This window comes from Achromobacter piechaudii NBRC 102461 (genome assembly GCF_001571245.1).
Taxonomy (GTDB): Bacteria; Pseudomonadota; Gammaproteobacteria; order Burkholderiales; family Burkholderiaceae_B; genus Achromobacter; species Achromobacter piechaudii.
The window spans coordinates 282,177-339,225 of the sequence record NZ_BCTK01000012.1 but is presented as its reverse complement, the minus strand read 5'-3'; the positions used below and the strand labels follow the sequence as shown (position 1 = coordinate 339,225).

General features: G+C 62.6%; 52 protein-coding genes (2 of these 52 only partly in view). 30 read left to right on the top strand and 22 right to left on the bottom strand.

Annotation, left to right across the window (positions count from 1 at the left end):
- The 6 genes from API01S_RS22980 to API01S_RS22955 all read right to left on the bottom strand — a co-directional run.
- Positions 1-341, bottom strand: the start of a protein-coding gene (locus API01S_RS22980; protein WP_006216592.1) for a GNAT family N-acetyltransferase. It extends 484 nt beyond the left edge of the window; only the first 341 of its 825 coding nucleotides appear in the window; the start codon lies at positions 339-341; its stop codon lies off the left edge, out of view.
- 9 nt (positions 342-350) lie between these two features.
- Positions 351-1,151, bottom strand: coding sequence for a ParA family protein (locus API01S_RS22975; protein ID WP_050728365.1), 801 nt, complete (start codon positions 1,149-1,151; stop codon positions 351-353).
- Positions 1,148-1,861 carry a 16S rRNA (guanine(527)-N(7))-methyltransferase RsmG gene (gene rsmG / locus API01S_RS22970; RefSeq protein WP_050728364.1) on the bottom strand — a complete coding sequence of 238 codons (714 nt, stop codon included), beginning with the start codon at positions 1,859-1,861 and terminating at the stop codon, positions 1,148-1,150. The genes API01S_RS22975 and rsmG overlap by 4 nt, the downstream gene beginning before the upstream one ends.
- Complete coding sequence (mnmG, locus tag API01S_RS22965) at positions 1,858-3,777, bottom strand: tRNA uridine-5-carboxymethylaminomethyl(34) synthesis enzyme MnmG (RefSeq protein WP_006216595.1); 1,920 nt, start codon at positions 3,775-3,777, stop codon at positions 1,858-1,860. The genes rsmG and mnmG overlap by 4 nt, the downstream gene beginning before the upstream one ends.
- Positions 3,778-6,284: 2,507 nt before the next feature.
- Positions 6,285-6,491: a cold-shock protein gene (locus tag API01S_RS22960; protein ID WP_006216596.1), complete on the bottom strand. Its 207-nt coding sequence runs from the start codon at positions 6,489-6,491 to the stop codon at positions 6,285-6,287.
- Between the two features lie 243 nt (positions 6,492-6,734).
- Positions 6,735-7,760 (bottom strand): AbrB family transcriptional regulator, encoded by a 1,026-nt coding sequence (locus API01S_RS22955; RefSeq protein WP_039882547.1) that lies wholly within the window; start codon positions 7,758-7,760, stop codon positions 6,735-6,737.
- A 115-nt stretch (positions 7,761-7,875) separates the two neighbouring features.
- Here API01S_RS22955 and API01S_RS22950 point away from each other — a divergent pair, with 115 nt between their 5' ends.
- Positions 7,876-9,042 (top strand): pyridoxal phosphate-dependent aminotransferase, encoded by a 1,167-nt coding sequence (locus API01S_RS22950; RefSeq protein ID WP_061306209.1) that lies wholly within the window; start codon positions 7,876-7,878, stop codon positions 9,040-9,042.
- 110 nt (positions 9,043-9,152) lie between these two features.
- On the opposite strand, the gene API01S_RS22945 is transcribed toward API01S_RS22950, so the two are convergent.
- The 5 genes from API01S_RS22945 to API01S_RS22925 form a co-directional block, all read right to left on the bottom strand.
- Positions 9,153-10,679: a tripartite tricarboxylate transporter permease gene (locus API01S_RS22945; protein ID WP_050728362.1), complete on the bottom strand. Its 1,527-nt coding sequence runs from the start codon at positions 10,677-10,679 to the stop codon at positions 9,153-9,155.
- Positions 10,676-11,113, bottom strand: a complete 438-nt coding sequence (locus API01S_RS22940; protein ID WP_006216600.1) for a tripartite tricarboxylate transporter TctB family protein — start codon at positions 11,111-11,113, stop codon at positions 10,676-10,678. Before API01S_RS22940 ends, API01S_RS22945 begins: the two co-directional genes overlap by 4 nt.
- Before the next feature lie 121 nt (positions 11,114-11,234).
- Complete coding sequence (locus tag API01S_RS22935) at positions 11,235-12,182, bottom strand: Bug family tripartite tricarboxylate transporter substrate binding protein (RefSeq protein WP_231689360.1); 948 nt, start codon at positions 12,180-12,182, stop codon at positions 11,235-11,237.
- Positions 12,183-12,329: 147 nt separating this feature from the next.
- On the bottom strand, positions 12,330-13,826 hold the full coding sequence (locus tag API01S_RS22930) for a sensor histidine kinase (RefSeq protein ID WP_061306208.1): 1,497 nt from the start codon (positions 13,824-13,826) through the stop codon (positions 12,330-12,332).
- Positions 13,816-14,493, bottom strand: coding sequence for a response regulator (locus tag API01S_RS22925; RefSeq protein ID WP_050728359.1), 678 nt, complete (start codon positions 14,491-14,493; stop codon positions 13,816-13,818). The genes API01S_RS22930 and API01S_RS22925 overlap by 11 nt, the downstream gene beginning before the upstream one ends.
- Positions 14,494-14,982: 489 nt before the next feature.
- On the opposite strand from API01S_RS22925, the gene API01S_RS22920 reads away from it, so the two are divergent.
- Positions 14,983-16,359, top strand: coding sequence for a ClcB-like voltage-gated chloride channel protein (locus tag API01S_RS22920; RefSeq protein ID WP_061306207.1), 1,377 nt, complete (start codon positions 14,983-14,985; stop codon positions 16,357-16,359).
- Positions 16,360-16,594: 235 nt separating this feature from the next.
- Here the strand turns inward: API01S_RS22920 and mnmE are convergent, their stop codons facing one another.
- A complete protein-coding gene (mnmE, locus tag API01S_RS22915; RefSeq protein WP_006216609.1) occupies positions 16,595-17,947 on the bottom strand; it encodes a tRNA uridine-5-carboxymethylaminomethyl(34) synthesis GTPase MnmE in 1,353 nt (450 codons plus the stop codon).
- A gap of 115 nt (positions 17,948-18,062) precedes the next feature.
- On the opposite strand from mnmE, the gene API01S_RS22910 reads away from it, so the two are divergent.
- The 10 genes from API01S_RS22910 to API01S_RS22865 all read left to right on the top strand — a co-directional run bounded on the left by API01S_RS22910 (position 18,063) and on the right by API01S_RS22865 (position 28,835).
- Positions 18,063-19,649, top strand: coding sequence for an ABC transporter substrate-binding protein (locus API01S_RS22910; RefSeq protein WP_006216611.1), 1,587 nt, complete (start codon positions 18,063-18,065; stop codon positions 19,647-19,649).
- 22 nt (positions 19,650-19,671) lie between these two features.
- Entirely contained in the window at positions 19,672-20,646 is a 975-nt protein-coding gene (locus API01S_RS22905; RefSeq protein WP_006216612.1) for an ABC transporter permease, read from the top strand.
- Positions 20,643-21,563 carry an ABC transporter permease gene (locus API01S_RS22900; protein ID WP_006216613.1) on the top strand — a complete coding sequence of 307 codons (921 nt, stop codon included), beginning with the start codon at positions 20,643-20,645 and terminating at the stop codon, positions 21,561-21,563. The genes API01S_RS22905 and API01S_RS22900 overlap by 4 nt, the downstream gene beginning before the upstream one ends.
- A gap of 9 nt (positions 21,564-21,572) precedes the next feature.
- Positions 21,573-22,583, top strand: a complete 1,011-nt coding sequence (locus tag API01S_RS22895) for an ABC transporter ATP-binding protein (RefSeq protein ID WP_061306206.1) — start codon at positions 21,573-21,575, stop codon at positions 22,581-22,583.
- A complete protein-coding gene (locus API01S_RS22890; protein ID WP_061306205.1) occupies positions 22,580-23,599 on the top strand; it encodes an ABC transporter ATP-binding protein in 1,020 nt (339 codons plus the stop codon). The genes API01S_RS22895 and API01S_RS22890 overlap by 4 nt, the downstream gene beginning before the upstream one ends.
- 129 nt (positions 23,600-23,728) lie before the next feature.
- Complete coding sequence (locus API01S_RS22885) at positions 23,729-24,928, top strand: M20 aminoacylase family protein (RefSeq protein WP_050728353.1); 1,200 nt, start codon at positions 23,729-23,731, stop codon at positions 24,926-24,928.
- A 188-nt stretch (positions 24,929-25,116) separates the two neighbouring features.
- On the top strand, positions 25,117-26,025 hold the full coding sequence (locus API01S_RS22880; RefSeq protein WP_061306204.1) for a TauD/TfdA dioxygenase family protein: 909 nt from the start codon (positions 25,117-25,119) through the stop codon (positions 26,023-26,025).
- 46 nt (positions 26,026-26,071) lie between these two features.
- Positions 26,072-27,115 (top strand): ABC transporter substrate-binding protein, encoded by a 1,044-nt coding sequence (locus API01S_RS22875; protein ID WP_061306203.1) that lies wholly within the window; start codon positions 26,072-26,074, stop codon positions 27,113-27,115.
- 1 nt (position 27,116) lies between these two features.
- Complete coding sequence (locus API01S_RS22870) at positions 27,117-27,947, top strand: ABC transporter ATP-binding protein (protein ID WP_061306202.1); 831 nt, start codon at positions 27,117-27,119, stop codon at positions 27,945-27,947.
- A 9-nt stretch (positions 27,948-27,956) separates the two neighbouring features.
- Positions 27,957-28,835: an ABC transporter permease gene (locus API01S_RS22865; protein ID WP_050728351.1), complete on the top strand. Its 879-nt coding sequence runs from the start codon at positions 27,957-27,959 to the stop codon at positions 28,833-28,835.
- A 55-nt stretch (positions 28,836-28,890) separates the two neighbouring features.
- On the opposite strand, the gene API01S_RS22860 is transcribed toward API01S_RS22865, so the two are convergent.
- From API01S_RS22860 to rpmH, 5 genes are all read right to left on the bottom strand, one after another.
- Complete coding sequence (locus API01S_RS22860; protein WP_061306201.1) at positions 28,891-30,336, bottom strand: catalase; 1,446 nt, start codon at positions 30,334-30,336, stop codon at positions 28,891-28,893.
- A gap of 281 nt (positions 30,337-30,617) precedes the next feature.
- Positions 30,618-32,297, bottom strand: coding sequence for a membrane protein insertase YidC (gene yidC, locus API01S_RS22855; protein WP_006216623.1), 1,680 nt, complete (start codon positions 32,295-32,297; stop codon positions 30,618-30,620).
- A 48-nt stretch (positions 32,298-32,345) separates the two neighbouring features.
- Positions 32,346-32,618 (bottom strand): membrane protein insertion efficiency factor YidD, encoded by a 273-nt coding sequence (yidD, locus tag API01S_RS28955; RefSeq protein ID WP_081451588.1) that lies wholly within the window; start codon positions 32,616-32,618, stop codon positions 32,346-32,348.
- Positions 32,618-32,989: a ribonuclease P protein component gene (locus API01S_RS22850; protein ID WP_006216624.1), complete on the bottom strand. Its 372-nt coding sequence runs from the start codon at positions 32,987-32,989 to the stop codon at positions 32,618-32,620. Before API01S_RS22850 ends, yidD begins: the two co-directional genes overlap by 1 nt.
- A gap of 111 nt (positions 32,990-33,100) precedes the next feature.
- Entirely contained in the window at positions 33,101-33,235 is a 135-nt protein-coding gene (gene rpmH, locus API01S_RS22845; RefSeq protein WP_003816025.1) for a 50S ribosomal protein L34, read from the bottom strand.
- A 406-nt stretch (positions 33,236-33,641) separates the two neighbouring features.
- On the opposite strand from rpmH, the gene dnaA reads away from it, so the two are divergent.
- The 3 genes from dnaA to gyrB all read left to right on the top strand — a co-directional run bounded on the left by dnaA (position 33,642) and on the right by gyrB (position 38,756).
- On the top strand, positions 33,642-35,099 hold the full coding sequence (gene dnaA, locus API01S_RS22840; protein ID WP_006216628.1) for a chromosomal replication initiator protein DnaA: 1,458 nt from the start codon (positions 33,642-33,644) through the stop codon (positions 35,097-35,099).
- A gap of 2 nt (positions 35,100-35,101) precedes the next feature.
- Positions 35,102-36,211 carry a DNA polymerase III subunit beta gene (gene dnaN / locus API01S_RS22835; protein WP_039883733.1) on the top strand — a complete coding sequence of 370 codons (1,110 nt, stop codon included), beginning with the start codon at positions 35,102-35,104 and terminating at the stop codon, positions 36,209-36,211.
- 97 nt (positions 36,212-36,308) lie between these two features.
- Complete coding sequence (gene gyrB, locus API01S_RS22830; protein ID WP_050728348.1) at positions 36,309-38,756, top strand: DNA topoisomerase (ATP-hydrolyzing) subunit B; 2,448 nt, start codon at positions 36,309-36,311, stop codon at positions 38,754-38,756.
- A 187-nt stretch (positions 38,757-38,943) separates the two neighbouring features.
- Here gyrB and API01S_RS22825 read toward each other — a convergent pair whose 3' ends face one another.
- Entirely contained in the window at positions 38,944-39,285 is a 342-nt protein-coding gene (locus API01S_RS22825) for an NIF family HAD-type phosphatase (RefSeq protein WP_217481356.1), read from the bottom strand.
- Positions 39,286-39,518: 233 nt separating this feature from the next.
- On the opposite strand from API01S_RS22825, the gene API01S_RS22820 reads away from it, so the two are divergent.
- Positions 39,519-40,397, top strand: coding sequence for a DUF6216 family protein (locus API01S_RS22820; RefSeq protein WP_061306199.1), 879 nt, complete (start codon positions 39,519-39,521; stop codon positions 40,395-40,397).
- A 271-nt stretch (positions 40,398-40,668) separates the two neighbouring features.
- Here API01S_RS22820 and API01S_RS22815 read toward each other — a convergent pair whose 3' ends face one another.
- Positions 40,669-41,328 carry a class I SAM-dependent methyltransferase gene (locus API01S_RS22815; protein ID WP_254598433.1) on the bottom strand — a complete coding sequence of 220 codons (660 nt, stop codon included), beginning with the start codon at positions 41,326-41,328 and terminating at the stop codon, positions 40,669-40,671.
- Positions 41,329-41,516: 188 nt separating this feature from the next.
- Complete coding sequence (locus tag API01S_RS22810) at positions 41,517-42,449, bottom strand: LysR substrate-binding domain-containing protein (RefSeq protein ID WP_061306197.1); 933 nt, start codon at positions 42,447-42,449, stop codon at positions 41,517-41,519.
- 171 nt (positions 42,450-42,620) lie between these two features.
- Here API01S_RS22810 and API01S_RS22805 point away from each other — a divergent pair, with 171 nt between their 5' ends.
- From API01S_RS22805 to API01S_RS22780, 6 genes are all read left to right on the top strand, one after another.
- The gene (locus API01S_RS22805; RefSeq protein WP_039883735.1) at positions 42,621-43,532 is read left to right on the top strand and encodes an amino acid ABC transporter substrate-binding protein; all 912 of its coding nucleotides are present in this window, start codon (positions 42,621-42,623) and stop codon (positions 43,530-43,532) included.
- Positions 43,533-43,620: 88 nt separating this feature from the next.
- Complete coding sequence (locus API01S_RS22800) at positions 43,621-44,403, top strand: amino acid ABC transporter permease (RefSeq protein ID WP_061306196.1); 783 nt, start codon at positions 43,621-43,623, stop codon at positions 44,401-44,403.
- 9 nt (positions 44,404-44,412) lie between these two features.
- Complete coding sequence (locus API01S_RS22795; protein ID WP_006216637.1) at positions 44,413-45,102, top strand: amino acid ABC transporter permease; 690 nt, start codon at positions 44,413-44,415, stop codon at positions 45,100-45,102.
- Positions 45,103-45,135: 33 nt separating this feature from the next.
- Positions 45,136-45,870 (top strand): amino acid ABC transporter ATP-binding protein, encoded by a 735-nt coding sequence (locus API01S_RS22790; protein ID WP_039882557.1) that lies wholly within the window; start codon positions 45,136-45,138, stop codon positions 45,868-45,870.
- A gap of 5 nt (positions 45,871-45,875) precedes the next feature.
- Positions 45,876-46,934 carry a threonine aldolase family protein gene (locus API01S_RS22785; RefSeq protein WP_061306195.1) on the top strand — a complete coding sequence of 353 codons (1,059 nt, stop codon included), beginning with the start codon at positions 45,876-45,878 and terminating at the stop codon, positions 46,932-46,934.
- A 42-nt stretch (positions 46,935-46,976) separates the two neighbouring features.
- The gene (locus tag API01S_RS22780; RefSeq protein WP_006216640.1) at positions 46,977-47,882 is read left to right on the top strand and encodes an O-acetylserine/cysteine exporter; all 906 of its coding nucleotides are present in this window, start codon (positions 46,977-46,979) and stop codon (positions 47,880-47,882) included.
- Between the two features lie 67 nt (positions 47,883-47,949).
- On the opposite strand, the gene API01S_RS22775 is transcribed toward API01S_RS22780, so the two are convergent.
- Positions 47,950-48,246: an acylphosphatase gene (locus API01S_RS22775; protein ID WP_006216641.1), complete on the bottom strand. Its 297-nt coding sequence runs from the start codon at positions 48,244-48,246 to the stop codon at positions 47,950-47,952.
- 158 nt (positions 48,247-48,404) lie between these two features.
- On the opposite strand from API01S_RS22775, the gene API01S_RS22770 reads away from it, so the two are divergent.
- Both API01S_RS22770 and API01S_RS22765 read left to right on the top strand, forming a co-directional pair.
- A complete protein-coding gene (locus API01S_RS22770) occupies positions 48,405-49,301 on the top strand; it encodes a phytanoyl-CoA dioxygenase family protein (RefSeq protein ID WP_006216642.1) in 897 nt (298 codons plus the stop codon).
- Between the two features lie 207 nt (positions 49,302-49,508).
- Complete coding sequence (locus tag API01S_RS22765; RefSeq protein WP_006216644.1) at positions 49,509-50,672, top strand: alpha-hydroxy acid oxidase; 1,164 nt, start codon at positions 49,509-49,511, stop codon at positions 50,670-50,672.
- A 21-nt stretch (positions 50,673-50,693) separates the two neighbouring features.
- Here the strand turns inward: API01S_RS22765 and API01S_RS22760 are convergent, their stop codons facing one another.
- A complete protein-coding gene (locus tag API01S_RS22760) occupies positions 50,694-51,536 on the bottom strand; it encodes an IclR family transcriptional regulator (protein ID WP_006216645.1) in 843 nt (280 codons plus the stop codon).
- A 213-nt stretch (positions 51,537-51,749) separates the two neighbouring features.
- On the opposite strand from API01S_RS22760, the gene API01S_RS22755 reads away from it, so the two are divergent.
- The 6 genes in view from API01S_RS22755 to API01S_RS22730 are tightly spaced (at most 37 nt apart) and all read left to right on the top strand, a layout consistent with a single transcriptional unit that may run on beyond the window.
- Positions 51,750-52,820 (top strand): ABC transporter ATP-binding protein, encoded by a 1,071-nt coding sequence (locus API01S_RS22755; RefSeq protein WP_050728343.1) that lies wholly within the window; start codon positions 51,750-51,752, stop codon positions 52,818-52,820.
- Between the two features lies 1 nt (position 52,821).
- Positions 52,822-53,703 carry an ABC transporter permease gene (locus API01S_RS22750; RefSeq protein WP_050728342.1) on the top strand — a complete coding sequence of 294 codons (882 nt, stop codon included), beginning with the start codon at positions 52,822-52,824 and terminating at the stop codon, positions 53,701-53,703.
- 16 nt (positions 53,704-53,719) lie between these two features.
- Complete coding sequence (locus API01S_RS22745) at positions 53,720-54,514, top strand: ABC transporter permease (RefSeq protein ID WP_006216649.1); 795 nt, start codon at positions 53,720-53,722, stop codon at positions 54,512-54,514.
- A gap of 37 nt (positions 54,515-54,551) precedes the next feature.
- Positions 54,552-54,893, top strand: a complete 342-nt coding sequence (locus API01S_RS22740) for a (2Fe-2S)-binding protein (RefSeq protein WP_050728341.1) — start codon at positions 54,552-54,554, stop codon at positions 54,891-54,893.
- Complete coding sequence (locus tag API01S_RS22735) at positions 54,890-56,275, top strand: FAD/NAD(P)-dependent oxidoreductase (protein ID WP_050728340.1); 1,386 nt, start codon at positions 54,890-54,892, stop codon at positions 56,273-56,275. Before API01S_RS22740 ends, API01S_RS22735 begins: the two co-directional genes overlap by 4 nt.
- Positions 56,272-57,049, top strand: partial view of an NAD(P)/FAD-dependent oxidoreductase gene (locus API01S_RS22730; protein WP_050728339.1) — the 5' portion only. Its footprint extends 392 nt past the window's final position; 778 of the gene's 1,170 nt are visible here — the first part of the coding sequence; the start codon lies at positions 56,272-56,274; its stop codon lies off the right edge, out of view. Before API01S_RS22735 ends, API01S_RS22730 begins: the two co-directional genes overlap by 4 nt.

The following is a 57,049-nucleotide window of genomic DNA, read 5'->3' as shown; positions in this document are numbered from 1 at the left end:
TAGCCTCGGGCCTCCAGCTCGGCGTCGAGCGAAAAATCGGGGCCGATGGAGGTAATGCGCAGCACCATGGGCAAGCCATGGCGCGCATACAACGAAGAACAATACGCCAGCCGCTCGTCCAGCGGACGTGTGGATAACCCCAGCACATTCACGCTGCGCACGCGCTTGGCTGGTGACGGCGCAAAGCGCACGAGCCAGCCATCATAGAGCAGCTGCGAACGCACTGCCGTCGCGTTCAGCGCCGCCTCTTCCAGACGAACGCGCAAGCGGTCACGCTCGTCGACGGGCGACGAGCGGATCGATGGCGATGCGGTGGAAGAAAAGAGCGCGGCTGCGGACATGGCCAGGATTTATTCCAAATCCTTCCTGACGCGTTCGATCATTTCCGCGCCAAACGAGATGTAGGCCTGCGCGCCGCGTGACGCCCGGTCATACACCACGCCCGGCATCCCGTAACTGGGTGCTTCGGCAAGGCGCACATTACGCGGCACAACCGTCTTGAACACCTTGTCGCCAAAGTGCGCTTCCAGTTGCGCGGACACCTGCTGTTGCAGGGTCATGCGCGGATCGAACATCACGCGCAACAATCCGATGACACGCAGGTCATCATTGATGTTGCGATGGACACGCTTGATGGTGTTGACCAGATCGGACAAGCCTTCAAGCGCAAAGTATTCACACTGCATCGGAATGATGACGCCGTGTGCCGCGGCAAGGCCATTGAGCGTCAGCAGCGACAAAGTCGGCGGGCAGTCGATCAGGACAAAGTCGTATTGGCTCGCGACGGAATCGATCGCCTTTTTCAATTGGCGTTCGCGTTCTTCCATTTGGACCAGATCGATTTCCGCGCCGGACAACTCGCGATTCGCCGGCAGCACGTCGTAGCCGCCGGATTCCGACTTCACGCGGGCCCGCTCGATGGTGGACTCGCCAATCAGCACTTGGTACAGGTTCGATTCCAGCGCATTCTTGTCGATACCGCTACCCATCGTGGCGTTGCCCTGCGGATCCAGGTCCACCAGCAGCACGCGCTGATTGTGCGTGGCAAGGCCCGCCGCCAGATTGATGGCGGTCGTCGTCTTGCCCACACCGCCCTTTTGGTTGGCGATGCAGAAGACGCGGGCGGTTGTGCTGGGGGGTAAGTTCTTCATAGGGTTCCTTGACTGCGTCCTTCGCCGCGCCCTTCATGGCGGCGCATCCAGATCAGGCAGCGTTCTGCTTGCAGCTCCGGCACGCGGAGCGGCTGAATATGATCGACCTGCCAGTCCCCGCGCGCGTGCAGCGCTTGAATTTCTTCGTCGGGGACCTTGCCCTTCATCGCGACGAGGGTACCATCGTTGCGCACGTGGCGACCCGCGAGCTGCGCAAAATCATCCAGCGAAGCGAAGGCGCGCGACGTGACGATGTCGCACTCGGCCGGCTCCAGCGTTTCGATGCGGGCATGGCGCGCCTGCAAGTTGGGCAGGCTCAACGCACCGCTCATCTGGCGCACGAATGCGGTCTTCTTTTCTACGGCGTCGATGCAGGTCACCGACCATGCAGGCTGCATGATCGCGAGAACGACGCCAGGCAGGCCGCCACCGGATCCGACGTCGTAGACCTTGGCAGACGCGCCCGAGGCGCCCAGCGCCTCGCAGAACGGCGCCACGGCCGACAGGCTGTCGAACAGATGCTGGATCAACATCTGCTGAGGATCGCGAATGGCGGTGAGGTTGTACGTGCGGTTCCAGCGCTGCATCTGCGCCAGGTAATTCAACAGCTTGGCCTTTGCCGCGTCATCGACGGCCAAGCCCAACTGCTCGCACGCGCGAGAGAGGCGGCCGGCCATGTCAGCGCCGGCCTGATCGGTATGGGCGGTCATGCGGCTTGCTTGCGCGAGCCGTAATGCAGGCGCTTCAGGTGTATGAGCAGCAACGAGATTGCAGCGGGGGTAACGCCCGAGATGCGCGCGGCTTGGCCGACGGTCTCGGGACGATGCGTCTTGAGCTTCTGGCGCACTTCGAACGACAGGCTCGTCACGGCGTCGTAGTCGACATCCGCGGGAATGGGCTGAAGTTCGTGCGAGATCTGCTTCTGGACTTCGTCTTGCTGGCGGGCGATATAGCCTGCGTACTTCACCTGGATTTCGACCTGTTCGGCCAGGACGTCGTCGCCCACCACGCCCGGACCCGCCAACAGCGAGCCGTCGGCGTTGCGCGCGGCCATCAAGGCTTCATAGGAAACATTGGGCCGTTTCAGCAGATCAGCTAGTGAGTACTCACGTTCAATCGCCTTGCCCAGCAGCGGTTCGGCCACTTCAAGCGGCAGGATGCGCGGGTTCACCCACGAAGACTTCAAGCGCTCGACTTCCGCCGCAACGGCGTCGCGCTTGCGATTGAAGGCGTCCCAGCGGGCATCGTCCACGATACCCAGCTGGCGGCCAATCTCGGTCAAACGCAGGTCGGCATTGTCTTCGCGCAGGCTCAGGCGATATTCGGCGCGCGAGGTGAACATGCGATAGGGCTCGGTCACGCCACGCGTGACCAGGTCGTCAACCAACACGCCAAGATAGGCTTCGTCGCGGCGCGGGGTCCACTGGTCGCGGCCCAGGGAAAGCAGCGCGGCGTTGATGCCTGCCAGGAGGCCCTGCGCTGCCGCCTCTTCGTAGCCGGTGGTGCCGTTGATCTGACCTGCAAAGAAAAGTCCGCCGATTGCCTTGGTTTCGAGCGTGCTCTTCAATCCACGTGGATCGAAGTAGTCGTATTCAATGGCGTAGCCGGGCCGCATGATGTGCGCGTTTTCCAAACCACGCAGCGAATGGATCAGCTCCAGCTGGACGTCGAACGGCAAGCTGGTCGACACACCGTTGGGATACACCTCATGCGTGTCGAGGCCTTCGGGTTCAAGAAAGACCTGATGCGATTCTTTATCGGCAAAGCGGTGAATCTTGTCTTCGATAGATGGGCAGTAGCGCGGGCCCACTCCTTCGATCACACCGCTGTACATCGGCGAGCGGTCCAAGCCTCCGCGGATGATGTCGTGCGTGCGGGAGTTCGTATGAGTGATCCAGCACGGGAGCTGCCGAGGATGCATCGACACATTGCCCATGTACGAAAACACGGGAATGGGATCCAGGTCGCCGGGCTGCTCTTCCAGAATGCTGGTGTTGATGGAGCGCCCGTCAATGCGCGGCGGCGTGCCGGTCTTCAAGCGACCTTGGGGCAGCTTCAGTTCCTTCAGGCGCTGGCCCAAGGAGATAGCTGGCGGATCGCCCGCACGGCCGCCCGAATAGTTTTGCAGCCCCACGTGAATCAAACCGTTCAGGAAGGTACCGGCCGTCAGGACAACGGTCTTGGCGCGGAACTTCAAACCCACCTGAGTCACCGCGCCAACTACGCGGTCCCCTTCCACCATCAAGTCTTCCACCGCTTGCTGGAACAGCCACAAGTTAGGCTGGTTCTCCAAGCGGCCACGAATGGCCTGGCGGTACAGAACCCGGTCCGCCTGGGCGCGAGTCGCACGCACAGCCGGCCCCTTGGAACCGTTAAGAATGCGGAACTGAATCCCCGCTTCGTCCGTGGCCAGAGCCATCGCGCCACCGAGGGCGTCGACTTCTTTAACCAGGTGGCCCTTGCCGATCCCGCCAATGGAGGGATTGCAAGACATTTGGCCTAGGGTTTCGATGTTGTGCGTCAACAGCAGCGTGCGTGCACCTGCACGCGCGGCAGCCAATGCCGCTTCAGTGCCGGCGTGGCCGCCACCGACGACGATGACATCGAATTCGTGGGGATAGTCCATGATGGGGAGGAAAGATAAGAAGGCGTTCGGTGCTCATTATAGAGGCAGGGATACCATGTTTCACGTGAAACATTCCTTGCCGCGTTTCTGGACTACGGCTGTCGGCGAAAGGCGTCGACTATTGGCAACGTGGAGCGCGAAACTCCACGAATATGTTGGCACCTGCCGCTGTTGGGGAGTTCGGCAGCGTGGGGTGTTCCGGGCGGAACATCCGCGGGCGAAGGACATAGCGCCGACGGGCAGGATGTTTCACGTGGAACATTTCACTCGTGGAACAGCGTTCGATCGCGAACGCCTGCCCGTTCATCGAACGAATATATGAGGGCGATGTTTCACGTGGAACATTGAAGGGCCCCTGGTTCGGTCTGATGCACATCCGACCGATGGCCTCCTCCATCTCGCCGCCCCATCTCATGCAGATCCGACTTCGTGAAACGAAGGCCATCGCTGCGCCTAATTTTCAAGGTCGGTCCCAGCGAACGAATCCAATGTTTCACGTGAAACAGTGCGCCTGCGAGCTCGGCAACTACCCCGACCGCGTTCGGTGTTTCACGTGAAACATTTGAGGGCCCATAGTTCGGTCTCATTGCAAAGCACATCCGACCGGTGGCCCTCGCAGTCACATCTCATACAAATCCAACTTCTTGAAGTACAGGCCATCGCTGCGTCTAATTTTCAGGCTCGCTCCCGGAGAACGAAGCCAATGTTTCACGTGGAACATGTGGCGTCTACAAGTCAGGTAATCGATATGTTCCACGTGAAACACCAAGCGGTTACGCGCTTGCGCCGCTTACCTAATCGTGTGCTGTTTCACGTGGAACACCGAAAGGCCCCACTGTCGAAACGTCAAAAGCACGAAACCCTTCGATCCGAACCAGGACGGTTGGCAAATTTAGAATCTTTAAATGATTCACGGCATCCAATCGGCTCAGAATTTCCAGCCATTCCAGGGCGACGGGCGACACCGAACGATTAAATAAAAAACCAATTTTTCGAACCCTACCCTACCCCTTACCCAAAAAAGACCAAATTTTTTCACTTTTTTGTCGGAAAGGAGCCTTGCAGCGGTTCAATCCTTGAGAGATGAAAGCCAGCCCAAATACATCCAAGCAAACTTTCGGACTAGCGATACCCCGCAACCGGGATTCGGTAGTCATCCGCTAAGCCACAAAGCGCTCGCATCAAAGCCAGCGCGTATGTGACTCAAAGCAGCGGCACACGGTTTTTCAGTTCAACAAGCACGCACGAGTTATCAACAATGACCCCGACCCAGACGTGCCTGATTTCGATCCCCTTCACGTGGAACAACTTTGGGGATAACTTTTGAAGCGAGGATACGCAAGGACACTGCGCAACAGGAAACGGGCGTACCGCGATTACGGCACCTGCGCCATAACTCAGGCGCAAAAAACGTCGATCCTCATAGGAGAATCGTTTTCTACCTCGATGCAGCCACTCCGGCTCGAACGTCAATTCACGTCGAGCCAATACCCCACAAACCGTCGATTTTTTACGTGGACAACTTTGTGGATAAGGTTTGTCGGATTCGACAATGCCCACCCACGGACCAACTTTATTTTTCTTAAAGGACGTGTAGGTTCGGGAACTAGGACCGATGCGCTTAGTCAAATTGCGACAAAATCCCGACCAGCCGTTTATCCACAAACTTGCTCACACCGCGCCGATTTGTCCCGCGTACTTTCCGCAGCGGACCACAGTCGGACCTTTGATGACACAAGTATCTTGCCCGGCTACCAACGCCCGCGCCATCATCCGTTTGGACGAGGCAATCGCCTGCTTCATGTGAAACCTGTGGAGAACTTGCTCGCAGCAAAAATGCGAGGTTATCTGCAGTCGGTGATTTCGGTAGAAAGCGGGTGCCTCAATCGCGGGTCTGGGAATAAGTACCAGCGACAAAAAGGCATTGACGCCACCACCGCACGATTACTATCCCCATTTCTATCCACAGGCCGGGCACCCCATTTTTTTGCTTTCGGCGATCAAACCTGTGCATAACCGGGATGGGGATATCTTTGTGAACAACCATCCCCTTCTTCTGACGAAACCGGCATAAAGGCCTCAGAAAGGCGCTTGGCAAAACCCACGTCTACCGGAGCGTCAGCCTCGATAAATCGCCTGGAAGCCTCGATTTCCCCGGGGAAATGCGAAAAATCAGGGGTAAGCACGCGGGGCCAGCTACCGCGGTCAGCTTTAATCTCGCCACACGGATTCACCAAAGGCGAAAACTGAAAATCTGTGCAAAACCCTATAGAAGCGGATGCCCGTGCTTCATTAATGCGCACCAAAAAGCAAGCGCACCAAAATAATTATCCACAGAGTTATCCAAGGGCTGAGAACATGTTAGTGAACACTAACACTCGCGCGATGAGCCCGCATGACGAGCTCGCAAAATATGCACGCCCAAATGAAACAACGCCCCGGATCCGAAGATCTTGGGGCGTTGTAGCCAGGTAGAACCTGGCAGACGGGAAACGGGATTTCCCGATTTAGAGCGGGCGAATTTCGGCCGCTTGAGGTCCTTTCGGACCATCCTTAACTTCGAATTCGACTTCCTGGCCTTCGTTCAGGCTGCGATAGCCGCGGCCCTGGATGGCGGAAAAGTGTGCGAAAACGTCGGTTCCACCAACATCCGGGGTGATGAAACCGTAACCCTTGTCAGCGTTGAACCACTTAACTTTGCCCTTCTGAGCCATTTTCTCTAGCGTCCTGTAATTAAGTCGACATGCAATGAATCAAGGACGCCGTGAGAACTGAACGACCGGTAGAAATACCTGCGTTGCTGCTGTGTTCCCGCTCGTCGCCAAGCAACAGAACGAGTCAGCGCGCTGCTTGAATCAACTGCGGAATCAGCATACTCATCCGGGCTTGGCGGCTCATATTGTTGTTTACCCCAATGTCGCATTTTTCAGACTCGGCACAAGTACCGCCCTGCGAAATTAGCCCTGTCGGCGCGCCAGCAACGCGTAAATCGGCCCCGTTACGATCACCACGAAAACCATGCGCGTAACGTGAAATGCAGTGACCACCGGCACGCCCAGCTGGAGCACTTTGGCGGTGATCGCCATCTCGGCAATACCGCCCGGCGTCGTGCCCAATATCAGCGTGGGAACGGGGGCCGCCGACCAGTAAGACAGCAACGCGCCCAGGCCAAAGGCCATGGCCAGCGCGCCTAGCGTGAAGACCGCCACCACAGCAATGAAACGCGGCGCGGCACGAAAGAAATCCGGCCGATAACGGTCGCCCAGCGACCAGCCGATCAGCAGCTGCCCAACCTTGGGGACATAGTCCGGCAGCGCCGACAGCTCGATGCTGCAAGCGGTCAGCATCATCGCCACCAGCATGGGCCCGAGCACCCATGGATTGGGCAATCGCAGCTTCATGAACGCCAGCCCGCCCAGGCACGTGAGCAGCACCAGGGCGGCCAGGCCCGCCTCATGGACGGTCCGAGGGCCAGGCACCGTCGGGTCCAGGCCGGCCACGCCCCACCACTGAAAGATGAAGGGCACGGTGATAACCACCAGCAGGACACGCACGCTATGCGCCGTCGCCACGCGATCGATGCGCGCGCCGTGGCGTTCCGCCAGGCTGGCCATTTCACTGGCGCCGCCGATTGCCGACGAAAACCAGGCGGTCTTGAAATCGGCGTCCGTATAGCGGCGCAGCATGGCGGTTCCCATGAAAGCCAGGCCCAACGCAAACAACATGCCCACAACAATAGGGCCCGCATTGCTTCCGATATGACCGATCACCTGCGGCGTGAAATACAGGCCCAGCGACGTGCCGATCACCCATTGCCCGCCATTGCGCGCCGGCCTGGGGCAAGCTGTATGCACGCCTGCAATGCGTGTCGCGGCCGTCGCGAGCAGCGCGCCCAGCATCCAGGGCAAAGGCATATGCGCCCATACCGCCAATACTGCGCCCACCAGCGCGATTGATAATCCGCCTGCCACCCTGAACAACATGTTTTGCCGCACGATTCCATCCACGTACTTCGCCAATCGCGAAAAGCGAATTATGAGTTAGTGGGATACTTACGAAAACTCTCTTTCGCCCATTGCGTACTCCTTCGCGTCCACCATGATCCGATCCAAACTTCCCGACGTTGGCACCACCATCTTCACCGTCATGAGCCGTCTGGCCATCGAGCACAAGGCCATCAATCTGGGCCAGGGCTTTCCCGACTTCGATCCCGACCCCGCCTTGTGCGCGCTGGTCACCCAGGCCATGGCGAACGGGCATAACCAATACCCATACATGCCCGGCGTTGCGCCGCTGCGTGAAGCCATTGCGGCGAAGACCCAGGCGCTATACGGCCACGCCTACGATCCGGAAACCGAAATCACCGTGACCAGCGGCGCCACCGAGGCCCTGATGGCCACGGTGCTGGCGGCCGTGGGCAGCGGCGACGAGGTCGTGGTCATCGAACCCTGCTACGACTCCTACCTGCCGGCGATCCGCCTGGCGGGCGGTACAGCCGTGCCCGTGCCCTTGCGCGCGCCGACTGAAGCCGACCCCTACTACCGCATCGACTGGCAGCGTGTGCGCGACGCCATCACGTCCAAGACGCGCCTGCTGATGCTGAACTTCCCGCACAATCCCACCGGCGCCGTGCTCGATGAGGGCGACCTGGACGCCCTGGAGGCGATCGTGCGCGATACCGGTGTACTGCTGGTGTCGGACGAGGTCTACGAACACATCGTGTTTGATGGCGAGCCGCACGCCAGCGTGGCGCGCCGTCCGCTGCTGGCCGAACACGCGTTCGTCATTTCGTCGTTCGGCAAGACCTATCACACGACCGGCTGGAAAATCGGCTATTGCTGCGCGCCGCGCCAACTGAGCGCCGAGCTGCGCAAGGTGCATCAGTTCATGGTGTTCACCGTGCCTTCGCCCATGCAGTTTGCGCTGGCCGAATTCATGCGCGATCCCAAGCCCTACCTGGATCTGCCTGCGTTCTACCAGGCCAAGCGCGATCGCCTGTCGGACGGCTTGGCCAAGACGCGATTCCGTGCCTTGCCCAGTCCCGGTACATTCTTCCTGCTGGCCGACTACAGCCAGATTTCCAAGCAGAACGAAGCCGACTTCGCCCGCGATCTGACGATCAAGCACGGCGTGACCGTGATCCCGGTTTCGGCCTTTTACCGGCAGCCCGACGCGGCCGAATCCAACCATCGGATCGTGCGTTTCTGCTTTGCCAAGAAAGACGCCACATTGGATGCGGCGCTGGAAAGATTGGCTCAGGTCTGAAGGTCAAAAACACAATACGAGTAATTACTCGCGTTGTTCGCAAATAAAAGCCGGGGAGCAATTCAGCGCCCCGGTTTTCGTCATCGCAAAGGCATTCTTTCGCGATGCAATCAAGCCGCGTCCACTGCCACCTTTCGCGCCCGACGAACGCGACGCAGGATTTGCGGGACCACCACCACGGCCACCGCAGCGACCCACATCGACACCGAGACGGGGCTGGCAAACAACACGCGCACATCGCCGTCGGTCATCGACAAGGCGCGCCGCAGATTCTGCTCCATCATGTTGCCCAGCACCACGCCCAGCACCAGTGGCGCCATGGGCACGCCGAACTTGCGCAGGAAATAGCCCAGCGCACCGATCCCCGCCACCAATAGCAGGTCGAACGTGCCGGCGTTGATGGCATAGACGCCGATATAGCTGATGCACAGAATGCCAGGCACCATCAGCCAACCCGGCACCGACAGCACCTTCGAGAACAGGCGCACCAGCGGCACGTTCATGATGAACAGCAGCACGTTGGCCACGAACAGCGAGGCGATCAAGCCCCACACCAGTTCAGGCTTGGTGTCGAACAGCACCGGGCCCGGCGTGATGTTGTAGAGCGTCAGCGCCCCCATCATTACCGCCGTCGTGCCCGAACCTGGCACCCCCAACGTCAGCATCGGCACGAAGGAGCCGATCGCGGACGCGGTGGCGGCGGCTTCCGGCGCGACCAGGCCGCGCATATCGCCGCGCCCGAACTTGGCCTCGGGGTCCTTGGCTTCGATGATGCGCTTTTCCTGCGAGTACGCGACCGCGGCAGCCACGCTCGCCCCTGCGCCCGGCAGCACGCCCACGCCGAACCCAACCAACGCGCTGCGCACAACGCTCCACCACGTGAATGCAAGCTCTTTCAGGTTGAAGATCTTGCGGCCGCTGGGCGCGACTTCGACGCTATGGCCGGCCATCACCTTTTCCAACATCTCCAGCATTTCGCTGACCGCGAACAAGGCAATCACGACCACCACGAAATCTATGCCGTCAGCCAGGTGCACGGAATCAAAGGTGTAGCGATACACGCCCGAATTCGCATCCACGCCCACGACGGAAATCGACAGCCCGATCATCGCCGCCAGCACGCCCTTGATGGGCTGCTTGCCCAGCAGGCTGGTCAGGCAGCAGAAGGCGAAGATCATCAGCACGAAGTACTCGGCGGGACCGAAGGCCAGCGCCCATTTCGCCAATAGCGGGGCCAGCAGGATGATGCCCACCACCGAGACAATCGCACCAAAAAAGGCCGACCACGCCGACAGCGACAGCGCGACGTTGGCCAGGCCCTGGCGCGCCAGCGGATAGCCATCCAGCGTTGTCATGATCGCGCTGGCCTCGCCCGGCACATTCAGCAAGATCGCCGTAATGCGGCCGCCATACTCCGCGCCCACGTAGACGGCAGCCAGCAGGATCAGCGCCGTCTCGGGCGGCAGGTTCATGGCGAAGGCGATCGGAATCAGCATGGCTACGCCGTTCACCGGTCCCAAGCCCGGCAGCACGCCCACCAGCGTGCCGATGAACGATCCGATCATCGCCACCAAGATGTTGGTCAGCGAAAACGCGACGCCAAAGCCGATCGAAAGATGATCAAGAATGCCGCTCATAGCAAAGTCTCCAGCAGGCCGGCAGGCAACACGACGTCCAGCACTTTGTCGAAAAGCAGGAAGAACAACAGGCTCATGACGACGCCGCCGATGGCGCACTTGATCCAGCTGCCTGCGAAGAGGCGTCCCACGAAAATCGTCATCAAGGTCGTGGCGACGACAAACCCCAGCCACTGGAACAGAAAGGCGTAGGCGACGGTAAACGCCATCATCAGCGCGATGCGTCCGTTGGCCCCCGGCGGGTTTGCCGGCACCGTGTGCCCACCTTTGTAGATGAGCCACAGCCCACATAGTCCAATGATGCCCGCCACCAGCAGGGGGAACGCGCGCGGGCCGACGGGCTCGTAGGCGAATGGCGCTTCGATGCCCCACCCTGCCGCTGTCATGAAGGCGGCCAGCGCAAGCGCGCCGATGCCCAGGATTCGATCGTTCATGATCCACTTTTCCGTTATGTGGGAAAGCGCGGGCGTGGCCGCTACCGCGCACCGCTGGCAAGAGCCAGCGGCGCGGAGAGCGCCGCCGGGGCGCGATCCGTAGAAAGGCCTTGCGGCCGGCTTACTTCTTGATCAGGCCGAACGAGTCGGCCAGTTCGCCGTAGACCTTGACCTGGCTCTTGACGTAGGCGTCCAGCTCCGGCCCCGTCTTGTTGAACGGGAACAGGCCCTGTTGCTGACGCAGCTTGTCGAACTCGGGCGATGCGGCCGTTTTGTTGAAGGCGTCGACCCAGAACTTGTAGTCGCTGTCGGACACCTTGGGGCCGACGTAAAAGCCGCGAATGATGGGCCAGACGATGTCATAACCCTGCTCTTTCGCCGTGGGCACCGTGCCCAGCTTGCCGGGCAGGCGCTGGTCGTTGAACACCGCCAGCACGCGTATGGGCGCGCCGCCTTCCAGCATCGTGAAGGCTTCGGCCGCATCGCCCATGTATGCCTGGATATGCCCGCCGCGCAGCGCGGTGACGGCTTCGCCACCGCCTTCGAACGCGACGAAGCGCATCTTTTTGAAGTCCACGCCCGCGGCCTTGGCGGTCAGTGCGGCCTTCATCCAGTCCTGGCTGCCCACGGTGCCGCCGGCGCCCAGCACGATCTTGGTCGGATCCTGCTTGAAGGCGTCCATCAGGCTCTTCAGGTCGGTATAGGGCGAATCGTTGCGCACCACGGCCACGCCGTAGTCAGTGCCGATCCCGGCCAGCCAGCGCACGTCGTCGACGTTGTACTTGCCGAATTTGCCCTGCGCCAGGTTCAGCAGCGAACCGCCCGAGAACGCGACGATGGTGCCGGGCTCGTTGGGGTGCTGCGCCACGATGTTGTTGTACGCCACCGCGCCGATGCCTCCTGGCATGTAGACGATGCGCATGGTGTTCTTGAGCGCGCCGCTTTGCTTCAGGCCCTCGGTCGCCAGGCGGCAGGTCAGGTCGAAGCCGCCGCCGGGCTGGGCCGGCGCGATGCATTCGGGGCGGCGCGGCTCGTCGGCAGCGTGGGCGGCGCCCAGGGACAAGGTCATCGCGCCAAGCGCCGCCAAGGCGGCCAGGCGCAGCTTCAGGCTGGTCTGCATTCTTGCGTCTCCGAGTTTTATAGGTCTTGGTATGGCTGCTGCCTGCACGGGCATCAGCGGACCCTACCGTACAAAACCGAAGCTTTCCAATACCTTTCAATCCGGGCTGTTTTCATGACGCGTCGCAGCATCAGATGCTCGCTGCGGGGAAGCCGTCCGGGAAAACACCAGGGCTGACCGCAGCCCTGTCCTGTCGGGGCGATTCTCCAAAACCAACCTCGCGCCCAGGATCTCAGCGATGGTGCCGACGATGGCCAGGCCCAATCCCGCCCCGGACGTGTTCTTGCCCGCCGCACCGCGCCGAAAACGCACGCAGGCCCGGGCGATGTCTTCCGCCGACATGCCAGGCCCGTCGTCTTCAACCACCAGGCGCGCCTGATCGTCCTGAGTTTCCACCGTCACCGTCACGACTCCGGCGTGCCGGGCATAGCGGATGGCGTTGTCGACCAGATTGGTGATGGCTTCGCGCAGCAGCCACTCCGCCCCGTAGATGCAAACCGGGCGCTCGGCCGCATCCAGGCCGATGTCCAACTGCCGGGCGCGAGCGGCCGGCAGCAAGGTGCGGATGACGGCGTCCGCCAGCTCGACCAGATCCACGGGCTCCGCCGTGTAGCCCCCTTCGGCCAGGGAAGCGTCCTTAGCGCGCGCCAACGCGAGCATTTGGTTGGTGGTGCGTACGGCCCTGTCCAACCCCTCTTGCATCGCCAGGAGGGCTGTACGGACCTCCTGGGGGTCTGTTTCCCGCAGGGCATAGGCGGTCTGGGTCCGCAAAACCGACAAGGGCGTGCGCAATTGGTGCGAGGCGTCGTCCAGGAACTGACTCTGCACCCTCGCCTGGGCCGCAAAACGGGCCATGTGGAGGTTTACAGCCGAAACCAGGGGCAGGACCTCACCTGGCATCTCCGACGCGCTGACGGGGCTTAAATCGTCTCCAGAACGCCCTTCCACTTCTTGTCGCAGTCGGACCAGGGGCCTCAGCGCCATGAAAACGCCCAGGATGATGACCAACACGCTGATCAGGATCACCGCCAGGTCGCGTTCCACGGAGCGCACCAGGACCTGATGCAGGAACGCCTGCCGGCTTTCCAGCCCCTCCGCGACCTGCACGATGATACGGCCCCCTTTGTTTGCGTATAGGGGCGGATCCATGGTTCTCGCCAGCGCGGCGACGCGCACGGGCGCACCCTGGTAGGTCGCGTAGAAAAACTGCGGTTCGCCAGATTTCAGGGCTTGCGCAGGCATGGGCAGGTCTGGATGCCCGATTTCCGCCAGCCCGTCTTCAGTGGCCACCCGGTAGAACACATTGCCATTGGCCGTCAGCTCGAAAAATTCAAGCATCAGGTAAGGCTGCTCCATGGCTAATCCACCGCTGGCTGTGGATATGTTGTGGTCGATCGCGCGCAGCGCGCCAGCGAGCGAGCGATCGTAGGCAATGTCGACCTGGGTGCGCAGCTGGTGGTTCGACAGCCAGAGCGCGCCCATCATCACCAGGACCAGGGTGGGAATCAACCACCAGAGCAACTGCGTTTTCAGCGTGCGATTGCGTTTTTTCGCCGCGAAAAAACCCGTTTTTTTTGGATTTCTAGTTGTCAACAACAGCCTCCAGGCAGTAGCCCATGCCCCGCATGGTCACTATCTGCACACCGGTGTCCGCCAATTTTTTGCGCAGACGGTGAACAAGTACCTCGATGGCTTCCAGGTTGATGTCCACATCGTCGGTGACGATGCGGTCAAGAATCTGCTGTTTGTTGATCGGCTCGCCACTTTTTTGAATCAGGACGCGAAGCACCGCGTGTTCACGTGGGGATAACTGCAAAGTCTGTCCCGAGGCCGTGAATTTCTGAGCCGCAGTTTCAAAAACCAGGTTTCCCAGAGACAAGCGCGGGTGTTCTCTGCCGCGACTGCGCCGGATCAGTGCGATCAATCGCGCTTCCAACTCTTCCACAACAAAGGGTTTTGGCAAGAAATCGTCAGCACCCAGGTGCAGCGTGCCGATTTTTTCTGCCAAAGAATCGCGCGCGGTCAAGACCAACACCGGCGTTCGATCGTCTCGCGCGCGAATTTTTGCCAGCAAGGCATGGCCGTCCATGCCAGGCAATCCCAAATCCAGAACGACGGCGTCGAATTCTTCAACCGCCAACCTTCTTTCGGCGACCAATCCGTCGTCAGCCCATTCCACGACGAAGCCCGCATGTCGGGCCAGGCTTCTTGAAAGCCAGCGAGCAAGTTCGGCTTCGTCTTCTATCAGGAGGATGCGCATGGACGGAGTCCGGGGGGGAGTGGCTGGGCGAAATGGGAAAGCATGTTTGGCTTTTCCTTTATTTCTCTTTATATAAAGACTAATGATTAATAAGGCCTGTGGATAACTACCTTAACCTTGAAATCCTGATTCTTTTCATCAGCTTGCAGCCGTTTTTGCCTGTGCAAGAACTCTGTGTGGGAAAAAAGTTGAAGTTGGACAACATTTCGAGCACCCCCAAAAAGGCCCGCTTGTTCAACATGCCTCCACACAATGTGCACAACCTGGCTACTTAGGAGTTATCCACAGGCCCTTTCCTGCAAACCGGACCGGAAAGCGGCACTTTTACCCCGAAAAACAGCCCTCTGCCTACCCGGTTTTTCGCCCTTGCAGAGGCCCAAAAACGGCCCCAGGCGCTCGCAGGAAATCCACCCCGCGAGGGGGTATGTCGCGCCATTGTTGACGTCGAACTGAACAAAAAGTGAGCAGCTTCCGCCGTAGAATCCGGCCATGGCTACAGAGATCAAAATCAGAAAAAGGCGTTGGTTGAACGGGCTCAGAGACCGTTTTCTTGCCGACAATTTGCCCACAACCCTGTGCGCTGCCGCGCTGATGGGACTGTTCGGCGCGCTGGCCACAGTGGTTTTTCGAGAACTTCTGGCTTGGACCCAGACGATGCTCAGTGGCGCAGATGAGCCGCAGGGCATGGTCTCGCTGGCCCGCGGCCTGGAACCCTGGCAACGGTTCCTGCTTCCCGCCGTCGGGGGCGCGATAGCAGGCGTCATCCTGCAAATGGCCGCGCGCTGGCTGCCCCGCCGGGGCGCGGCGGACTATATGGAAGCCATTTCGATTGGCCGTGGCGTCATAGGATTGCGCCAGACGCTCGCGCGCAGCCTGTCATCCATTTTTTCCATCGGCTCGGGCGCTTCCATTGGCCGTGAAGGGCCGATGGTGCAGCTGGCCGCGATGTTCTCTTCGTTGACCGGGCGATTCCTGTTGCTGCCGCCGCGTCACTTGCGCTTGCTGGTAGCCTGCGGCGCAACGGCCGGGATCACCTCGGCGTACAACGCGCCGATTGCCGGCGCCCTGTTCATTTCGGAAATCGTGTTCGGCGTGATTTCGTCCGCGACGCTGGTACCCTTGGTCGTGTCATCCGTGGTGGCCAACATCGTCACGCGCCAGATCCTGCACTACGACGCGGTGTTCCATATGCCGCATTTTGAATTCGTATCCGGCTGGGAAGTCATCAACTATCTGGGGCTGGGCGTGGCGGCGGGCCTGGTCGCGCCGCAGTTCCTGCGTTTTCTGGACACGGCGCGCAGCGCATTTTCCCGCTTGCCCACACCACTCTGGATCCGCATGGCGCTGGGCGGTTTGATCGTCGGTGCGCTGTCGGTCGTCAACCCGGAGGTCTGGGGAAATGGCTACAGCGTGGTCAACAGCTTGTTGCACACGCAATGGGCATGGCAAGCGGTAGCCGCGATCCTCGTCATGAAAATAATTGCGACCGGCGCAAGCGCGGGCTCCGGCGCGGTGGGCGGCGTATTCACGCCCACGCTGTTCGTGGGGGCGGCGCTGGGTGCGTTGTATGGGACCGGTCTGCAAAACCTGGTTCCGGTGGGAGACCTGTCGCCGGTATCGAGCTACGCCGTGGTGGGAATGGGTGCATTGCTGGCCGCCACCACGCATGCGCCGCTCATGTCGATCCTGATGATTTTCGAAATGACATTAAGCTATGAAGTCATGCTTCCATTGATGCTCGCCTGCATCACGGCTTTCGTGATTGCATCGCGCATACGGCCGGAATCGGTTTACGCGAAGTCATTGGCCAACAACCGCCGAGCGCAAAAAACCGTGGAGAATTCAGCGAAGGATAAAGGTGAGTAATAGCTCACAATTTTCGATTTGGCGAATCATGCTTCGATGCGCTCGCCGTTGACGCGAATCACCGGTTTTCGCCTTTCACCAAATCCACAAAGCCGATCGATCTCTTTCGGGAAATTTGCGTAGGGCCTGCCACGGCTCTCGGCCGCTGAAGCAGACCCTGATACGCCAGAAACCCCTTGTTCATGCAGGTTTCAACGCGCTGGATGGGTGCCGCTGGCACCCATCGAAACCTCGGCTATTTCCCAATACAGAAACTGGAAAAGATCTCCCCCAGCAAATCGTCGCTGGTGAATTTTCCGGTGATGCTGCTCAGGCTTTCATGCGCCAGGCGCAGTTCTTCCGCGAACAGGTCCAGCACCCGGTCGTCCTGGCCGGCATGTTCGCCCGCCAGCGCCAGATGTTCGGCCGCCTGCTGCAACGCGTGCAGATGGCGTTCGCGTGCCAGCCAGGGGGATTCCGCCCCCGGGTTCCAGCCGGCGATGTGCAGCAGCGCGGCGCGCAGAGCGTCCAGGCCTGCGCCGCGCTTGGCCGATATGCCCAATTCGCCCTCGCCCGGCGCGAAAGCTGTGGATAACAGGTCCACCTTGTTGAAAACTTTCAGGACGGGTGTACGCGGCGGCAGTCGCGCGGTGATCTGCGCGTCGAGTTCGTCGCCGGGTTGAGTGGCGTCTTGCAGATGCAAAATAACGTCAGCCCGTTCGATTTCTTGCCAGGTGCGGGCAATCCCGATGCTCTCGACGGTGTCTTCGGTTTCGCGCAATCCGGCCGTGTCCACAATGTGCAATGGCACGCCGTCGATATGGATTTCCTGCACCACTTTGTCGCGCGTCGTGCCCGCGATGGGGGTGACGATGGCGATGTCGTCGCCCGCCAGGGCATTGAGCAGGCTGGATTTGCCCACGTTCGGCTGGCCGGCCAGCACCACGTGCAGGCCCTCGCGCAAGATGACGCCCTGGCGGGCCTGCGCGATCAATTTGGACAGGTCAGCCGTCAACGCGTCCAGGGTCGGACGCGCCTGATATTTTTCAAGGAAGTCGATCTCTTCCTCCGGAAAATCCAGCGTCGCTTCGACCAGCATGCGCAGGTGGATGATGCGGTCCGACAGCTCGTTCACACGTGCCGAAAACTCACCAGACAGGGACGCCATCGCGCCGCGCGCAGCCGCTACCGATGACGCGTCGATCAGGTCCGCGACCGCTTCGGCCTGCGCCAGATCCATGCGGTCATTCAAGAAAGCGCGGCGCGTGAATTCGCCCGGTTCGGCCAGGCGCACGCCCAGGTCGCGGCCGGCGGCCACACAGCTTTCCAGCACACGCCGCAGCACGGCCGGGCCGCCGTGGCCTTGCAGTTCAAGCACGTCTTCACCGGTATAGGAATGCGGCGCCCGGAAGTAGATGGCGATGCCTTCATCAAGCAGTTCGCCATCGCTTGTCTTGAACGGAAGATAGTGCGCGTGACGCGGTGTCAGATCGCGCTGGAAAAGGCGCCGCACCAATTCGGACAGGTCCGCACCAGAAACGCGCACGACGCCGATGCCGCCTCTTCCGGGGGCGGTGGCAATGGCGGCGATGGGGGCGTAAGCGGACATATCTGAGAGGCGGGAGAGCGAGAACAATAGGGGAATATAACTGTTGCGCGGCCCCTTGTTTGCTGGTTAATGTGGCCCCGAGGTTCAAAACCCGAAACAACTCAGGGAGATCACGATGGCATCTCGGTTTTCGCGTGTCTTGGCCTGCGGCTCTGCCGCGGTGATGTTGGCCTTTGGCACATTCAGTTCCGCTATGGCTCGCGATCTGGTGATCGCCCTGAAGACCGAGCCCTCGTCGATGGATCCGCAGTACCACGCGTTGACGCCGAACACGCAAATCTCCCAAACCATTTTCGATACGCTGGTCGCCACCGATGCACAGTTGAAGCCCCAGCCCGCGCTGGCGGAATCCTGGACGGTGGATGGCAAGGTCTGGACCTTCAAGCTACGTCCCAACGTCAAATTCTCGGACGGCACGCCGTTCACCGCCGAAGACGTCGTCTTTACTTATGACCGCGTGCCGAAGGTGCCCAACAGCCCGTCGCCTTTTACGCTGTATCTGGGGTCGGTAGCGAAGACGGAAGTGGTCGATCCCATGACCGTGCGCATCACCACCAAGGAAGTCGCGCCGAACCTGCTGGTGAATCTGGCGCAGTTGCCCATCATGTCGAAGAAGGCCGCGTCCGGCCCGGCCGCCGAAGGCAAGACCACCACCGAATTGAATAGCGGCGATGGCTTGGTCGGCACGGGTCCGTACAAATTTGTGTCCTGGAAGCGCGGCGCGGAATTCGTGCTGGCGCGCAACGACAACTACTGGGGCAAGAAGCCCGAGTGGGACCGCGTGGTATATCGCCCGATTAGCAACGCCGCCGCGCGCGTCGCCGCGCTGCTGGCCGGTGACGTCGACATGATCGAAGATCCCCCCACCGACGATCTGCCCAAGCTCAAGGGCGACAAAAAGCTATACGTCGAAGAGACGCCGTCGGTACGGGTGGTGTATGTCGCCCTGGACCAGTACGCCGAGCCGTCGCCGGGCATTCAGGGCACTGACAAGAACCCCATGAAAGACAAGCGCGTGCGTGAAGCGCTGTCGCTCGCGATCAACCGCGATGCCCTGGTGGAACGCGTGATGGGCGGCGTGGCGCTGCCGGCAGGCAATCTGCTGCCCTATCCGATGTTCGGTTCCAGCAAAGAGCATTCCAAGGCGCCCAAGGCCGACGTCGAAAAGGCCAAGGCCCTGCTCAAAGAAGCCGGCTACCCGAATGGTTTTTCGATCACGCTGGGTTCGCCATCCGGCCGCTACGTGAATGATTCGAAGGTGGCGCAAGCCATCGCATCGATGTGGACGCGCATCGGCGTGAAGACCAGCGTGGATGCGATGGCGCCCCCCGTGTTCTTCAAGAACCGTGACAGCTATTCGTTCTCGGCCTATCTGGCGGGCTGGTCCGTGACCAGCGGCGAAATGTCCAATGCGCTGACCTCCCTGCTGGTGACGCGCAATCCCGAAGCCGGCCTGGGCACCACCAACCGCAGCCGTTATTCCAACCCGAAGATGGACGAGCTGGTCAAAGAGGCCTCATCCACCATGGACGACGCCAAGCGCGCCGCATTGCTGTCCAAGGCCAGCAACATCGCCATGGATGACTACGCCATGCTGCCGGTTCACTTCGAACTGTCCGTGTGGGCGATGAAGGGCGACATCCGCTACCAGGGCCGCCCCGACCAGGTCACGCTTGCGCAGTTTGCAACCTTGAAGAAGTAACGCGCGACGCAGGCGGTCTCCAGTGCTGGCAACAATCGTAAGAAGGCTGCTGCAAACCATCGTCGTCATGCTCGTCATGTCGGCGTTGGTTTTTGCTGGCATCTACATGGTGGGCGATCCAGTGTCGATGCTGGCCAGCCCGGAAGCCACCGAGGCGCAGCGCGCCGCCATCAGCGCATCGCTGGGATTGGACCTGCCGCTGTGGCGGCAATACCTGATCTTCATGAGCCAGGCGGTGCGCGGTGATTTCGGCAACAGCTTCCTGACCGGCGAGCCCGCCATGCACCTGATTCTTGAGCGCATGCCGGCCACCGTCGAACTGGCCACCGTGGCCATGTTGCTGTCGGTGCTGATCGGCGTGCCGCTCGGGATTCTTGCGGGCTTGAAGCCGCAGGCGCCGGGCTCGCGCGCCATCATGACGGGATCGGTGCTGGGCTTTTCGCTGCCGAACTTCTGGGTGGGGCTGATGCTCATCATGGTGTTTGCCGTGATGCTCGGCTGGGTGCCCGCCGGCGGACGCGGCAAGACGGTCAGCATCGGATCGCTGCAACTGAGCGTGCTGACGTTGAGCGGCTGGATGAGCCTGGCGCTGCCCGCCGCCACGATTGCCATCGCCAAGTGCGCGATGATCATTCGCGTCACCCGAGCCGCCACGCGCGAAGCGCTGCCGATGGACTACATCAAGTTCGCACGCGCCAAGGGCCTGTCGGAAAAGCGCGTGCTGGGCGTGCATCTGTTGAAGAACATCCTGATTCCCGTCGTGACCGTGGCGGGGCTGGAATTCGGTCAGGTGATGGCGTTTGCGGTGGTCACCGAAACCGTATTTTCGTGGCCGGGCATGGGCAAGTTGCTGATCGACTCCATCATCAACCTGGACCGCCCCGTGGTGGTCGCGTATCTGCTGCTGATCGTGTTCTTCCTGGTCATGTTGAATCTGGTGGTGGACATCATCTACACGGTGCTGGACCCCCGCGTACGTTTGGATAGCCGTCGATGAACAGCCCTGCCACCGCCGCCGCGCCGGTCGCCGCGAAAAAAGAACAGACACCTTGGCGACGCTTCGTGTCGGACTTCTTCGCCAGCAAGCTCGCCACGCTGGGTCTGGTAATGCTGGTGGTGATCGTGGGCGCGGCGCTGCTGGCGCCGTGGATCGCGCCGCAGAATCCTTATGATCTGGCGACGCTGGACATCATGGACTCCAAGCTCAAACCCGGCAGCGAAAGCGGCGACGGGTCCATACATTATTGGCTGGGCACCGATGGGCAGGCGCGCGATCTGTTGTCCGCGATTCTTTACGGCATGCGCACGAGCTTGATGGTGGCGACCGTCTCGGTGCTGGCGGCTTTCGGCATAGGCGCCACGGTGGGTTTGATCGCCGCCTATTTTGGCGGTCGCATCGATGCGCTGCTGATGCGGATTGTGGATATCCAGCTTTCGTTCCCGGCCATCCTGGTCGCGCTGATGCTCCTGGCGATTCTTGGCAAAGGTGTGGATAAGGTGATCATCGCGCTCATCGTCGTGCAATGGGCGTATTTCGCGCGCGCGGCTCGCGGCGCGGCGCTGGTGGAGCGCGGCAAGGAGTACGTCGAAGCCGCCCGCTGCATGTCCTTGTCGTGGGGGCGCGTGCTGTTCCGGCATGTGCTGCCCAACTGCATGCCGCCGCTGATCGTCATCGCTACCATCGACCTGGCGCACGCGATTGCGCTGGAAGCCACGCTGTCGTTCCTGGGCGTGGGCGTGCCGGTCACCGAACCGTCGCTGGGCATGCTGATCTACAACGGGTTCGAATACCTGTTGTCGGGCCAGTACTGGATTTCGTTCTTCCCCGGCATCGCGCTGGCGCTGGCCATCATCGCCATCAATCTGGTGGGCGACCACCTGCGCGATGTGCTCAACCCGCGTCACGCGAATTAGGGGGACGCGATGCAGAGCAGCGCCGTGCAATCGCCCGTGGACGTGGCCCCCGCCGTGCTTGAAGTACAGGGCCTCAAGACCCATTTCTTTACCCGCAATGGCGTGGTCAAGGCGGTGGACGGCGTGGACCTGACGCTGGCCGAAGGGGAAATACTGGGTCTGGTGGGCGAGTCGGGATCAGGCAAGAGCATCACGGGTTTTTCGCTGATGGGCTTGCTGGATGAACCCGGCCGCATCGTGGAAGGCAGCCTGCGGCTCAATGGCGAAGACCTGCGCGGCGCCACGCCCGCGCGGTGGCGTCAATTGCGGGGCCAGGAAATCGCGATGATCTTCCAGGACCCGATGATGACGCTCAACCCCGTGCTGCGCGTCGATACGCAGATGATCGAGGCCGTGCGCGCCCATCACAAGGTGTCGCGCGAGCAGGCGCGCCAACGCGCCCTGCAAACGCTGACGATGGTGGGCATACCTTCGCCGCAGGAGCGCTTGCGTGCGTATCCGCATCAATTGTCGGGCGGCATGCGGCAACGTGTGGCGATCGCCATTGCACTGCTCAATTCCCCGCGTCTCATCATTGCCGACGAGCCCACCACCGCGCTGGACGTCACCATCCAGGGCCAGATCCTGTTCGAAGTGCAGAAGCTGTGCCGCGAGACCGGCACGGGCCTGATCTGGATCACGCACGATCTGGCGGTGGTGGCCGGGCTGGCTGATCGGGTGTCGGTGATGTATGCGGGCCGGGTGGTTGAAACCGGCAGCACGCGCGACGTCATCACGCATCCCATGCATCCCTACACGCATGGCCTGATCGCATCAATACCGACTCCCGAGTCGCGCGGCAGGCCCTTGGTGCCAATCCCAGGCATGACGCCGTCGCTGTTGAACTTGCCCCAAGGCTGTGCTTTCCGGGGGCGCTGCCCGCGCGCGACGGATGCCTGTCTGATCGAACCGCAGCCTGTTGAAGTCCGCCCGGCGCAGTGGGTGCGCTGCTGGCACGCCGGAGACCCAGACCCAAAATGAGCGCAGCAGAACGCGACGCCGCCGCCCCCATCCTGTCCCTGCGCGACGTGGAACTGCGCTTCGTGCAGCCCGTGGACCTGGCCGGGCGCATTGCGAACCTGTTGGGCGCGGGCTTGAAGACGCAGGTGGTGCACGCCGTGGCCGGCGTGGACCTGGACGTGCAGCCGGGCGAGGTCATCGGCATCGTGGGTGAGTCGGGCTGTGGAAAATCCACCTTGGGCCGCGTCGTGTCCGGCATCTTGCCCCCTACCTCCGGCGACGTGCACTACCAGGGCAAGCCCGTGAAATCGATGACGGGCACGCAGCGCCGCGCTTACGAGCTTGGCGTGCAGATGATCTTCCAGGACCCGTACGCATCGCTCAACCCCCGCATGCGCGTGCGCGAGATCATCGGCGAGGCGCCGGTGGCGCACGGCCTGATCCGCGCGCGTGACAAGGCTGATTACGTGGCGGGGCTGATGCGGCAGGTGGGGCTGGACCCGACCTTCGCGCAACGCTATCCGCATCAGTTCTCGGGCGGCCAACGCCAGCGCATCGGCATTGCGCGGGCGCTGGCGCTAAAGCCATCGGTGATCGTGTGCGATGAAGCCGTCGCGGCGCTGGACGTTTCGATCCAGGCGCAGGTGCTGAACCTGTTTGAACAGCTGCGCGACGATCTGGACCTGACCTACCTGTTCATCAGCCATAACCTGAGCGTCGTCAGCCATATCTCTGACCGCGTGGCCATCATGTATCTGGGCCGCGTGGTGGAGCTGGCGCCGACCGACACGGTGTTTCAGCGCGCCAACCATCCGTACACCCAAGCACTGTTGAAAGAGCTGCCGACGTTGACGCCCGGCCGGCGCACGTATCAGCCGATCAAGGGCGAGCTGCCCTCGCCGCTGGACCCGCCCAGCGGCTGTGCATTTCATCCGCGGTGCCCTCATGCGATGCCGCGTTGCAAGGCGGAACGTCCGTTGCTGCGCGAAATTACGCCCGGCCAGTTCAGTGCCTGCCATCTGAACGATATGGCGTAGATCTCATGTATGGCCTGACTGGACGACAGCAGAGCGAAGCGCGAGAATCATCCGACAAGAAAGCGAAACCCCCGCGCGCGCAAGCTGCCGCGTGTCCTCACCCGATCCACTCTTCTTGACTCGAACGCCATGAAAACCATAGACGAAATCGAACGCGCGCACGGCGAATTGACCGCGCTGCGACGGGATATTCACGCCCACCCGGAACTGGCCTTTCAGGAAACCCGCACGTCCAACCTGGTGGCGCAGCGCTTGCGCGATTGGGGCCTTGAGGTGCACACCGGCTTGGGCAAAACCGGTGTAGTCGGCGTGTTGCGCGGCGGTAGCGGCAAGAAGACGATTGGCCTGCGCGCCGACATGGATGCGCTGCCCATGCCCGAGCACAACCGCTTTGCGCACAAGTCCACGATCAGCGGCCGCATGCATGGCTGTGGCCATGATGGGCATACCGCGATGCTGCTGGGCGCGGCGCAGTACCTGTCCACGCATCGCAATTTCGATGGTACGGTTGTGTTCATTTTCCAGCCGGCCGAGGAAGGCGGCAACGCCGGCGCGCGCGCGATGATGCAAGACGGCCTGTTCGATAAATTCCCGTGCGACGCGGTGTTCGGCATCCACAACATGCCCGGCATGCCGGTCAACCAGTTTGGCTTTCGGGCGGGGCCGACCATGGCCTCCAGCAACCGCTGGGACATCGTGATCAAGGGTGTGGGCGGCCACGCGGCTCAACCCCACGCATCGGTCGATCCCATCATCGTGGCGGCCGATATGGTGCATGCGCTGCAGACCGTCATCTCGCGCAGCAAGAATCCCCTGGACCAGGCGGTGCTGTCGATTACGCAGATCCATGCAGGCGATGCGTACAACGTGATTCCCGGCGAGGCCGTGTTGCGCGGCACCGTGCGTACCTATTCCGTGGAAACACTGGACAAGATCGAGGCGGACATGCGCCGCATCGCGACGACCCTGCCGCAGGTCTATGGCGGCACGGGCGAACTGGATTTCGTGCGGGCGTACCCGCCGCTGGTGAACTGGGAAAACGAAACGGCCTTCGCCGCCAAGGTTGCCGAGGATGCCTTCGGCGCCGAAAACGTGGTGCGGGAAATGCCGCCTTTCATGGGCGCGGAAGACTTTTCGTTCTTCCTGGAAGCCATTCCCGGCGCGTATCTGTTCCTGGGCAATGGCGACGGCGACCATCGCATGGAAAGCTATCACGGCATGGGTCCGTGCCAGCTGCATAACCCGAACTACGATTTCAACGACGCGCTGTTGCCGGTGGGGGCGACCTACTGGGTGAAGCTGGTCGAAGCCTATTTGCCGGCCGCCTGAACGGCTTGCAATAACCGATCGGCTATTTGCTAATAGATATGCCGCATGAAGCCGCGAGCGTTTGCCTCGCGGCTTCTTCTATATGACGTAAGGCTTTGATCAAACGCCGATAACTTCGTTTGATATCGCAGTCGCGGTTTCCATAATCGATCGTTCCAGATAGGCCGCAAGGCAACACGGAGCGATCAATGTCCCAAAGCAACGCCTTGCGGCGCGAAGTCGACGCCGCCCCCGCGCCCCAGGCGCAGTCATTCGACATCAACCCCCTGCCCGGCCCGGTCGGCGCCGAGATCATCGGCCTGGACTTGTCGCGTGAGCTGACGGCGGCGGATTTCTCTCGCGTGCATCAGGCGCATCTGGATCATCACCTGCTGGTGTTCCGAGATCAGCGCATCACGCCGCGCCAACATATCGATTTCAGCCGCCGCTTCGGCCCGCTGATGATCCACGTTTTGCACCAGTTTCATCTGGCGGGCCATCCCGAGATCCTGACGGTGTCCAACATCGTCGAGGACGGCAAGCCGATTGGCTTGGGCGACGCGGGCAAGTACTGGCATTCGGATATTTCGTACAAGGAATTGCCCAGCCTGGGCTCGCTGCTGCACGCGCAGGAGCTGCCCTCGGAAGGCGGCGATACGCTGTTCGCCAACATGCACCTGGCCTACGACACGCTGCCCGCAGCGCTGCGCAATGCCGTCGTCGGCAAGCGCGCGGTGCATTCGTATCTGGCGCAGTACGGGCAACTGCAAAAGGAAGGCAACTGGCGGCCCAACCTGAGCGCGCAGCAGATCGCGCAGGTGCGCGAGGTGGTCCATCCCGTGGTGCGCACGCATCCCGAAAATGGCCGTCGCGCGTTGTTCGTGAGCGAAGGATTCACGACGCACATCGTGGGCATGCCCGAAGACGAAAGCCGCGCGCTGTTGGCGGAATTGTTCGCGCACAGCGTGCGTGCCGAACACATCTACCGGCATCGCTGGCAGCCCCACGACCTGGTGTTCTGGGACAACCGTTCGCTGATCCATCTGGCGGGCGGCACGCCGGACCACCTGCGCCGCAAGCTCTATCGCACCACCATCGAAGGCGACGTGCCGTTCTGAGAACGCACTGTCTTCGACGCCAAAGCACTTATCCACAAGGAACACCATGCGACTGTCATCCGCACTTCGGGATCGTCTGATCCAAACGGCCACCGGCGCTGGCCTGGCGCTGATCCTGGGCTTGTTGGCGCTGGCCTCGCCCACGCCCGCCATGGCCGAAGGACGCATCCGCATCGCGGAACAGTACGGCATCGTGTACCTGCTGCTGAACGTGGCGCGCGACCAGCAACTGATCGAAAAGCACGGCAAGGCCGAGGGTGTGGATATCTCGGTCGAGTGGGCAAAGCTGTCCGGCGGCTCGGCGGTGAACGACGCGTTGCTGTCGGGGGCTGTGGATATCGCGGGGGCGGGCGTGGGGCCGCTGCTGACGATCTGGGATCGCACGCGCGGCAAGCAGAACGTGAAGGGCGTGGCGTCGCTGGGCAACTTTCCCTATTACCTCGTCACCAATAACCCCAACGTGAAGACCATTGCGGACTTCACCGACAAGGACCGCATCGCGGTCCCGGCCGTGGGCGTCTCGGTGCAGTCACGCGTATTGCAGCTGGCCTCGGCCAAGCTGTGGGGCGACGCCCAGTTCAACAAGCTGGACAGGATCTCCGTCGCGCTGCCGCATCCTGATGCTGCCGCCGCCATCATCGCGGGGGGCACCGAAATCACGGGCCATTTCGGCAATCCGCCTTTCCAGGAACAGGAGTTGGCCGACAATCCCAACGCCCGCATCGTGCTCAATTCCTATGACGTGCTGGGGGGCCCGAGTTCTTCCACGGTGCTGTTCGCCACCGAAAAATTCCGCCGCGACAACCCGAAGACCTACAAGGCTTTCCAGGCTGCGCTGAAAGAGGCGGCCGAGTTTGCCGCCGCCCATCCCGACAAGGCCGCCGATACGTATTTGCGCGTGACTGGCGCCAAGCAGGACCGTGACTTCCTGATCAAGGTCATCAAGAATCCCGATGTGCAATTCAAGCTGGAACCGCAGAACACCTATGCGCTGGCCCGGTTCATGCATCAGGTGGGCGCCATCAAGAATGCGCCCGCCAGTTGGCGCGACTACTTCTTTGACGACGCGCTGACCGCGCAAGGAAGCTGACATGTCGGCCATCGCCGCAGGCCCTGTGGATAACATTTCCAGGACGGCTCCTTTGCTGGCTGTGGATAAGGTGACAATCGAATATAAGACGCGTGAAACTCGCGTGCGGGCCACGCACGAAGTCAGTTTTGACGTCTATGGCGCGGACCGTTTCATCCTGTTGGGGCCGTCTGGCTGCGGGAAGTCGACGCTGCTCAAAGCCGTGGCGGGGTTCATGCCGCCTACCGAAGGCCGCATTGCCGTCGATGGCAGCACGGTGACCGGCCCGGGACCTGACCGGATCGTCGTCTTTCAAGAATTCGACCAACTGCCGCCCTGGAAGACCTTGCGGCAGAACGTGGCGTTTCCTTTGCTGGCCTCGCGCAGATTAGGCCGGCGCGAAGCGGATGAACGCGCGATGCACTATCTGGACAAGGTCGGCCTGGCCGCGTTTGCAGATGCCTATCCGCACACGCTGTCGGGCGGCATGAAGCAACGCGTGGCGATCGCGCGCGCGCTTGCCATGCAGCCGCGCGTGCTGTTGATGGACGAGCCTTTCGCCGCGCTGGATGCGCTGACTCGGCGACGCATGCAGGAAGAGCTGATGGCGTTATGGGAAGAGGTGCGCTTTACCTTGCTGTTCGTCACGCATTCGATTGAAGAGGCGCTGGTGCTGGGCAGTCGCGTGCTGTTGCTGTCGCCGCACCCCGGACGGGTGCGGGCGGAGTTGAACGCGCACGCGTATGGCTTGCAGACGCAGGGCTCCGCCGGGTTCCAGGCTGCGGCGCGCCGTATCCATGATCTGTTGTTCGAATCCCCCTCGCCCGCCGTGGCCGAGCGCGCGGCGGCTTGAGGGCATCCGATGACTACCCGCTATGCCACCGTCCCGCCCGTGCGGCCGGAGTTCGAATACGACTTATCGCCCCTGCCCCCGCAAGCTGCGCAGACGCCGCTGCCGTGGCAAGAGCGCCTGTGGCAGCACGCCGCGTTGCGCAAGCTGTTTATCCTGGCGCTGCTGGCGGGCTTGTGGGAGTTGGCGGCGCGTTACACCGACAACGACCTGCTGCTGCCCGGCGCGTGGCAAACGGCGCAGGCCTTTGTACAGGGCATCGCCAACGGTGAACTGCTGGCGCGCGCTTCGCAGTCGCTACGGGTGCTGGTGCAGGGGTATCTGGCCGGCGTGGCCCTGGCGTTCGCGCTGACCACGCTGGCGGTATCGACCCGCTTTGGCCGTGATCTGCTGTCCACCTTGACCGCCATGTTCAACCCCCTGCCCGCCATCGCGCTGCTGCCTCTGGCGCTGCTGTGGTTTGGCTTGGGCGAAGGCAGCCTGGTGTTCGTGCTGATCCATTCCGTGCTGTGGGCGCTGGCGCTGAACATGTATGCGGGCTTTCTGGGCGTATCGGAAACGCTGCGCATGGCCGGCCGCAACTACGGCCTGACGGGGTTGCGGTATGTGCTTCAGATACTGGTGCCGGCTGCGCTGCCGGCAATTCTGGCGGGCTTGAAGATCGGCTGGGCTTTCGCGTGGCGCACGTTGATCGCCGCCGAGCTGGTGTTTGGCGCTTCCAGCGGCAAAGGCGGGCTGGGCTGGTACATCTTCCAGAACCGCAACGAGTTATACACAGATCGGGTGTTCGCCGGCCTGGCCGCCGTGGTGGTCATTGGCCTGCTTGTGGAAAACCTGGCATTCGATACGTTGGAGCGTTTGACGGTGCGGCGCTGGGGAATGCAGCGCTGAAAAAAGGGCGGCTCCGCCAGGAACCGCCCTCTTGTCGCGCTATGCCGTGCGCGCCTTACAGCGTCAGGCCCAGCGCCTTGGCCACGCCCGCCGCATAGGCCGGGTCCGCCTTTTTGAAGTGTTCCAGCTGACGGCGTTGAATCTCTTCCGGCACGCCAGCCATGTGACGGCCGATGTTGCCGAACAGCAGCTCCTGTTTCTCAGGCGTCATCAGGCGGAACAGATTGCCGGGCTGCGAGTAATAGTCGTCGTCCACGCGATGGTTCCATCGCGCCGCCGCCTGGCCGTCCAGCGCCTGCGGGGGTTCGCCGGCCGACGGGGTCTCTTTCCATTCGCCGGCGCTGTTGGGCTCGTAGTTCAGCGTGCCGCCCACGTTGCCGTCGACACGGCCCGCGCCGTCGCGGTGATAGCTGTGGAACGGGCAGCGAGGCGCGTTCACGGGGATCTGATGGTGATTGATGCCCAGGCGATAGCGGTGCGTGTCGCCATACGAGAACAAGCGCCCTTGCAGCATCTTGTCCGGCGAGAAATCGATGCCCGGCACGACGTTGGCCGGCGTGAACGCGGCTTGCTCGACCTCGGCGAAATAGTTCTCGGGGTTCTTGTTCAATTCCAGCACGCCCACTTCAATCAGCGGGTAGTCGCCGTGCGGCCAGACCTTGGTCAGGTCGAACGGGTTGATGTGATACGTGGCGGCTTCGGCCTCGGGCATGATCTGCACCTTCAGCGTCCAATTGGGGAAGTTCTTCTGCTCGATGTTCTCGAACAGATCGCGCTGCGAGCTTTCGCGGTCATGCGCCACCACCTGGGCAGCTTGCTCGTCGGTCATACAGACGACGCCCTGCTGCGACTTGAAGTGGAACTTCACGTAGAAGCGTTCGCCGTCCTTGTTGACGAAGCTGAACGTGTGCGAGCCAAAACCATGCTGCTGGCGCAGGTTGGCCGGAATGCCGCGGTCGCTCATCAGGATGGTGACCTGGTGCAGCGATTCGGGGCTGAGAGACCAGAAATCCCATGCGGCGGTGGCGCTGCGCAGATTCGTCTTGGGGTCGCGCTTCTGGGTGTGGATAAAGTCGGGAAACTTCAGCGGGTCGCGGATGAAGAAGACGGGGGTGTTGTTGCCCACCAGGTCCCAATTGCCTTCGTCGGTGTAGAACTTGATGGCGAAGCCGCGCACGTCGCGTTCGGCGTCCGCCGCGCCGCGCTCGCCGGCGACGGTCGAAAAGCGCAGGAACAGCGGGGTCTGCTTGCCGATCTGCGAAAAGATGCTGGCGCGGGTATAGCGCGAGATATCGTGGGTGACGGTGAAGGTGCCGTAGGCGCCGGAGCCTTTGGCGTGGACGACGCGTTCGGGAATACGTTCGCGGTCGAAGTGGGCCAGTTTTTCAATCAGCCAGAAGTCTTGCAACAGCGCGGGGCCGCGCGGGCCGGCTGTGAGCGTGTTGTTGTTGTCTGCCACCGGCGCGCCTGAGGCGGTGGTCAGATTCTTCTTGTCGGTCATAGCGCACACTCCGTTCGTAAGTCAGGAAGGCGCGCGCCGTGCCGGGCCCGCGCCGTGTCGGGAATACTGCCCTGCGGCGAGCGCGAGGCAGTATCTGGGACACATCATAGGGACCAAGGTTGCGTTTGGGAAGTTGATTGATCTTGGTTTATCGATTATTAAAATCTATCGATATTCGCCTGATGCTCGATTCGTCCAGCCAGCGCGGGCATATCGCACGGGCAAAAAAAACCGGCCGCGAGGGCCGGTCTTTCAGACTTCAAGCGCGAGGCTTATCGGATTCACCGATTTGCCGCGGCCTCGGTCTTGCGCTGCATGGAGCGGGTGATGGACCACTGCTGCGCGATCGACAAGGTGTTGTTCACGCACCAGTACAGCACCAGGCCGGCCGGGAAGAAGAACATCATCCCGCCAAACACCAGCGGCATGATCATCATGACCTTGGCCTGGATGGGATCCGGGGGCGTCGGGTTCAGTTTGATCTGCAGGAACATGGTGGCCATCATGATGGCGGGCAGAATGAAGTACGGGTCGCGGATGGACAGGTCATGGACCCACAGAATCCACGGCGCGCCGCGCATTTCCACGCTGGCCAGCAGCACCCAGTACAGCGAGATGAACACCGGGATCTGCACCACCATCGGCAAGCAGCCGCCCAGCGGGTTGATCTTTTCGGTGCGGTACATCTCCATCATGGCGGCGTTGAGCTTCTGCTTGTCGTCGCCGTACTTTTCCTTCAACGCTTGCAGGCGCGGGGCCACTTGCTTCATGCGGGCCATCGAGCGGTAGCTCGCGGCGGCCAGCGGGAAGAAGATGGCCTTGATCAGCACGGTCAGCGCAACGATGGTCCAGCCCCAGTTGCCGAGCAACGAGTGCAGCCACGTCATCAGCGTGAACAGCGGCTTGGCGATGATGGTCAGCCAACCGTAGTCCACCACCAGTTCCAGGCCCGGGGCGAGCGCCGCCATGGCCTTCTGGTCTTGCGGGCCGACCCACAGATGCGAATCGACACGCGAGGCGGAACCCGGGGCGATTTCGCCGACGGCTTCGATGCTGCGGGCGGCGTACAGGTTCTTCTGCACTTCCAGCAGTTCGTTCGTGCGCGGCTTGCCTTGCGGCGGAACCCAGGCGGTGGCGAAGTAGTGCTGCACGACGGCGATCCAGCCGTTGTCAGCCTGCTTGATGTAGTTGGCCTTCTTCTTCTCGATGTCGCTGAACGTGCTCTTCTGGAACTTGTCCTGTTCGGAGTAGACGGCGAAACCGGTGAACGTGTGATAGAAGCTGGACGTGTCGGCCGGGTCGTTGCCGTCGCGTTCGAGCTGCAGGTACAGCGCGGGCGTGACGGGAGCGGAGCCGACGTTGGCCAGGTCGTGGCGCACGTCGATGTCGTAGCGGCCCTTGTGCAGGGTGAACGTCTTGGTGACCTTGACGCCGCCGGACTCGCCTTCGAAGGACACGACCAGGTTGTCGCCGGTCAGCTGGCGTTCGGAGGACGTGACGCGGAAAGGCGTCTGATGCGTGGGGAAGCTTTGGCCATTGGGCGCGCCGACCACGCCGGACTGCACGACGTAGTTCAGGCCGGCCGAACGGTCCAGCAGCACGGTGGGCTTGTCGGGCTGGCCGGTTGCCGGGTACTTCAGCAGCTCGGCGCGCACCAGTTGGGCGCCCATGGTGTCGAACGTCAGGCGCAACACGTCGGTGGTGACGACGACTTCTTCCGAACGCGCGGCAGCGGGTGCGGTGGCGCCAGGAACCGCCGACGGCGCAGTGGCCGTGGTCGTGGGCGCGCTGGGCACCGAAGGCGTGGCGTTATTGGCGCCGGCCTGCGGTTCAGCCGTGCTGGCCGCGGGCGTCGGGCCCCCGAACAGCGACGGCTTGCCGTTATGGATTTGCCAGTTGTTCCATAGGAGCAACAGCGAAAAGGAAAAAATCATCCAGAGGACGGTTCGTCGGATATCCATGGTGCCTACTGAAGTGAATACGGGCCAGCAAAGCCCGCCAGTTTAGCGTCAATCGTGCTCGGTGCGGTGGCTGTGGGAACAGCAAGAGGGGCCATTGGTTCCCTTGTGCTGCGGAACCGGATCCCAGCCTCCGGGCGACCACGGATGGCAACGGCCAATGCGCCGGACCGCCAACCAAAAGCCGCGCCAGGCGCCATGGCGTTCGATTGCTTCAATCGCGTACGCCGAGCAAGTGGGAGTAAAGCGGCACTGCCTGCCGATCCAGGGACTCAGGAAGAACCTGTAGAACCGGATCGGAAGAATGAGCAGTGCTTTAAAGATCATCGCGCGATCCGCTCAAAGTGAGCGTCCACTTCGGTTCTGACCAAGCGTTTCAGCGAGGTCAGGGAAGCAGGCGCGACTTTGCTATGCAAACGCACGACGTAATCCTTGGCCGGCAACGCCAGACGCCGATGGCGGAACGCTTCGCGGATGACCCGCTTGATGGCGTTGCGCGTACTGGCGTGGGCGGCGAAGCGCTTGGCGATGATCAGCCCCAGGCGGGCACAGGGATCCTGGCCGGGGGGCAGATCATTGGGAGCCGAAGTCACAATGAATAACGCCCCTCGAGCAAGACGCCGGCCTTTCAGGGCAGCGGCGAACTCGGAGGGGCGATGCAACCGCGCCTCCGGGGGAAGCGTGGAGCGCGGCATGGACTGCGGGTCAGGCGTTTGCGCGGAACCAGAACGAGATTGCGAGAGGTCTTGCAATATGGCCGGTCCGTGCAAATAGTCAGGTTTCCGGAAAAACCGGAAAACCAGAACTTAGACAGCCAGACGCTTGCGGCCCTTGGCGCGGCGGGCGTTCAGGATGGCGCGGCCAGCGCGGGTTTTCATGCGCACGCGAAAGCCATGGGTGCGCTTGCGGCGGGTGACGGAAGGTTGGTAGGTACGTTTCATGGACGATCCACAAAAAGAACAAAAGTCAGAAGGGACCTGCCCGGAGGGTTCCAGGTCGCGGATTCAGAAGCGGGTATCTAGTGAGCATTTTTGCAACAGGTGCAAAAAACAACGCATAGACGGGGCTCTGGACAAGGGATTTCTCCCCAGGCGACCTATTCAGCAAAGCTAAAAACCGGACAGTGCAGTAAACGCCCAAACCTATGAAAGGCAGGGTGCTTGCTACAACTCCGGCTAAGCTCTCTGTGAAACCTTCTGACAGACAGAATTCGGAAAAGCCCACCATTTCAGCAAGTTTTCCCTGTCTTGTCAAACAGTTAAGCCCGGGCAGTGTAGACGCTTATGTCCTACCCTGTGGATAACCCCAGCCCAGGCAAGGTAGAATCGAGGTTTGAATAAGAACGACATGAAAGAATTCTGGCAGACCTGCGTCAGTCGTCTTGAGCAGGAACTCCCCCCCCAACAAATCAGCGCGTGGATACGACCGCTGGTCCCGCTTGCGTACGACGAAACGCAGGCGGTGCTGCGCGTTGCCGCGCCCAACCGCTTCAAGCTGGATTGGGTGCGTAAGAACTTTTCCCACCAGATCGAAGCGTTGGCCGCGGAGTGGTTCAAGCGACCGGTACAGGTCTTGTTCGAGTTGCCTTCTCATGGAGCCGCCCCGCGCATGCCGGTCGCGCCCGTGCGTGCACCGCAGCCCGATCAATCGCACCTGTCCGCTGCACAGCCCGCTGGCGGCGCGCCGCCCATGCAGGCCCCGGCTTCGGCCGCCCCTCCCCCGCCCGCCACCACGGTTGCTGCGCAGGCGGTCAACGCCGACGCCGCCAACATCGTGTACGAGCGTTCGCGCCTGAATACGGATCTCACCTTCGAGAACTTCGTGACGGGTAAGGCGAACCAGCTCGCGCGCGCCGCGGCGTTGCAGGTGGCCGAGAACCCCGGTACGTCCTATAACCCGCTGTTCCTGTATGGCGGCGTGGGCCTGGGCAAGACTCACCTGATCCACGCCATCGGCAACGCCATGGTCGCCGCCGGCACCGGCGTGCGCGTGCGCTACGTGCATGCGGACCAATACGTGTCCGACGTGGTCAAGGCGTACCAGCGCAAGGCGTTCGATGACTTCAAGCGCTACTACCATTCGCTGGACTTGCTGCTGATCGATGACATCCAGTTCTTCTCCGGCAAGAACCGCACGCAGGAAGAATTCTTCTACGCGTTCGAAGCGATGGTGGCCCAGCGCAAGCAGATCATCATCACCAGCGATACGTATCCGAAGGAACTGTCTGGCATCGACAGCCGCCTGATCTCGCGCTTTGACTCCGGCCTGACGGTGGCGATCGAGCCGCCGGAGCTGGAAATGCGCGTGGCGATCCTGCTGCGCAAGGCGGAATCCGAAGGCGTGCCCATGCCCGAGGAAGTGGCCTTCTTCATCGCCAAGCATCTGCGCAGCAACGTGCGCGAGCTGGAAGGCGCGCTGCGCAAGGTGCTGGCCTATGCCCGCTTCCACGGCCGCGACGTGCTGACGGTCGATGTCTGCAAGGAAGCCCTGAAGGACCTGCTGTCCGTGTCCAACGGCCAGATCACGGTAGAAAACATCCAGAAGACGGTGGCGGATTTCTACAAGATCAAGGTCGCGGACATGTACTCGAAACGCCGGCCCGCCAATATCGCCTTGCCGCGCCAGGTGGCGATGTATCTGGCCAAGGAGCTGACGCAGAAAAGCCTGCCGGAAATCGGTGATCTGTTCGGGGGGCGCGATCACACCACGGTGCTGCATGCCGTACGCAAGATTTCCGACGCCCGCGCAAAGCAAGCGGAGCTCAACCATACCCTGCACGTGTTGGAACAAACTCTAAAAGGATGAACATGCAACTCGTACAAACCACACGCGATGCATTGCTGAAACCGCTGTCGACTGTGGCGGGCATCGTCGAAAGACGCCATACCCTGCCCATTCTTGCGAACATCCTGATGCGCAAGGAAGGCAACAAGGTTGCCTTCATTGCGACCGACCTGGAAGTACAGATCACCACGCATGCCGACTTCGGCGTGGGCCAGGACAACGAGTCCACCACGGTTGCCGCGCGCAAGCTGCTCGACATCCTGAAAGCGCTGCCGGATACCGGCGACGTGCGTCTGGCGCTGGCCAGCAACAAGTTGTCGGTGCAGTCGGCCAAGAGCCGCTTCGCGTTGCAGACGCTGGCCGCCAGCGAGTTCCCCACCGTGGCGCAGCCCGAGCAATGGGACGTCTCGCTGACCATGCCGCAACGCACGCTGCGTCATCTGTTCAACATGGTGCACTTCGCCATGGCGCAACAAGACATCCGTTATTACCTGAACGGCATGCTGCTGGTGTTTGAACCGGGTCGTGTGCGCGCCGTCGCCACCGATGGCCACCGCCTGGCGCATTGCTCGACCGAAGCCGACGGCATCGCCGAACGCCACGAAGTGATCGTGCCCCGCAAGACCGTGCTGGAAATGCAGCGCCTGCTGGAAGACTCCGACGAGGTGGTCTCCATCGATGTGGCGCCGGGCCAGATTCGCTTCCGCTTTGGCGACGTCGAACTGGTGTCCAAGCTGGTCGAAGGCAAGTTCCCCGATTTCACGCGTGTGATTCCCACGAATTACACGCGCCATTTCATGGTGGGCCGCGAAGCGCTCCAAGGCAGCTTGCAGCGCGCCGCCATCCTGACCACGGACAAGTTCAAGGGCGTGCGCCTGCAGTTGGCGCAGAACCAGATGAAGATCTCGTCTTCCAACGCCGAGCAGGAAGAAGCGCAGGAAGAAATCGACATCGACTACGGCCACGAAGCACTGGACGTGGGCTTTAACGTGGGCTATTTGCTTGATGTGCTGGCCAACGTGAAAGTCGACAGCATCCAGTGGTCGGTCATGCCCGACGCCAACGCGTCGGCGCTCATCACCCTGCCCGAAGACGACCAGTTCAAGTACGTCGTCATGCCCATGCGGATTTGATCCGCGCCCCTTTTGTGGGTTTGTGCCGCTTGCGGGCCTGATGGCTCGCGGGCGGTCCGGCCGCCAGGCCGTTCTTTAAAGCGTTATCGATACAGACATGTCAGATCAGCAGAACACCACTTCCGAGAACAGCGGCTACGGCGCTGACTCGATCAAGATGCTCAAGGGGCTGGAGGCCGTGCGCAAGCGCCCCGGCATGTACATCGGCGACACGTCCGACGGCACCGGCTTGCACCATATGGTGTTCGAAGTGGTGGACAACGCCATCGACGAAGCCCTGGCTGGCCATTGCGACGACATCGTCGTCACGATCCACACCGACAACTCGATCTCGGTCACCGACAACGGCCGCGGCATCCCCACGGATATCCACAAGGACGACGAATTCCACCGCAGCGCGGCAGAAATCGTCATGACCGAACTGCACGCTGGCGGCAAGTTCGACCAGAACTCGTACAAGGTGTCTGGCGGCCTGCACGGCGTGGGCGTGTCTTGCGTGAACGCCCTGTCCGAGTGGCTGCGCCTGACCATCCGCCGCAACGGCCAGGTGCACCAGATGGAATTCCGCCAAGGCGCGCGCGTGGCGCCCCTGGCTGTGACGGGCACGACGGACATGCGGGGCACGGAAGTGCGCTTCCTGGCCGACCCGATCATCTTCAACAACATCGAATACCACTACGAGATCCTCTCCAAGCGTTTGCGCGAGCTCTCGTTCCTGAACAACGGCGTGAAGATCCGCCTGGTCGACCAGCGCCAGGGCAAGGAAGAGAACTTCGCGTTCTCCGGCGGCGTGAAGGGCTTTGTCGAATACATCAACCGCGCCAAGACCGTGCTGCACCCGAACGTGTTTTCGGTCAGCACCGAATCGGCCGCCGGTGGCGTGTCGGTGGGCGTGGAAGTGGCGATGCAGTGGAATGACAGCTACAGCGAAAGCGTGCTGTGCTTCACCAACAACATCCCGCAGCGTGACGGCGGTTCGCACCTGACCGGCCTGCGCGCCGCGATGACCCGCATCATCAACAAGTACATCGCCGATAACGAACTGGCCAAGAAGGCCAAGGTCGAAACGTCCGGCGACGACATGCGCGAAGGCCTGGCCTGCGTGTTGTCGGTGAAGGTGCCCGAGCCCAAGTTCAGCAGCCAGACCAAAGACAAGCTGGTGTCCAGCGAAGTGCGTCCGGCCGTCGAAGAAGCCGTGGCGCGCACGCTGGAAAGCTGGCTGCTTGAAAACCCGAACGACGCCAAGGCGTTGTGCAACAAGATCGTCGAAGCCGCCCGCGCCCGCGAAGCCGCCCGCAAGGCGCGCGAAATGACGCGTCGCAAGAGCGTGCTGGAAGGCGCCGGCCTGCCCGGCAAGCTGGCCGACTGCCAGGAAAAAGATCCGGCGCTGTGCGAGCTGTACATCGTCGAGGGTGACTCCGCAGGCGGCTCGGCCAAGCAAGGCCGCGACCGCAAGTTCCAGGCCATCCTGCCGCTGCGCGGCAAGGTGCTGAACGTGGAAAAGGCGCGCTTTGACCGCCTGATCGCCAGCGAACAGATCGCCACGCTGATCACCGCGCTGGGCACCAGCATCGGTCCCGATTTCAACGTCGAAAAGCTGCGCTACCACCGCCTGATCATCATGACTGACGCGGACGTGGACGGCGCGCACATCCGCACCCTGCTGCTGACGCTGCTGTATCGCCAGATGCCTGAGCTGGTGCAGCGCGGCTACGTGTATATCGCGCAGCCGCCGCTGTACAAGGTCAAGGTTGGCCGCGAAGAACGGTATCTGAAGGACGACCAGGAAGAAGCGCAGTTCATGCTGCAACTGGCGCTGAAAGACGCCGAGATCATCTCCGGCGGCAACATCATCCGTGGCGAAGAGCTGACCGATCTGGCCAGCCAGTACGTGGCGGCCGACGGCGTCATCGCGCGCCTGTCGAAGGTGTTCGACGTGGGCGCGCTGTCGGCCATGGCCGAAGGCGTCGAGATCAACCTGGAAACGGCCGAGTCCACGGCGGATTCCGCCAAGCGCCTGGCCGACGCCATGCGTGACCCGGTCAGCGGCAATGGCGTGGACGTGGTTCCGCAGTTCGATGAAGCCACCGAACGCCACCGCCTGTCGGTCCAGCGCATGCACCACGGCAACGTGCGCGTCAGCATCATCGACGCTGACTTCATCAACGGCACCGACTACACCACCCTGTCCAAGGCGGCCAAGAGCTTCCTGGGCAAGGTCGGCCCGCGTTCGCTGGCCGCGCGCGGCGAAGGCGACAAGCGCAAGGAACAGGTCGTCTCCGACTTCCGTGAAGCCATGCAGTGGTTGCGCAGCGAAGCCGACCGCAGCATCTCCAAGCAGCGCTACAAGGGTCTGGGCGAAATGAACCCGGAACAGCTGTGGGAAACCACGATGGACCCGAAGGTGCGCCGCCTGTTGCGCGTGCAGATCGAAGACGCCATCGCGGCGGACGAAGTCTTCACGACCCTGATGGGCGACGACGTCGAACCGCGCCGCGCGTTTATTGAACGCAACGCGCTGTCGGCGGGCAACATCGACGCGTAAGCGTGTAGGATCCCGTTGGAATTTAGATTTTTCCCAATAAATCTAGATTTCTGAAGAAAAAACCCAGCCGGCGGCGGCTGGGTTTTTTTATTGATGGCGAGGGGGCAATGTGATGACTTGATAGCCGGCTTTTGCTGGAACCCATTTTTGACTACAGGCTCAACCGTATTCGAAGCACTTCCAGTGCCTACGTGAGTTCCGTATCGGAAGCTTCATATGGGTGCGCAAAGCTTTCAATGCAAATCCATTGAGCGTGCTGTCCCGGGTGTACGTATGCCTCAAAGTCGTCGAGGAGCAAGCAGTCCTCAGCAGCGGCATTGGGAATCAATGCCAAATCTTTTGTAGCTCCTGCCCAAGACACGTACTCAAGTTGGGCGAACCAAGCCGGTGCCGCATGCTCTTGGATGAGCAAGTCGGCGATCGCGCGAAATCGTGACTCATTCACCGTGGTGAACACCACGATGCGGGGGAGCAGCTCCCGGCAGCGCTCCAGAAAGTTGAGAAGCCCGGGACGTGGAATCTGGCTCACCGCATCGCTACTGTTTGCTAGGGATGGCTTATCAAAGCCTATGTAAGTGCTCCGTCCTTCTGGAGGACGAAGTAGCGCTCATTTCCGAATTGAGCATAAAGCGTTTGCGGATCTCGTGAGGGATAGTGAGCTGCCCGCGCGAAGCCACGGGCAGTTGCTTGTTTTTCGACGGAATGGGTTATTGCGAAGCTAGTTAGCATCTGGGCTCTTGTCCCTCAGAGCAAGGAAGATAGATGCTTGAACTGTTTAACCCTCTTGTCCAGGCCCCCTGGATCGCGCCCGTTCTTTGGGCAGGGCTTTTTTTACTGCTATGCCTTTGGATCCGGGCGCGTGCGGGATCCGCGCACTTTCTTTTGGACCGACTTTGGCGAATTGCAGCAGGTCGGCGCGAAGCCCAAGATTCAGTGCTGAAAAAAATCCAACAGGAAAGTCGCGACCTGGAGATCTTTAGGTTTTTCTATCGCATGCCGTTGCAATCCTTGGCCGACCTGCACAAGCTTGATAGCTGGGCGAAAGCCAACAACGTCGGGATGTTGAAGCTGAAGACTCTGTGGCGCTGGGTTGATGTGCGCAATTCGGCGGTCGTGCGCAGGCCGAAAAAGATGTGGAAACCGGCCGTATTCCTCATCGTCGTCGTGTTGGGAACCTTCTTTATATTCGCTGGTTCCTTGCTCGCTTCGCCCTACGGGTACTTTCACATGAAAGAGTCGAATGTCTGGTTCAAGACGGACGCGAAGACGGTAAGAAACATGACTCTATGGGGCGAAGACTGGGCTTTCGCTACCACGGAATGCGCTGCGGACAGTCCAGATCTTATGGAGAAAACAGGCTTTCGAAAGTCGGAGCTGCTCGACCTATGCAGGGCGTTAGCAAGTGGCAGCATGAAAGATCAGGTGCACTCGCTCGTGAAGCAGCAGAGGTTGCTAGCTTTGCTCTTGATTCTCCCCACTCTTGTCGGGCTGGCTATTGTCATTCGCGCATCTTCAGGCGCGGCCGAGGCAGAAAAGCTCTGGAAGGAACTGAATTGCGAGCCTGCCGCACCCAAGGCGATTGAGCCGAGCGGGACCCCGGCTGTCAACTGCGGAGGCACGCCTCAAAATGTCCGCTCCTAGGGGCCCGTGTAGCCGTAAGGAGTGCGGAGAACAGGCATAGGAAAATCTAACGAAATGGTACGGTTCGATCTGGTACGACCTACCAGATGTTAGATGGCCTTAGGGCGACGGCACGTGACATCTAAATGCTGATGGGATCCTACAAAGCGTTCAGGAACCGGTGTTCATGAAAGGGGCTTGCTTTTGCAGCCCCTTTGTTTTGGCGCTGCCGGGGCTGGCCCGGACCCCGGACCCGACCGCGCGAGACCTCAATCCGCCAAGTGGTGCGGATTCACGGCCGTTCCAGCACGACTTCCCAGACGTGCTTGGGCAGCACATACCGATACGACAGGCATTCCTCGATGTGTCGCACTTTCCATCCGTCGAAGGCCGCGCGTATCGCAGGCTCGTTGAAAAAGCGCTTGGTCTGGCCGTTGACGCGATAGAAGTCCGGCTCGATCTCTTCGTGACCGCGCGCGCCGAAGTGGGTGTCGCGGGTGGAGTTGAGCCGGCACAAGAGGATGCCGCCGGGCGTCAGGGTTGCCTGGATCCGCCCGATGATTTGCAGGGTTTGCGCCCAGTCGAAGTAATGCAGCGACAGGCTGGCGATGACTACGTTTGTCTGCGCTATGGGAAAGGGATCGCGCAGGTCTTGGCAATGGAACGTGGCCTTGGGGGCGCGCCCTCGGGCAAGCTCCAGCCACTTCACGGACAAGTCGACGGCGCAGACGTTCAAGCCTGCGTCACAGAGCAAGGCGGTGTCTTCGCCGCGGCCGCAGCCCAATTCAAGAACGACGCCTTGCCTGGCCAAGGGGGCCACTACCGGCAACCAACGCTTTAACCAGTCGTCGGACGGACTGCTACCGAACAGGCTGCGCACACCGGATACGGCGACGCGGCCGGCCGTGCGGATTCTGGAAGGCCACGATCTTTCGGGTAGAGGGTTGGTCATTGATGGATGGAGAGGAAATCGCCGTGGGATAGCTTGAGTAATAAGGGACCGCCAGGCGCGGCCGCTGCGTGCGTCTGCGTCTGCTCTCGTCACGCGCACGTTGGCAGAACCATAAATGAAAAAGGCATTGAAGGACGAGTCTTCCAAAATTGTCATTTCCGCCGCGTTGCGCCGTGGCAAGCGCGCCCCTACCGCGTCGGCCGCGCCTTCAAGTCCCCCATTTCCTCCAGCATCAACTGATGCGCGTACCGCGAGAACACGCTGACCAGCCGCGTGCGCGTGTGATACGGCGGGTACAGCAGTGAAACCGTCACCGGCACCGAGGGGCTGAACGGACGCACTTCCACGCCGTTGGCCTCGTATTCCTCGCGCGCGGCCAGCGGGTTGATCAGCGCCACGCCAAGCCCCGCGCCCACCAGCGCGCAGACGGACGAGCCCAGCCCCGCTTCGGCCACCGTCTGCCGTTCCACCTTGGCGGCCTTGAAGACGGCGTCGATCTTCTCGCGCAGCGGGGTGGCGCTGGGAAAGGCGATGAAGGGCTCGCCCGCGAAGTCGGCGGGCTTGAGCTTTTTCAGCTTGGTCAGCCGGTGGCCCTTGGGCAGCACCGCCACGCAGCTCATGGTCAGCACGGGCTCGACCTGGATGCCGGGGCTCTCGCCGGACAGCATGGCCAGCCCCGTGTCGCAAAAGCCAGAGCTGATCCAGTTGTGCACCGCGCTGGCGTTGCCGGAATGGATGGACACCATCACGTCCGGGTACTCGGTCTTGAAGGCGGCGACGATGCGCGCGAGCATGCCGCCCGCCAGCCGGGGCATGGCCGCCACGCTCAAGCGGCTGGCGCTGAACGAGCGGATGCTGGCCGCCGCCGACTCCAGGCCGGCCAGGCCGATGAAGGTTTTCTCCACCTCCTGAAAGAAGCGCGACCCGTCCTGCGTGGGGCTCAGGCGGCTGCCATTGCGGTCGAACAAGGGAAACTGGGTGATCGCTTCCAATTGCGCTATTAAGCGGCTAACGTGCGGCTGCGAGGTGTGCACGCGCCGTGCTGCGGCCGTCATCGAGCCGGTCATCATGACGGCGCGGAACGCTTCGATGTGTCTCAAGCCCATCCGTGGAATGGCCATATCAAATCCGTATAGAGGAATACCTGATTGGAACTGGATAAAACCATACTGCTAGTTGATACTTTTTGCCAGCCGCGGGGCTCATCGCGGGACGTGGCGGACGCTGGCCAGACTGGCGCCGCCGATCGTGACTACAAATACGCGCCGATCGCACGGCGCCAAGGGAATCAGATGAAAGCATTTGCCGCGATCTCCGTCGCTGCCGCCATGTTGGGCAGCGCGGCCACCGCTCACGCCGAAGGCCCCAGCCGCCTGGACAAGATCCGTGAAACCGGCGTGATCACCATCGGCCACCCCGAAACGTCGGTGCCGTTCGCCTATCTGGACGGCAATCAGAAGCCGATCGGCTACACGGTGGAGATCTGCCAGGAAGTCGCCCAGCACATCAAGGCCGCGTTGAAGCTGCCCAAGCTGGAAGTGCGCTACAACCCGACGACGTCGGCCACGCGCATTCCGCTGTTGGCCAACGGCACCATCGACCTGGAATGCGGCAACACCACCAACAACCTGGACCGCCACAAGCTGGTCTCGTTCGCGCCCACGACCTTCGTGGCGCAAGTGGTGCTGGTGGCGCGCAAGGATGGCGGCGTGGATCCCAACAACCTGGAATCGTTTCGCGGCAAGACCATCGCCGCTCAGGCTGGCGGCCAGACCTTCCGTTTGATCTCCGGGCTGAACGCCAAGGGCAACCTGGGCATCACGATGGCGCCCACCAAGGACACGGCCGAGACCATCCTGATGGTGGAGTCGGGCCGCGCCGCAGGTTCGGCCAATGATGACGGCATCGCCTATGGCGCCGTCGCCTCGTCCAAGAATCCCGACGCGTTCGTGATCGGCAAGAAGGGCCTGGAAATGGCGCCCTACGGCATCATGGAACCCAAGGACGACCCCGCCTTCAAGAAGGTGGTCGACGAGGCCGTGATCGACCTGATCAAGACCGGCAAGGTCGCGGCGATCTACGACAAGTACTTCAATTCGCCGATTCCCCCGAAGCAGATCAACCTGAAGTATCCGATGAGCGATGCGCTCAAGCGCGCGCTGGCCAACCCGACCGATTCGGGCGACCCCAAGGTGTACGAGTAATCAGCAGGTAGTCCGCGGGACGCCCAGGCGTCCCGCGGCGATTTTGGGGTAAGGCGTCGCGCGCGGCGCCGCCATCTAGGGCACGGGTATGAATTACAACTGGAGTTGGAGCGTCTTCCTGGAGATGTCCCCGGACGGGGTGCACACCTTCCTGGAAACCATCCTGATCGGCGTGGGCTGGACCTTGGCGCTGGCGTTGACGGCGTGGGTGTTCTCGCTGTTGCTGGGGTCGTGGCTGGGCGTGATGCGTACCGCGCAGTCGCGCGTGAAGAACGTATTGGGCGCCACCTACGTCGAGCTGTTCCGCAATGTGCCGCTGCTGGTGCAGATGTTCCTGTGGTATTTCGTGCTGCCTGAATTGCTGCCCCATGCGTGGGGCCTGGCGATGAAGCAGATGCCGCAGCCGTGGGGGCAATTCGTGCCCGCCGTGCTGTGCCTGGGCTTTTATGGGTCGGCCCGCGTGGCGGAACAATTGCGCGCCGGCATCCAGTCGCTGCCGCGCGGCCAGTTCCAGGCGGGCACCGCGCTGGGGCTGACCGAGGGCCAGGTCTACCGATACATCATCCTGCCCGAAGCGTTTCGCATCGTGCTGCCGCCCTTGACCTCCGAGTTCATGGGCACCATCAAGTATTCCTCGGTGGCGCTGACGATCGGCCTGCTTGAACTGACGGGGCAGGCGCGCTCCATGCAGGAATTCACGTTCCATATCTTCGAGGCGTTTTCCGCTGCGACGGTCATCTACCTGATCCTGAATGGCATGGTCGTGCTGGGCATGCGGCTGCTTGAGCGGCACATCGCGGTGCCGGGCCTGATCGGTTCAAGCGCCAGGAAAGGCGCGGCCGCCGTCACCACCGCCGCGCTGGGCCGCTAGGAAATCGCGATGGGTAAATTCGATTTCGACGTCATCTGGACCGCGCTGCCCTATCTGTTCCAGACGGGCATGACGTTCACCTTGACGCTCACGGCGCTGGCCGCCGTGATGGGCCTGGCGCTGGGCACGCTGTTGGCGATGATGCGGCTGTCGCGCTTCAAGATCCTGTCGGTGCCGGCGGGCATCTACGTGAACGTGATGCGTTCGATCCCGCTGCTGCTGGTGATCTTCTGGTTCTATTTCCTGGTGCCGTACATCGCGGCCTGGGTCGTGGGTTCGCCGACGCCGCTGCGCGTGGGGGCGTTCAATTCCGCGGTGATCACCTTCACGATGTTCGAGGCCGCGTACTTCTGCGAAATCATGCGTGCGGGCATCCAGTCCATCGCGCGCGGCCAGGTGTCGGCCAGCATGGCCATTGGACTTACGCCGTGGCAGGGCATGCGCTATGTGGTGTTGCCGCAGGCGTTTCGCAACATGGTGCCGGCGCTGTTGACGCGCGTGATCATCCTGTTCCAGGACACCTCGCTGGTGTATGTGCTGTCGCTGACGGACTTCCTGGGCGCGGCTTCCAAGATCGGCCAGCGCGACGGCCGGCTGGTCGAGCTCTACCTATTCGTGGCGGTGGTGTATTTCGTGATCTGCTTCACGGCGTCCCGCCTGGTCAAACTGTTGGAAAAGCGCACCCGTGTGCTGCGATAGGGTTTAACGATGCAATTGTCTTCGACTCCTCCGATGATCGAAATCAACCAGGTCAGCAAGTGGTACGGCGCCTTTCAGGTGCTGGACGACTGCACCACGAAAGTGGGCAAGGGTGAAGTCGTGGTCGTGTGCGGGCCCTCCGGGTCCGGCAAGTCCACGCTCATCAAGACCGTGAACGCGCTGGAACCCTTCCAGCAGGGCGACATCACGGTCAACGGCATATCGGTGGGCGATCCGCGCACCAACCTGCCCAAGCTGCGCTCGGTGGCCGGCATGGTGTTCCAGCATTTCGAGCTGTTCCCGCATCTGTCCGTGACCGAGAACCTGTGCCTGGGCCAGACCAAGGTGCTGGGGCGCGGCAAGCAAGAGGCGCGCGAGCGGGCGTTGACGCTGCTGGAACGCGTGGGCCTGTCGGCGCACAAGGACAAGTACCCCGGCGAACTGTCGGGCGGCCAGCAGCAGCGCGTGGCGATTGCGCGCGCGTTGTCGATGGACCCGGTGGTGATGCTGTTTGACGAGCCCACCTCGGCGCTGGACCCCGAGATGGTCAACGAAGTGCTGGACGTCATGACGGACCTGGCCAGCGAAGGCATGACGATGATGGTGGTGACCCATGAAATGGGGTTTGCCCGCCGCGTCGCCGACCGTGTGATCTTCATGGACGGCGGCAAGATTGTTGAAGACTGCGCCAAAGACGCGTTCTTCGGCAGTGTCGAGGAGCGTGCCCCGCGCACGCGCCAGTTTCTTTCCAAAATTTTGCAGCATTGAAGCCCATGACCCAGCGGACTCCCGCCGACCTCCCGACCGTTCCTGTCGACCTGCGCAGCGACACGGTCACCCACCCTACCGCGGCCATGTACGAACGCATGCGCACCGCGCCGATCGGCGACGACGGCCTGGACGGCGACCCCTCGGTGCGCGCGCTGGAAGCCCACGTGGCCGCGCGACTGGGCAAGGAAGCGGGGCTGTTCGTGCCCAGCTGTACGATGGCCAACCTGCTGGCCGTGCTGGCGCAAACGCAGCGCAACGAACAGGTGGTGCTGGAATCTTCCGCCCACATGTACACGTCGGAACGCGGCGCGGCCACGTTCACCGGCCTTTTCTACCAGGGCGTGTCCGGCACGGACGGCGCGATGGACCTGAACCGGCTGGAAGAGGCGTTGCTGTCGGGCGGCCATCGATTGAAGACTTCGCTGGTGGCGATGGAAACGTCGCACAACAATGCGGGCGGCGCGGTGCTGCCGCTTGCGCACATGCATGCCGTCTACGGCATGGCCAATGCCGCCGGCATTCCGGTGCACCTGGATGGTGCGCGTCTGTTCAACGCGGCCGTTGCACTGGGGGTGCCCGCCGCGCAGATCACGCAGCACGCCGATACCGTGTCGCTGTGCCTGTCCAAGGGACTGAGCGCGCCGGTGGGCGCGGTGCTGGTGGGCAGCAAGGCGGTCATGGCCAAGGCGCGTACCTTGCGCCGCATGCTGGGCGGCACGCAGCGCCAGTCCGGCATCATGGCGGCGGCCGGTCTTGAGGGCGTGCAGACGATGACAAGCCGCCTGGTCGAAGACCATCTGCGGGCGCGCCGCCTGAGCGATGGCATCAACCAGCTGGCGCCGGCGCTGTCGGCCACGGTGCCGCAAACCAACATCGTGCAGGTCGAGACCGCTGATACCGGCATGACCAACACGCAGTGGGTCGCCGCCTTGCAGGCGGAGGGGCTCTTGACCCGCCCCTGGGGCCGCACGCGCCTGCGCTGCGTGACCCATCGCCATATCGAAGACGAGGACATCGACGCCGCCGTGCGGGCCTTTGCAACGGTGCTCGCCAAGCGTTGATCCGCCGCGCCGGCGCCCCCGCCGGCGGTGCGATAATGCCGCATGTCCACGACTCACCTATCCCGAAAAGACTATTTCTGCGCGCTGGCGGTCGTGGTCATCTGGGGCCTTAATTTCGTTGTCATGAAGGTCGGCATGCGGGGCTTGTCCCCCATGATGCTGGGCGCGCTGCGATTCGCGCTGGCGGCCTTTCCCCTGATTCTTTTCGTGCGCCGGCCACAGCTGCCGTGGCATTGGATCGCGGCCTATGGGCTGGTTCAGGGGCTGGGGCAATTCGGCCTCCTGTTCACCGCGCTCAAGTTCGGCATGCCGGCCGGCATGGCCTCGCTGGTCATTCAGACGCAGGCTTTCTTCACGCTGCTGCTGGCCGCGCCGGTATTGGGCGAGCGCGCGCGGCGGCATCACTGGATCGGGCTGGGCGTGGCCGCGTTGGGGCTGGCGGTGATCGCCGGTGGGCGCGGCGAAGGGCCGGGCCAGATGACGATGCTGGGCTTTGCGCTGACGCTGGGGGGCGCTTTCATGTGGGCAGCGTCCAACATGATCGTCCGGCTGGCCAGCCGCAAGGCGCCCGGCTACGACCCCTTTGCCTTCATTGCCTGGAGCAGCGCCGCGCCGGTGCTGCCGTTCTTGCTGCTGGCCGTGCTGATCGATGGCTGGGAGCCGGTGGTCGGCATGGTTACCGGCATCGGCTGGGGCGAAGCGCTGTCTGTGCTGTACCTGGCGGTGTTGGCGACGCTGGTGGCCTACACGCTGTGGACACGCCTTTTGACTCGGCATCCGGCGGCCAGGATCGCGCCGTTCTCGCTGCTGGTTCCCGTGGTGGGCCTGTGGGCGGCATCGATGGCTTTCGGCGAGCGCTTGCAACCCTTGCAATGGGTCGGGGCGGGATGCGTGCTGGCCGGCCTCATCATCAACCAGGTAGGCGGGCGCTGGCTGCGCAACCGCTGACCCCGTCAATCTGCACCCATCCCTCGGCTGACCGAACTAGCCCTTCAGCCCGATCCTGCCGGTTTGCCTACACCTGCTCAAAGCGGATGTAACGCTTGTCGGTGTACTCCCGGCGCGTCGTGATCTCCTGTACCGACGCGCCCGGCGGGCCGCGCCGCAACCACTCAAGCATGTGATCCACCTGGTCGGGCGTGCCCTGCACCAGGGCTTCGACCGTGCCGTCCAGCAAGTTCTGCACCCAGCCCGTCACGCCCAGCATGTGGGCGCGTCGCACGGTGGCGTGGCGGTACCCCACGCCTTGCACCGTGCCGCTGACTGACACGAGAACGGTTTCGATATGGGGGTCGGTTTTAGGGTCTTGCATGGATGTTCCTTCGGATGATGCGCCGCCAATGGGATGAGTAGGCGGATATGGCTACAGCGGATGGTCTATAGGCCCCGTGGGCATCGAAGCGATACGTTAGTGCTCATGTCAAAACGTGCCAACGGGAACACCCGCTACCAGAGCTTGGAGAAGCCATTATGGAAGAGACCAGTTTGTTGTCGGAAGCTGAGACAGCGCGCTACAGGGACCAGGGTTACCTGGCCCTGAAGGATATGTGCCCGCAGGACGAGGTGGGCTATATCCGCCGCACCCTGCTGGACCTGTTCGCGAACAAGACGGGATACAACGAGGGCGCGCAGTACGACTTCGTCAGCCGGGACGATCCGTCCAAGCCCGCGAAGTTTCCCAGCCTGCACGATCCGCGACATTATGCCCCCGGTCTGCTCAAGACGGCTTACCACGAGCGCACGCTGGACCTGGCGCGGCAGCTGCTGGGCGAAGAGGCGGCGCTGTATGGCGAGCACGCGCTGCTCAAGCCCGGCCCCTTCGGCCCGGAAACGCCGTGGCACCAGGACGAGGCGTTCCGCTCGCCGGACTTTGTCTATAACGAACTGAGCATCTGGCTGGCGCTGCAACCGGCGACCGTCGAGAACGGCTGCATGCAGTTCATTCCCGGCTCGAACAAATGGGACGTGCTGGAACACCGCTCGCCGGGCGGCGACAAGACCCTGCATCCGCTGGAATGCTGCGGCGATTTCCGGCGCGATCAGGCGGTGGCCGAACCGCTGGATCCGGGCGGCATCACCGTGCATGACGCGCGCACGCTGCACTTCACGGGGCCCAACACGTCGCCGTCGCCGCGTCTGGCCTACATCCTGATCTACAACACGCCGCCGATCTACAAGCCGGGTCGTCGTGAATTTCCGTGGCTGGAAGGCCGCTGGACCGACAGCCAGACGCGCAAGAAGCAGTGGCACAAGCGCGGCGGGCTGGCGGTGGACGTGATGCGCCGCCTGCCCGGCGCGCGTCTGACCAGCCCACGTTGGGTGGCGTGGGCGACGATCCGCGCGGTCAGCAAAGTCTGGCCGCGATAGCTTGGGTGGACAGGGGCCGAAAGAGCCCCGGTCAGAGGGGGGGCGAACGGGGCCGGCAAGCGACGCTTGCCGGCCTCGGCGCGTATACTGGGCGGCGTCGCAGGGCCTGTCACCAGACGTTGCGGCCAGGCCGCCCGCAGCCGGCGGCTCCAGATTCTAAAAATACGAAACGCAGCTGGCGCACCTCTACCACTCCTCAGACCTCTCATGACCGCTAACCTTTCTACGATCACCTGCATCGAAGATCTGCGCGCCGTTGCGCAAAAGCGCGTGCCGCGCATGTTCTACGACTACGCCGATTCCGGCGCCTGGACCGAAGGCACCTACCGCGCCAATGAAAGTGATTTCCAGAAGATCAAATTGCGCCAGCGGGTCGCGGTGAACATGGAAGGCCGGTCGTTGCGCACCACGATGGTGGGCCACGACGTGGTGATGCCGCTGGCGATTTCGCCTACCGGCCTGACCGGCATGCAGCATGCCGACGGCGAGATCCTGGCGGCCAAGGCGGCAGCGGATTTCGGCGTGCCCTTCACGTTATCCACGATGAGCATCTGCTCGCTGGAAGACGTGGCACAGGCCACGAAAAAGCCGTTCTGGTTCCAGCTCTACGTGATGCGCGACCGCGAATTCGTGGCCAACCTGATCGACCGCGCCAAGGCCGCCGGCTGCTCGGCGCTGGTGCTGACGCTGGACCTGCAAATCCTGGGGCAGCGTCACAAGGACATCAAGAACGGCCTGTCTACGCCGCCCAAGCCCACGCTGCGCAACCTGATCAACCTGGCGACCAAGCCGCGCTGGTGCATGGGCATGCTGGGCACCAAGCGCCGCACGTTCGGCAACATCGTCGGACACGCCAAAGGCGTCAGCGACCTGTCCTCGCTGTCGTCGTGGACGGCCGAACAATTCGACCCGCGCCTGAGCTGGGACGATGTGGAATGGATCAAGCAGCGCTGGGGCGGCAAGCTCATCATCAAGGGCATCCTCGACGTGGAAGACGCACAGCTGGCCGCCAATAGCGGCGCCGATGCGCTGATCGTCAGCAACCACGGCGGGCGCCAGCTTGACGGCGCCATGTCCTCGATCGCGGCGTTGCCGGCCATCGCGGACGCGGTGGGCTCGAAGATCGAAGTCTGGATGGACGGCGGCATCCGTTCCGGCCAGGACATCCTGAAGGCGGTGGCGCTGGGCGCGCGCGGCACCATGATCGGCCGCGCCTTCCTGTATGGCCTGGGCGCTTACGGCCAGGCGGGCGTGACCCGCGTGCTGGAGCTGCTGTACAAGGAAATGGATACGACGATGGCGCTGTGCGGCCGCCGCAACATCGAGGTCGGCGACCGCAGCATCCTGCTGCCGGGCACCTATCCGACTTAAGGCGCGCCGCGCCCGTTTCCCTCAGCCGCCGTTGCCGGCGCCCAGGTACTGACTGGGCCGCCGCAGCGCCGGGTCGAACGGGTTGATCTGCGCACCGACTGCGTCGGCTTCCCGACGCAGCATTTCCACGATCAACGGCAGCCGCTCATCGTTGATGCGTTCGATGGGGGCGGCCACGCTCAACGCCGCCACCGTGACGCCGTTGCGGTCATGCACCGGCACTGCCAGCCCCGCGATATTCGGAAAGACGCCCTGCCCCTGGCTGCGCGCGTAGCGCAGTTGCAGGCACTCCTGGATGCGTACGCGCATCGAGATTTCGTCGACGAAACCCAGATGGTGCAGTCGGGGGATGTTGAAGCGGATGACCTCTTCACGTTCCGCTTCCGGCAGGCTGGCCAGCAGCACCAGTCCCCCCTGGCCCATGCCCAGCGGCACCCGCCCGCCGATGTCGCCAGTATGCGAGCGGACCGGAAACGCGCCGTCCACGCGGTCTACGCACACCGCGTCAAAGCCGCTGCGCACCAGCAGGAAGATGGTGTCGTTCAACATGCCCGACAGGCGCAGCAGGGCCGGTCGGTACAGCGAACGCAGGCTGGACTGATGTGTGCCCGCCGCCGCCGCCAACGCAAAGAAGGCCACGCTGAGTTGATAGCCCTTGCTTTGCGCGGGCTGCTCCACCACGCCTTCCTGCATCAATCCTTGCAGCACGCGATGCACCGTGGCTTGCGCCTGGCCGGTGCGCGCGGCGATATCGGTCAACCGAAGCTTTTCCCCTTTGGCGTCCGCCAACACCCGCAGCACCGCAAACGCGCGTTGCAGCACGCCCTGGCCGCTGGAATCGTCCGTTGTCTCAGATTTCTTCATTATTGAATTCCAACATTCAAAATACCTGGCATCATTTTTACCAAGAAATTCGAATCAACGGAAATACAAATAAGAAAATTCGATTCTTCGGAAAACCCTAATTGACCGCGCATTTGAGCGACTCCTAGACTGCCCTATCGATAAGCCGCCTTCGCGCCGGGAAACCGGCCCAGGCGCTGCACAACGCCCGCATCGGGCGACGGGGTTTGGAAAATGTCATTTCTGCGGCTGGACAACGTCTCCAAGAACTACGGCGACCTGCGCGTCGTTTCCGATCTGAGCCTGACGGTCGAGAAGGGGGAATTCGTTTCGCTGCTTGGCCCGTCGGGCTGCGGCAAGACGACCACCTTGCAGATGATTGCCGGCTTTGCCGACGTGACGCAGGGCGTCATCACGCTGGACGGGCGCGACATCACGCACGCCAAGCCCAACACGCGCGGGCTGGGCATCGTGTTCCAAAGCTATGCCCTGTTTCCGCACCTGACCGTCGCCGACAACGTGGCCTTCGGTTTGAAGATGCGCAAGGTCGAACGCGCCGAACGCGTGGAGCGCGTGCGCGAAGCGCTGGCGCTGGTGAAGCTGGACAAGCACGCCGACCGCTACCCGCGCGAACTGTCGGGCGGCCAGCGGCAACGCGTGGCGCTGGCCCGCGCGCTGGTCATCCGCCCGCCCGTGCTGTTGCTGGACGAGCCCCTGTCCAACCTCGATGCCAAGCTGCGCGAGGACATGCAATTCGAACTGCGCGGCATCCAGAAAAAAATCGGCACCACCACCGTGATGGTCACGCACGATCAGGCCGAGGCGCTGTCGATCAGTGACCGCGTCGTCGTCATGCAGGACGGGCGCGCCACGCAGGTCGACGCCCCGTTCCGCATGTATGAACATCCGCAAACCGAATTCATTTCGCGCTTTGTGGGCAAGACCAATCTGTTGCCCGGCCGCGTGACGCGCTGCGGCGAGCAGGCCGAAATCGAAACGGGGGCGCTACGCGTCCTGGTCGACGGCGAAGGCCTGCGCCATGGCGACAACGTGCAGTTGTCGCTGCGTCCGGAAAAGCTGGTGCCCGTGCCCGCTGGCCAGGGCAAGCTGTCCTGTATCGTCAGCACGCGCTACTTCCTGGGCAGCCAGTGGATGTACGACCTGGATTCGCCGGTAGGCGCGCTGACGGTACTGACGCCCAACGACGGCCGCCGTCCGCATGACGATGGCGAGACCATCGGGCTGGACTGGGCCGAAGGCGTGTTGCGCGTGCTGCGCGCGCCCGCCGTCCAAGAGGCCGCGTGACATGGCGACGCTGACTCAAGCGGGCGCGGGCCCCAAGCCCCGCAACGATGGCCTGCTCGCCATCCTGGGCTCGATCCCCCTGGCGATTGTCTTCCTGACGTTGGTGCTGACGCCGCTGGCCCTGACCTTCGTGCTGTCGTTCCGGCCCTTCGACTATGGCGCGGGCATCCTGCCCGGCCATACGTTCGAACACTACCTGGCCGTGGTCACCGACAGCTACTTCCTGGAAATTTTCTGGCGCACCTTCTGGATCGCCGCCGTCACTACGTTGCTGTGCGTACTGATCGGCGCGCCCGAAGCCTACATCCTGTCGCGCATGGGCAAGCCGTGGCGCTCCATCTTCCTGCTGGTGGTGCTGTCGCCCCTGCTGATCTCGCTGGTGGTCCGCGCATTTGGCTGGAGCATGCTGCTGGGCCCAGGCGGCGCCATCGGCCGCGCCGCCGCGGCGCTGGGCATGGGGCCGCTTCTGTACACGCCCACCGCCGTCATCATCGGGCTGGTGCATGTGATGCTGCCATTCATGGTGATTCCGGTGTGGACATCCCTGCAAAAGCTGGACCCCACCGTTGAACACGCGGCGCTGTCGCTGAACGCGTCGCGCTTTCAGACGCTGACGCGCATCGTGCTGCCGCAGGCCATGCCGGGCATCCTGTCGGGCAGCCTGATCGTGTTCGGCCTGTCGGCCAGCTCGTTCGCGATTCCCGCGCTGCTGGGCGGACGCCGCCTCAAGATGGTGGCCACGGTCGTGTACGACGAATTCCTGACCGAGTTGAACTGGCCGCTGGGCGCGGCCATCGCCATCGTGCTGCTGGTGGTCAACGTCATCATCATGATGGCGTACAACCGCGTCGTTGAACGCTCATACCGCCGCAGCCTGGGCTAGCCGACAAGGAATCATCATGCAGAAAAACGGCCCTTTCGCGCTGGCGTTCAACTTCCTGGTGGTGGCGTTCGTGCTCGCCCCGCTGCTCATCGTGTGCCTGGTGGCGTTCACGCCGGACAGCACGCTGACCGTGCCCACCACCGAGTTTTCGCTGCGCTGGTTCCGTGCGGTGTTCGATCACCCCAACTTCATGCAGGCGTTCCAGAACAGCCTGTGGCTGGCCTTCCTGTCGGCCACCATCGCCGTGTGCCTGGCCGTGCCGGCCGCCATCGCCATCACGCGTTATCGCTTCCCGGGACGCGAGGTGCTGAACGGCCTGTTCCTGTCGCCGCTGATGATTCCGCATCTGGTGCTGGGCGTTGCGCTGCTGCGATTCTTCGCGCTGATGGGCATGGCCGGCAGCTTCCCGTGGCTGGTTGCCGCGCACGTGGTGGTCATCACGCCTTACGTGATGCGGCTGGTGATCGGCGCGCTGGTCGGCTTTGACCGGTCCATCGAACATGCCGCGCTGTCGCTGGGCGCAAGCCGCGCCACCGTGTTCTTCCAGATGACGTTGCCGCTCATCATCCCCGGCGTGTCCGGCGGCTGGCTGCTGGCATTCATCAACAGCTTCGACGAGCTCACCATGTCGGTGTTCATCACCGCGCCGTCCACCATCACGCTGCCGGTGCGCATGTACATGTACGCCACCGAATCCATCGACCCGATGATGGCGGCGGTGTCAGCGCTGGTCATCCTGTTGACCGCCGTCACGATGCTGCTGCTCGATCGCGTCTATGGCCTGGACCGCGTGCTGGTGGGGCAGAAATGAAATCCTTGCCGTTGGCGAAAAGAGAGGCGCCGGCATCATGGCAATACTGAAACGCGTGGCGGAATCGGGCCGGCCCATGGTCCCCTTCACATTGAACGGGCAGGCCTGTAGCGCGCTGGCGGGCGACACCGTGTTGACCGCCGTGCTGACGCAGTCCGATTGCGTGCGCCATTCCGAATTCAGCGGCGCGCCGCGTGCCGGCTTCTGCATGATGGGCGCCTGCCAGGACTGCTGGATGCAGCACGAAGACGGCACGCGCCTGCGCGCCTGCTCGACCTTCATTGAAGCCGGCATGCGCCTGCAAACCACGCCCTCGGCGCCCGCCGCCGTGCCGGGCACCTTGGCGGCAGCGGCCTGGCCCGAGGACGATATCGCATGAGCATCGTGATGCCCGTGATCGTTGGCGCCGGCCCGGCCGGCGTGCGCGCGGCCCAGGCGCTGGCGGCGCATGGCCTGCGGCCCGTCATTCTTGACGAAGCGCCGCGCGCGGGCGGCCAGATCTACCGCCAGCCGCCACCCGGATTCCAGCGCCCGAAGTCGGCGCTGTACGGTTTTGAACATCGCAAGGCCGACGCCGTGCATCGCGCCATGGCCGACCTGCATACGCAGGTGGACTATCGGCCGGGCAGCCTCGTGTGGAACGTCGAAGGCAAGACGCTGGACGTCTTGCATGATGGCGTCAGCACCGCCGTGCCCTACACGCATCTCATCCTTGCCACCGGCGCCACCGACCGCGTGCTGCCCTTCCCCGGCTGGCTGACGCCCGGCGTCTACACCTTGGGCGGATCGCAAGTAGCGCTGAAATTCCAGGGCTGCGCCATCGGCTCGCGCGTGGTCTTCATGGGCACCGGACCGCTGCTGTACCTCGTTGCTTATCAATACGCCAAGGCCGGCGCGCAGGTCGTCGCCGTGCTGGATACCGCGCGTCCATCCGACCGCCGTGCGGCACTGCCCGGCATGCTGCGCGCGCCTGCGTTGCTGGCCAAAGGCCTTTACTACATGGCGTGGCTGCGCGCCCATGGCGTGCCACTGCGCAGCGGCGTGCGGCCGGTGACGGCGTTGGGCAAGGACCGCGTGTCCGGCCTGACCTATCGCCAAGGCAGCCGGGAATACACGGTGGAGTGCGACGCGCTGGCATACGGTCTTGCGCTGCGCTCCGAGACGCAGCTGGCCAGCCTGGTGGGTTGCGAATTCGAATTCAATACGCGCGACCGCAACTGGACGCCGCGCCGTGACAGCGCCGGACGCGGCAGCGTGCCCGGCGTGTACGTCGCGGGCGATGGCGCCGCAATCGGCGGTGCAGACGCCGCCGAGCTGGCTGGCGAGCGCGCCGCGCTGGCGCTGTTGCAAGACATCGGCCAGTCCATCGACACGGCGCGCGCACGCGTGCTGGAAGCCCGCCTTGCCGCCAACGGCCGGCTGCGCGCGGCGTTGGAACGCGCCTTTCCCTTTCCCGAGGATTGGGCTGCGAACATCGCCGACGACACCGTCATCTGCCGTTGCGAAGACGTGACGGCCGGCACCGTGCGGCGCGCGGTCAGCGACACGGCGGCGCAGGAACTGAACCGCGTGAAGGCGCTGACGCGCGTGGGCATGGGACGTTGCCAGGGCCGCATGTGCGCAGCGGCCGCAACCGAGGTGCTGGCGCATGCTTGCGGTCTCGGACCGGCCGAGGTGGGCCGCCTGCGCAACCAGCCGCCCGTCAAGCCCGTGCCAGTCCACGTGGTATGCGTGGAACGCAACGACAAGGTATCGGCATGACGCAGCGCATCGACACGGAAGTCGCCATCATCGGCGGTGGCATCGTTGGCGGCAGCGCCGCGCTGTTCCTGCGCCGCGCCGGCGTGCCCGTCATCCTGCTGGAAGCCGCCTTGTGCGGCGCGCGGGCCAGCGGCGTGAACTACGGCGGCGTGCGGCGGCAAGGGCGTGGGCTGGAACAGATGCCGCTCGCGCGACGCGCCCACGAACTATGGGGCCAGTTGCCCTCGCTGATCGGCATCGACGGCGAATACGTGCGCTCCGGCCACTTGAAGCTGGCCGCGTCAGACGCTGACATGGCGCTGCTGGAAGCCTATCGCCAACGCACGCGCGGCTTCGGCATGGACCTGCGCATGCTGGACCGCCGCGATCTGGCGCGCCGCTTCGGCTGGCTCGGGCAAGACGTGGCGGGCGGATCGTTCTGCCCCGAAGACGGCCACGCGAATCCCCGGCTGGTGTCACCGGCATTCGCACGCGCCGCCGCCGCGCTGGGCGCGGACGTGCGCGAAGGCGTGCGGGTCAGCAGCGCCCAGCACGACGGCACGCGCTTCATCGTGCGCGCCGACGACCTGGAAGTGCGGTCGCGCTATCTGCTCAATTGCGCCGGCGCCTGGGCCGGCCGCTTCGCGCAGGACTTCGGCGAAACTGTGCCCGAAACCTCCATTCATCCGTTGATGATGGTCACCGAACCCTTGCCCGTCTTCATGGATGTCAGCCTGGGTGTGCAAGGCGGCGGCATCTATGCGCGCCAGGTAGCGCGCGGCAATTGCGTCATCG

Bases quoted from the DNA above. Each gene is read 5' to 3' on its own strand.
- API01S_RS22975 (WP_050728365.1), bottom strand. From the start codon at position 1,151: ATGAAGAACTTACCCCCCAGCACAACCGCCCGCGTCTTCTGCATCGCC.
- rsmG (WP_050728364.1), bottom strand. From the start codon at position 1,861: ATGACCGCCCATACCGATCAGGCCGGCGCTGACATGGCCGGCCGCCTC.
- mnmG (WP_006216595.1), bottom strand. From the start codon at position 3,777: ATGGACTATCCCCACGAATTCGATGTCATCGTCGTCGGTGGCGGCCAC.
- API01S_RS22960 (WP_006216596.1), bottom strand. From the start codon at position 6,491: ATGGCTCAGAAGGGCAAAGTTAAGTGGTTCAACGCTGACAAGGGTTAC.
- API01S_RS22955 (WP_039882547.1), bottom strand. From the start codon at position 7,760: ATGTTGTTCAGGGTGGCAGGCGGATTATCAATCGCGCTGGTGGGCGCA.
- API01S_RS22950 (WP_061306209.1), top strand. From the start codon at position 7,876: ATGATCCGATCCAAACTTCCCGACGTTGGCACCACCATCTTCACCGTC.
- API01S_RS22945 (WP_050728362.1), bottom strand. From the start codon at position 10,679: ATGAGCGGCATTCTTGATCATCTTTCGATCGGCTTTGGCGTCGCGTTT.
- API01S_RS22940 (WP_006216600.1), bottom strand. From the start codon at position 11,113: ATGAACGATCGAATCCTGGGCATCGGCGCGCTTGCGCTGGCCGCCTTC.
- API01S_RS22935 (WP_231689360.1), bottom strand. From the start codon at position 12,182: ATGACCTTGTCCCTGGGCGCCGCCCACGCTGCCGACGAGCCGCGCCGC.
- API01S_RS22925 (WP_050728359.1), bottom strand. From the start codon at position 14,493: ATGCGCATCCTCCTGATAGAAGACGAAGCCGAACTTGCTCGCTGGCTT.
- API01S_RS22920 (WP_061306207.1), top strand. From the start codon at position 14,983: ATGGCTACAGAGATCAAAATCAGAAAAAGGCGTTGGTTGAACGGGCTC.
- mnmE (WP_006216609.1), bottom strand. From the start codon at position 17,947: ATGTCCGCTTACGCCCCCATCGCCGCCATTGCCACCGCCCCCGGAAGA.
- API01S_RS22910 (WP_006216611.1), top strand. From the start codon at position 18,063: ATGGCATCTCGGTTTTCGCGTGTCTTGGCCTGCGGCTCTGCCGCGGTG.
- API01S_RS22900 (WP_006216613.1), top strand. From the start codon at position 20,643: ATGAACAGCCCTGCCACCGCCGCCGCGCCGGTCGCCGCGAAAAAAGAA.
- API01S_RS22895 (WP_061306206.1), top strand. From the start codon at position 21,573: ATGCAGAGCAGCGCCGTGCAATCGCCCGTGGACGTGGCCCCCGCCGTG.
- API01S_RS22890 (WP_061306205.1), top strand. From the start codon at position 22,580: ATGAGCGCAGCAGAACGCGACGCCGCCGCCCCCATCCTGTCCCTGCGC.
- API01S_RS22885 (WP_050728353.1), top strand. From the start codon at position 23,729: ATGAAAACCATAGACGAAATCGAACGCGCGCACGGCGAATTGACCGCG.
- API01S_RS22880 (WP_061306204.1), top strand. From the start codon at position 25,117: ATGTCCCAAAGCAACGCCTTGCGGCGCGAAGTCGACGCCGCCCCCGCG.
- API01S_RS22875 (WP_061306203.1), top strand. From the start codon at position 26,072: ATGCGACTGTCATCCGCACTTCGGGATCGTCTGATCCAAACGGCCACC.
- API01S_RS22870 (WP_061306202.1), top strand. From the start codon at position 27,117: ATGTCGGCCATCGCCGCAGGCCCTGTGGATAACATTTCCAGGACGGCT.
- API01S_RS22865 (WP_050728351.1), top strand. From the start codon at position 27,957: ATGACTACCCGCTATGCCACCGTCCCGCCCGTGCGGCCGGAGTTCGAA.
- API01S_RS22860 (WP_061306201.1), bottom strand. From the start codon at position 30,336: ATGACCGACAAGAAGAATCTGACCACCGCCTCAGGCGCGCCGGTGGCA.
- yidC (WP_006216623.1), bottom strand. From the start codon at position 32,297: ATGGATATCCGACGAACCGTCCTCTGGATGATTTTTTCCTTTTCGCTG.
- API01S_RS22850 (WP_006216624.1), bottom strand. From the start codon at position 32,989: ATGCCGCGCTCCACGCTTCCCCCGGAGGCGCGGTTGCATCGCCCCTCC.
- rpmH (WP_003816025.1), bottom strand. From the start codon at position 33,235: ATGAAACGTACCTACCAACCTTCCGTCACCCGCCGCAAGCGCACCCAT.
- dnaA (WP_006216628.1), top strand. From the start codon at position 33,642: ATGAAAGAATTCTGGCAGACCTGCGTCAGTCGTCTTGAGCAGGAACTC.
- dnaN (WP_039883733.1), top strand. From the start codon at position 35,102: ATGCAACTCGTACAAACCACACGCGATGCATTGCTGAAACCGCTGTCG.
- gyrB (WP_050728348.1), top strand. From the start codon at position 36,309: ATGTCAGATCAGCAGAACACCACTTCCGAGAACAGCGGCTACGGCGCT.
- API01S_RS22820 (WP_061306199.1), top strand. From the start codon at position 39,519: ATGCTTGAACTGTTTAACCCTCTTGTCCAGGCCCCCTGGATCGCGCCC.
- API01S_RS22815 (WP_254598433.1), bottom strand. From the start codon at position 41,328: ATGACCAACCCTCTACCCGAAAGATCGTGGCCTTCCAGAATCCGCACG.
- API01S_RS22810 (WP_061306197.1), bottom strand. From the start codon at position 42,449: ATGGCCATTCCACGGATGGGCTTGAGACACATCGAAGCGTTCCGCGCC.
- API01S_RS22805 (WP_039883735.1), top strand. From the start codon at position 42,621: ATGAAAGCATTTGCCGCGATCTCCGTCGCTGCCGCCATGTTGGGCAGC.
- API01S_RS22800 (WP_061306196.1), top strand. From the start codon at position 43,621: ATGAATTACAACTGGAGTTGGAGCGTCTTCCTGGAGATGTCCCCGGAC.
- API01S_RS22795 (WP_006216637.1), top strand. From the start codon at position 44,413: ATGGGTAAATTCGATTTCGACGTCATCTGGACCGCGCTGCCCTATCTG.
- API01S_RS22790 (WP_039882557.1), top strand. From the start codon at position 45,136: ATGATCGAAATCAACCAGGTCAGCAAGTGGTACGGCGCCTTTCAGGTG.
- API01S_RS22785 (WP_061306195.1), top strand. From the start codon at position 45,876: ATGACCCAGCGGACTCCCGCCGACCTCCCGACCGTTCCTGTCGACCTG.
- API01S_RS22780 (WP_006216640.1), top strand. From the start codon at position 46,977: ATGTCCACGACTCACCTATCCCGAAAAGACTATTTCTGCGCGCTGGCG.
- API01S_RS22775 (WP_006216641.1), bottom strand. From the start codon at position 48,246: ATGCAAGACCCTAAAACCGACCCCCATATCGAAACCGTTCTCGTGTCA.
- API01S_RS22770 (WP_006216642.1), top strand. From the start codon at position 48,405: ATGGAAGAGACCAGTTTGTTGTCGGAAGCTGAGACAGCGCGCTACAGG.
- API01S_RS22765 (WP_006216644.1), top strand. From the start codon at position 49,509: ATGACCGCTAACCTTTCTACGATCACCTGCATCGAAGATCTGCGCGCC.
- API01S_RS22760 (WP_006216645.1), bottom strand. From the start codon at position 51,536: ATGAAGAAATCTGAGACAACGGACGATTCCAGCGGCCAGGGCGTGCTG.
- API01S_RS22755 (WP_050728343.1), top strand. From the start codon at position 51,750: ATGTCATTTCTGCGGCTGGACAACGTCTCCAAGAACTACGGCGACCTG.
- API01S_RS22750 (WP_050728342.1), top strand. From the start codon at position 52,822: ATGGCGACGCTGACTCAAGCGGGCGCGGGCCCCAAGCCCCGCAACGAT.
- API01S_RS22745 (WP_006216649.1), top strand. From the start codon at position 53,720: ATGCAGAAAAACGGCCCTTTCGCGCTGGCGTTCAACTTCCTGGTGGTG.
- API01S_RS22740 (WP_050728341.1), top strand. From the start codon at position 54,552: ATGGCAATACTGAAACGCGTGGCGGAATCGGGCCGGCCCATGGTCCCC.
- API01S_RS22735 (WP_050728340.1), top strand. From the start codon at position 54,890: ATGAGCATCGTGATGCCCGTGATCGTTGGCGCCGGCCCGGCCGGCGTG.